The sequence below is a fragment of the Geodermatophilus sp. SYSU D00684 genome, from assembly GCF_054050455.1.
Window position 1 is genome coordinate 112,783 of the sequence record NZ_JBJGZI010000001.1, and the last position, 56,528, is coordinate 169,310.

54 protein-coding genes and 1 riboswitch (2 of these 55 only partly in view) are annotated in these 56,528 nt (G+C 76.8%); of the genes, 16 read left to right on the top strand and 38 right to left on the bottom strand.

Features of this window, described 5'->3' with window-relative positions; all coding sequences use genetic code 11:
- A protein-coding gene (locus tag ACI79L_RS00555) for a M18 family aminopeptidase (protein WP_456934898.1) crosses the window boundary here: on the top strand, nt 1-447 show its 3' end. The gene continues 825 nt to the left of window position 1, outside the view; the window shows 447 of its 1,272 coding nt (coding positions 826-1,272); the start codon falls outside the window, past its left edge; its stop codon occupies nt 445-447.
- On the opposite strand, the gene ACI79L_RS00560 is transcribed toward ACI79L_RS00555, so the two are convergent.
- From ACI79L_RS00560 to ACI79L_RS00585, 6 genes are all read right to left on the bottom strand, one after another.
- Nucleotides 435-863 (bottom strand): hypothetical protein, encoded by a 429-nt coding sequence (locus tag ACI79L_RS00560; protein WP_456934899.1) that lies wholly within the window; start codon nt 861-863, stop codon nt 435-437. The two genes, ACI79L_RS00555 and ACI79L_RS00560, sit on opposite strands and share 13 nt — an antisense overlap.
- Before the next feature lie 65 nt (nt 864-928).
- The gene (locus tag ACI79L_RS00565; protein WP_456934900.1) at nt 929-1,657 is read right to left on the bottom strand and encodes a DUF72 domain-containing protein; all 729 of its coding nucleotides are present in this window, start codon (nt 1,655-1,657) and stop codon (nt 929-931) included.
- A gap of 16 nt (nt 1,658-1,673) precedes the next feature.
- Nucleotides 1,674-2,516 carry an SDR family NAD(P)-dependent oxidoreductase gene (locus ACI79L_RS00570; RefSeq protein ID WP_456934901.1) on the bottom strand — a complete coding sequence of 281 codons (843 nt, stop codon included), beginning with the start codon at nt 2,514-2,516 and terminating at the stop codon, nt 1,674-1,676.
- Nucleotides 2,517-2,539: 23 nt separating this feature from the next.
- Nucleotides 2,540-3,199, bottom strand: a complete 660-nt coding sequence (locus ACI79L_RS00575; RefSeq protein ID WP_456934902.1) for a class I SAM-dependent methyltransferase — start codon at nt 3,197-3,199, stop codon at nt 2,540-2,542.
- Nucleotides 3,200-3,206: 7 nt separating this feature from the next.
- Nucleotides 3,207-4,097: an aggregation-promoting factor C-terminal-like domain-containing protein gene (locus ACI79L_RS00580; protein ID WP_456934903.1), complete on the bottom strand. Its 891-nt coding sequence runs from the start codon at nt 4,095-4,097 to the stop codon at nt 3,207-3,209.
- A gap of 279 nt (nt 4,098-4,376) precedes the next feature.
- Nucleotides 4,377-4,537: riboswitch (cyclic di-AMP (ydaO/yuaA leader) on the bottom strand.
- 151 nt (nt 4,538-4,688) lie between these two features.
- Nucleotides 4,689-5,486: a hypothetical protein gene (locus ACI79L_RS00585; protein ID WP_456934904.1), complete on the bottom strand. Its 798-nt coding sequence runs from the start codon at nt 5,484-5,486 to the stop codon at nt 4,689-4,691.
- Between the two features lie 360 nt (nt 5,487-5,846).
- Here ACI79L_RS00585 and ACI79L_RS00590 point away from each other — a divergent pair, with 360 nt between their 5' ends.
- Both ACI79L_RS00590 and ACI79L_RS00595 read left to right on the top strand, forming a co-directional pair.
- Nucleotides 5,847-7,007 (top strand): LLM class flavin-dependent oxidoreductase, encoded by a 1,161-nt coding sequence (locus ACI79L_RS00590; RefSeq protein WP_456934905.1) that lies wholly within the window; start codon nt 5,847-5,849, stop codon nt 7,005-7,007.
- The gene (locus ACI79L_RS00595; RefSeq protein WP_456934906.1) at nt 7,004-7,627 is read left to right on the top strand and encodes an FMN reductase; all 624 of its coding nucleotides are present in this window, start codon (nt 7,004-7,006) and stop codon (nt 7,625-7,627) included. The genes ACI79L_RS00590 and ACI79L_RS00595 overlap by 4 nt, the downstream gene beginning before the upstream one ends.
- On the opposite strand, the gene ACI79L_RS00600 is transcribed toward ACI79L_RS00595, so the two are convergent.
- Entirely contained in the window at nt 7,624-8,379 is a 756-nt protein-coding gene (locus tag ACI79L_RS00600; RefSeq protein WP_456934907.1) for an AmiS/UreI family transporter, read from the bottom strand. The two genes, ACI79L_RS00595 and ACI79L_RS00600, sit on opposite strands and share 4 nt — an antisense overlap.
- Before the next feature lie 76 nt (nt 8,380-8,455).
- Nucleotides 8,456-8,764 (bottom strand): hypothetical protein, encoded by a 309-nt coding sequence (locus ACI79L_RS00605; protein WP_456934908.1) that lies wholly within the window; start codon nt 8,762-8,764, stop codon nt 8,456-8,458.
- Between the two features lie 149 nt (nt 8,765-8,913).
- On the opposite strand from ACI79L_RS00605, the gene ACI79L_RS00610 reads away from it, so the two are divergent.
- Nucleotides 8,914-9,096 (top strand): hypothetical protein, encoded by a 183-nt coding sequence (locus ACI79L_RS00610; protein ID WP_456927949.1) that lies wholly within the window; start codon nt 8,914-8,916, stop codon nt 9,094-9,096.
- 57 nt (nt 9,097-9,153) lie between these two features.
- Here the strand turns inward: ACI79L_RS00610 and fmdA are convergent, their stop codons facing one another.
- The 7 genes from fmdA to ACI79L_RS00645 all read right to left on the bottom strand — a co-directional run bounded on the left by fmdA (nt 9,154) and on the right by ACI79L_RS00645 (nt 17,247).
- Entirely contained in the window at nt 9,154-10,407 is a 1,254-nt protein-coding gene (gene fmdA / locus ACI79L_RS00615) for a formamidase (RefSeq protein ID WP_456934909.1), read from the bottom strand.
- A gap of 125 nt (nt 10,408-10,532) precedes the next feature.
- The gene (locus tag ACI79L_RS00620) at nt 10,533-10,811 is read right to left on the bottom strand and encodes an FmdB family zinc ribbon protein (RefSeq protein WP_456934910.1); all 279 of its coding nucleotides are present in this window, start codon (nt 10,809-10,811) and stop codon (nt 10,533-10,535) included.
- 137 nt (nt 10,812-10,948) lie between these two features.
- On the bottom strand, nt 10,949-12,523 hold the full coding sequence (locus ACI79L_RS00625) for a glutamate synthase-related protein (RefSeq protein ID WP_456934911.1): 1,575 nt from the start codon (nt 12,521-12,523) through the stop codon (nt 10,949-10,951).
- Nucleotides 12,524-12,599: 76 nt separating this feature from the next.
- Complete coding sequence (locus ACI79L_RS00630; RefSeq protein WP_456934912.1) at nt 12,600-14,066, bottom strand: GntP family permease; 1,467 nt, start codon at nt 14,064-14,066, stop codon at nt 12,600-12,602.
- Nucleotides 14,067-14,082: 16 nt separating this feature from the next.
- Nucleotides 14,083-15,612, bottom strand: a complete 1,530-nt coding sequence (locus ACI79L_RS00635) for a gluconokinase (protein WP_456934913.1) — start codon at nt 15,610-15,612, stop codon at nt 14,083-14,085.
- Nucleotides 15,613-15,649: 37 nt separating this feature from the next.
- Nucleotides 15,650-15,799, bottom strand: a complete 150-nt coding sequence (locus tag ACI79L_RS00640) for a hypothetical protein (RefSeq protein WP_456934914.1) — start codon at nt 15,797-15,799, stop codon at nt 15,650-15,652.
- A gap of 116 nt (nt 15,800-15,915) precedes the next feature.
- Nucleotides 15,916-17,247, bottom strand: coding sequence for an MFS transporter (locus tag ACI79L_RS00645; protein WP_456934915.1), 1,332 nt, complete (start codon nt 17,245-17,247; stop codon nt 15,916-15,918).
- Between the two features lie 111 nt (nt 17,248-17,358).
- Here ACI79L_RS00645 and ACI79L_RS00650 point away from each other — a divergent pair, with 111 nt between their 5' ends.
- The 3 genes from ACI79L_RS00650 to ACI79L_RS00660 all read left to right on the top strand — a co-directional run bounded on the left by ACI79L_RS00650 (nt 17,359) and on the right by ACI79L_RS00660 (nt 21,117).
- The gene (locus ACI79L_RS00650) at nt 17,359-17,988 is read left to right on the top strand and encodes a TetR/AcrR family transcriptional regulator (RefSeq protein WP_456934916.1); all 630 of its coding nucleotides are present in this window, start codon (nt 17,359-17,361) and stop codon (nt 17,986-17,988) included.
- A gap of 91 nt (nt 17,989-18,079) precedes the next feature.
- Nucleotides 18,080-19,939 (top strand): hypothetical protein, encoded by a 1,860-nt coding sequence (locus ACI79L_RS00655; protein ID WP_456934917.1) that lies wholly within the window; start codon nt 18,080-18,082, stop codon nt 19,937-19,939.
- 5 nt (nt 19,940-19,944) lie between these two features.
- Complete coding sequence (locus tag ACI79L_RS00660; RefSeq protein ID WP_456934918.1) at nt 19,945-21,117, top strand: acyltransferase family protein; 1,173 nt, start codon at nt 19,945-19,947, stop codon at nt 21,115-21,117.
- 7 nt (nt 21,118-21,124) lie between these two features.
- On the opposite strand, the gene ACI79L_RS00665 is transcribed toward ACI79L_RS00660, so the two are convergent.
- The 3 genes from ACI79L_RS00665 to ACI79L_RS00675 form a co-directional block, all read right to left on the bottom strand.
- Nucleotides 21,125-25,351 (bottom strand): alpha-(1->3)-arabinofuranosyltransferase domain-containing protein, encoded by a 4,227-nt coding sequence (locus tag ACI79L_RS00665; RefSeq protein ID WP_456934919.1) that lies wholly within the window; start codon nt 25,349-25,351, stop codon nt 21,125-21,127.
- A 34-nt stretch (nt 25,352-25,385) separates the two neighbouring features.
- A complete protein-coding gene (locus tag ACI79L_RS00670) occupies nt 25,386-26,351 on the bottom strand; it encodes a DUF3068 domain-containing protein (protein ID WP_456934920.1) in 966 nt (321 codons plus the stop codon).
- 155 nt (nt 26,352-26,506) lie between these two features.
- Nucleotides 26,507-27,247 carry a class I SAM-dependent methyltransferase gene (locus ACI79L_RS00675; protein WP_456934921.1) on the bottom strand — a complete coding sequence of 247 codons (741 nt, stop codon included), beginning with the start codon at nt 27,245-27,247 and terminating at the stop codon, nt 26,507-26,509.
- Nucleotides 27,248-27,329: 82 nt separating this feature from the next.
- Here ACI79L_RS00675 and ACI79L_RS00680 point away from each other — a divergent pair, with 82 nt between their 5' ends.
- Nucleotides 27,330-28,748 (top strand): glycosyltransferase family 4 protein, encoded by a 1,419-nt coding sequence (locus ACI79L_RS00680; RefSeq protein WP_456934922.1) that lies wholly within the window; start codon nt 27,330-27,332, stop codon nt 28,746-28,748.
- Here ACI79L_RS00680 and ACI79L_RS00685 read toward each other — a convergent pair.
- The gene (locus ACI79L_RS00685) at nt 28,640-30,382 is read right to left on the bottom strand and encodes a hypothetical protein (protein ID WP_456934923.1); all 1,743 of its coding nucleotides are present in this window, start codon (nt 30,380-30,382) and stop codon (nt 28,640-28,642) included. The two genes, ACI79L_RS00680 and ACI79L_RS00685, sit on opposite strands and share 109 nt — an antisense overlap.
- A 59-nt stretch (nt 30,383-30,441) precedes the next feature.
- Between ACI79L_RS00685 and ACI79L_RS00690 the strand changes: the two genes are divergently transcribed.
- Nucleotides 30,442-31,743, top strand: coding sequence for a hypothetical protein (locus tag ACI79L_RS00690; protein ID WP_456934924.1), 1,302 nt, complete (start codon nt 30,442-30,444; stop codon nt 31,741-31,743).
- Here the strand turns inward: ACI79L_RS00690 and ACI79L_RS00695 are convergent.
- Nucleotides 31,691-33,103, bottom strand: coding sequence for an MFS transporter (locus tag ACI79L_RS00695; RefSeq protein WP_456934925.1), 1,413 nt, complete (start codon nt 33,101-33,103; stop codon nt 31,691-31,693). The two genes, ACI79L_RS00690 and ACI79L_RS00695, sit on opposite strands and share 53 nt — an antisense overlap.
- Before the next feature lie 177 nt (nt 33,104-33,280).
- On the opposite strand from ACI79L_RS00695, the gene ACI79L_RS00700 reads away from it, so the two are divergent.
- From ACI79L_RS00700 to ACI79L_RS00710, 3 genes are read left to right on the top strand one after another with little or no spacing between them, the layout of a single operon-like run.
- Nucleotides 33,281-33,685: a cupin domain-containing protein gene (locus ACI79L_RS00700; protein ID WP_456927967.1), complete on the top strand. Its 405-nt coding sequence runs from the start codon at nt 33,281-33,283 to the stop codon at nt 33,683-33,685.
- Nucleotides 33,686-33,740: 55 nt separating this feature from the next.
- Entirely contained in the window at nt 33,741-36,596 is a 2,856-nt protein-coding gene (locus ACI79L_RS00705; protein WP_456934926.1) for an FAD-binding and (Fe-S)-binding domain-containing protein, read from the top strand.
- A 49-nt stretch (nt 36,597-36,645) separates the two neighbouring features.
- Complete coding sequence (locus ACI79L_RS00710) at nt 36,646-37,305, top strand: NADPH-dependent F420 reductase (RefSeq protein WP_456934927.1); 660 nt, start codon at nt 36,646-36,648, stop codon at nt 37,303-37,305.
- A gap of 2 nt (nt 37,306-37,307) precedes the next feature.
- Here ACI79L_RS00710 and ACI79L_RS00715 read toward each other — a convergent pair whose 3' ends face one another.
- The gene (locus ACI79L_RS00715) at nt 37,308-37,928 is read right to left on the bottom strand and encodes an SGNH/GDSL hydrolase family protein (RefSeq protein WP_456934928.1); all 621 of its coding nucleotides are present in this window, start codon (nt 37,926-37,928) and stop codon (nt 37,308-37,310) included.
- Nucleotides 37,929-38,037: 109 nt separating this feature from the next.
- Here ACI79L_RS00715 and ACI79L_RS00720 point away from each other — a divergent pair, with 109 nt between their 5' ends.
- Entirely contained in the window at nt 38,038-38,526 is a 489-nt protein-coding gene (locus ACI79L_RS00720) for a cation:proton antiporter regulatory subunit (protein WP_456934929.1), read from the top strand.
- Nucleotides 38,527-38,535: 9 nt separating this feature from the next.
- Nucleotides 38,536-39,717 (top strand): cation:proton antiporter, encoded by a 1,182-nt coding sequence (locus tag ACI79L_RS00725; protein WP_456934930.1) that lies wholly within the window; start codon nt 38,536-38,538, stop codon nt 39,715-39,717.
- Nucleotides 39,718-39,982: 265 nt separating this feature from the next.
- Here ACI79L_RS00725 and ACI79L_RS00730 read toward each other — a convergent pair whose 3' ends face one another.
- From ACI79L_RS00730 to ACI79L_RS00775, 10 genes are all read right to left on the bottom strand, one after another.
- Nucleotides 39,983-40,744 carry an SDR family oxidoreductase gene (locus tag ACI79L_RS00730; RefSeq protein WP_456934931.1) on the bottom strand — a complete coding sequence of 254 codons (762 nt, stop codon included), beginning with the start codon at nt 40,742-40,744 and terminating at the stop codon, nt 39,983-39,985.
- A 157-nt stretch (nt 40,745-40,901) separates the two neighbouring features.
- Nucleotides 40,902-41,321, bottom strand: a complete 420-nt coding sequence (locus tag ACI79L_RS00735; protein WP_456934932.1) for a DUF350 domain-containing protein — start codon at nt 41,319-41,321, stop codon at nt 40,902-40,904.
- Nucleotides 41,322-41,409: 88 nt separating this feature from the next.
- Entirely contained in the window at nt 41,410-41,844 is a 435-nt protein-coding gene (locus ACI79L_RS00740; protein WP_456934933.1) for an AAA family ATPase, read from the bottom strand.
- An 86-nt stretch (nt 41,845-41,930) separates the two neighbouring features.
- Nucleotides 41,931-42,197 carry a hypothetical protein gene (locus ACI79L_RS00745; protein WP_456934934.1) on the bottom strand — a complete coding sequence of 89 codons (267 nt, stop codon included), beginning with the start codon at nt 42,195-42,197 and terminating at the stop codon, nt 41,931-41,933.
- 85 nt (nt 42,198-42,282) lie between these two features.
- Nucleotides 42,283-43,608 carry an AI-2E family transporter gene (locus ACI79L_RS00750; RefSeq protein ID WP_456934935.1) on the bottom strand — a complete coding sequence of 442 codons (1,326 nt, stop codon included), beginning with the start codon at nt 43,606-43,608 and terminating at the stop codon, nt 42,283-42,285.
- A 70-nt stretch (nt 43,609-43,678) separates the two neighbouring features.
- Complete coding sequence (locus ACI79L_RS00755) at nt 43,679-44,077, bottom strand: ankyrin repeat domain-containing protein (protein ID WP_456934936.1); 399 nt, start codon at nt 44,075-44,077, stop codon at nt 43,679-43,681.
- Nucleotides 44,074-44,841, bottom strand: a complete 768-nt coding sequence (locus ACI79L_RS00760) for a dienelactone hydrolase family protein (protein WP_456934937.1) — start codon at nt 44,839-44,841, stop codon at nt 44,074-44,076. Before ACI79L_RS00760 ends, ACI79L_RS00755 begins: the two co-directional genes overlap by 4 nt.
- A 47-nt stretch (nt 44,842-44,888) precedes the next feature.
- Entirely contained in the window at nt 44,889-45,428 is a 540-nt protein-coding gene (locus tag ACI79L_RS00765) for a hypothetical protein (protein WP_456934938.1), read from the bottom strand.
- Nucleotides 45,429-45,496: 68 nt separating this feature from the next.
- Entirely contained in the window at nt 45,497-46,039 is a 543-nt protein-coding gene (locus ACI79L_RS00770; protein ID WP_456934939.1) for a hypothetical protein, read from the bottom strand.
- A gap of 61 nt (nt 46,040-46,100) precedes the next feature.
- Entirely contained in the window at nt 46,101-46,565 is a 465-nt protein-coding gene (locus ACI79L_RS00775; protein ID WP_456934940.1) for a PPOX class F420-dependent oxidoreductase, read from the bottom strand.
- A 78-nt stretch (nt 46,566-46,643) separates the two neighbouring features.
- Between ACI79L_RS00775 and ACI79L_RS00780 the strand changes: the two genes are divergently transcribed.
- Together ACI79L_RS00780 and ACI79L_RS00785 are read left to right on the top strand one after the other, a co-directional pair.
- Nucleotides 46,644-48,005, top strand: a complete 1,362-nt coding sequence (locus ACI79L_RS00780; protein ID WP_456934941.1) for an AI-2E family transporter — start codon at nt 46,644-46,646, stop codon at nt 48,003-48,005.
- Between the two features lie 85 nt (nt 48,006-48,090).
- Nucleotides 48,091-49,044, top strand: a complete 954-nt coding sequence (locus ACI79L_RS00785) for a proteasome assembly chaperone family protein (RefSeq protein WP_456927984.1) — start codon at nt 48,091-48,093, stop codon at nt 49,042-49,044.
- Here ACI79L_RS00785 and ACI79L_RS00790 read toward each other — a convergent pair.
- From ACI79L_RS00790 to ku, 7 genes are all read right to left on the bottom strand, one after another.
- On the bottom strand, nt 49,041-50,348 hold the full coding sequence (locus ACI79L_RS00790; protein WP_456934942.1) for an MFS transporter: 1,308 nt from the start codon (nt 50,346-50,348) through the stop codon (nt 49,041-49,043). The two genes, ACI79L_RS00785 and ACI79L_RS00790, sit on opposite strands and share 4 nt — an antisense overlap.
- Before the next feature lie 156 nt (nt 50,349-50,504).
- A complete protein-coding gene (locus tag ACI79L_RS00795) occupies nt 50,505-52,169 on the bottom strand; it encodes a catalase (protein WP_456934943.1) in 1,665 nt (554 codons plus the stop codon).
- Complete coding sequence (locus ACI79L_RS00800) at nt 52,166-52,666, bottom strand: Fur family transcriptional regulator (RefSeq protein WP_456927987.1); 501 nt, start codon at nt 52,664-52,666, stop codon at nt 52,166-52,168. The genes ACI79L_RS00795 and ACI79L_RS00800 overlap by 4 nt, the downstream gene beginning before the upstream one ends.
- A 104-nt stretch (nt 52,667-52,770) precedes the next feature.
- Nucleotides 52,771-53,655, bottom strand: coding sequence for a formyltetrahydrofolate deformylase (gene purU, locus ACI79L_RS00805; protein WP_456934944.1), 885 nt, complete (start codon nt 53,653-53,655; stop codon nt 52,771-52,773).
- A 45-nt stretch (nt 53,656-53,700) separates the two neighbouring features.
- Nucleotides 53,701-54,621 (bottom strand): non-homologous end-joining DNA ligase, encoded by a 921-nt coding sequence (ligD, locus tag ACI79L_RS00810; protein WP_456927989.1) that lies wholly within the window; start codon nt 54,619-54,621, stop codon nt 53,701-53,703.
- A 10-nt stretch (nt 54,622-54,631) separates the two neighbouring features.
- Nucleotides 54,632-55,615 carry a non-homologous end-joining DNA ligase gene (ligD, locus tag ACI79L_RS00815; protein ID WP_456934945.1) on the bottom strand — a complete coding sequence of 328 codons (984 nt, stop codon included), beginning with the start codon at nt 55,613-55,615 and terminating at the stop codon, nt 54,632-54,634.
- A gap of 9 nt (nt 55,616-55,624) precedes the next feature.
- A protein-coding gene (gene ku / locus ACI79L_RS00820) for a non-homologous end joining protein Ku (protein WP_456934946.1) crosses the window boundary here: on the bottom strand, nt 55,625-56,528 show its 3' portion. It continues 56 nt past the right edge of the window; 904 of the gene's 960 nt are visible here — the last part of the coding sequence; its start codon lies off the right edge, out of view; the stop codon is at nt 55,625-55,627.

The following is a 56,528-nucleotide window of genomic DNA, read 5'->3' on the forward strand; positions in this document are numbered from 1 at the left end:
GTCGTCCGCCGGCTGGTCGCCGTCACCGACCCCGGGGACCCGCAGGCCCTGCCCCGGGCGCTCGCGCGGTCCCGGCTGGTCTCGGCGGACATGGCGCACGCGGTCCACCCGACCCGGCACGACCGGCACGAGCCCGCGCACACCCCGCAGCTCGGCGGCGGCCCGGTGCTCAAGGTCAACGCCAACCAGGCCTACGCCACCGACGCGGCCGGCGGCGGCTGGTTCGCCGAGCGGTGCGCCGAGGCGGGCGTGCCGGTGCAGTACTTCGTGTCCCGCGCCGACCTGCCCTGCGGCTCGACGATCGGCCCCCTGGCCGCCACCCGGCTGGGCGTGGCGACCGTCGACGTCGGCGCGCCGATGCTGGCCATGCACTCCTGCCGCGAGCTCGCCTCGGCGCTCGACGTCCCGTTGACGGTCGCCGCGCTGACCGCCTGCTACGAGGACTGAGCGGGCGGCGGCTCCTGGCCGGGAGGCGGCTCCTGGCCGGGAGGCCGGCCGGCCGGGGCGCGGCGGAGGACGTCGGCGAAGGACTCCTCCAGCCGCGCCCAGGTGCCGCTCCACTCGACGAGCGGCTCGAGGATCCGCTCGAAGACCGCGAGCTGCTCGTCGAAGGCCTGCAACTGCCCCATCAGGCCCTCGACGAGCTGGCGCTGCGCCCGCACCGACGCCGCGATCGACCGCACCTGCGCCGCCGACATCGCCCCGGGCGGCGAGGGCAGCCGCGGCAGGGAGAACCCCGACGGGACGGCGCCGGCGGCCAGCCGGGTGGCCCGGTCGGTGAAGCCGCGCAGCTGCGCCACGAACTCCTCGACCGACCGTGCCACCAGCCCGCCGTCGCGGGGCCTGTCCTCGGACTCGCTCACGCGCACCTCCCCCGGCTCTCCCCGCCCGGTCGGCGGGACCCGGCCCAGTCTCGCGGCTGCGGACCTCAGCCGCCGGTCAGCGCGCGCAGCGTCCCGGCGTTGCGGACGGCGTGGCCGTACCCGTCGTTGTTGAAGTACGCGTAGACGTCGCGGCCCTGCCCGGCCCACTCGCCGATCCGGTCGGCCCACCAGCGCAGGTCGGCGTCGGGGTAGGAGCCGGCGTACAGGTGGGCGGCGTCGGGCCCGTGCAGCCGGACGTAGACGAACGGCGCCGTCGCGCGCAGCACGCACGGCAGGCCGGCGCCGCTCATCACGCAGTAGGCGGCGCCGTGCCGCTCGAGCAGCGCGAACACGTCCTCGTCGTGCCAGCTCGGGTGGCGGAACTCCACGGCCACCCGCATCCAGTCCGGCAGCAGGCCGAGGAAGTGGTCGAGCCGGGCGTCGTCGCGGGCGGCGGCCGGGTGCAGCTGGACCAGCAGCACCGCCCGCCGGGGCCCCAGCTCGTGCCAGGCCGCGGTCATCCGCTCGACCCACGCCTCGGGGGCGTACAGCCGCTTGGCGTGGGTCAGCCCGCGCGGGGCCTTGACCGACAGCTGGAAGCCCTCGGGCAGCCGCTGCCGCCACCCGGCGAAGGTCGCGGTGCGCGGCCAGCGGTAGAAGCTCGCGTTGAGCTCGACGGTGCCGAACCGGCGGACGTAGTGGGCCAGCCGGTCCCGGGACGGCGTCCCCGGCGGGTAGAGGACGCCCTCCCAGTGGTCGTAGCTCCAGCCCGACGTGCCGACGTGGACGGTCACCGGGGACCCCGCGGGGTCAGGCCGCCCGGCGCAGGCCGGCCAGCCGGGTGGCGGCGGCGAGCACCCGCCCGTACGAGCCCGGCGCCAGCCGCACCAGGACGTCGGGGACGACGGCGCTGGCGCCGATGAGCAGCCGCGGCCGGCGCCGCTCCACCGCCTCGACGATCCGCTGCGCGGCGCGGTCGGCCGGGTAGCGCAGCAGCCTGGCGAACTCGCGCTTGCCCCGCTCGGCCTCCGCGGGGTCGGCACCGCTGGCCACGCGGGCGGTCTCGGCGATCCGGGTGGCGATGCCGCCGGGGTGCACGCTGGTCACGCCGACGCCGTCCTCGGCCAGCTCGTGCCGCAGCGCCTCGGTGAACCCGCGGACGGCGAACTTGCTCGACGCGTACGCCGCCTGCCCGGCCGGCGCCATGAGCCCGAAGAGGCTGGAGACGTTGACCAGGTGCGACCCGGGGTTCCCCTTCAGCGTGGGCAGCAGCGCGTGGGTGAGCCGGACGGCGGCGCGGAAGTTGACGTCCATGACCCACTCGAACTCCTCGAGGGTCACCTGGTCGAACCGCCCGCCCAGCGCGACGCCGGCGTTGTTGACCAGCAGCGTCGTCGCCGGGTGACCCGCGACGACCCGGTCGGCGGCCTCGCGCAGCTGCCCGGCGTCGGCGAGGTCGGCGACGACAGTGTCCACCGACCGGCCCGGGGAGGCCGCGCGGACCGCCGCCGCGACGCCCTCGAGCCGCTCGGCGTCGCGGTCGAGCAGCACGAGGTCCGTGCCGCGGGCGGCCAGCCGCGGGGCGAGCGCGGCGCCGATGCCGCTGGCCGCCCCGGTGACGACGGCGGTACCGGTGAAGGCGTAGGGGCGCACGCGGCGACCGTATCCGGCGGCGCTCAGGGCAGCCGCCACACCGTCGTCCGGCGCAGCCCGGGCCCCTCGGTCTCGGGGACCTCGTACACCGCGGCGGGCTCCAGCCGCTCGTGCGGCAGGTACGGGCGGCCGGGGTCGCCGATCAGCACGGCGCAGCCGCGGGCCCGCGCCCGGTCGAGGAAGGGCAGCACCCGCCCGGTCATCTCCCGGTCGTAGCAGACGTCCCCGGCGACGACGACGTCGACGGCCGGTGGCTCCCGGTCCAGCACGTCGCCGGTGACGCTGATGCCGGTCACGCCGTTGAGGCCGGCGTTGACACCGACCGCCGTCCGGGAGAACGGGTCGACGTCGCTGGCCAGCACCCGGCGGGCGCCGGCGAGGACGGCGGCGACGGCGACCAGGCCGCTGCCCGACCCGAGGTCGAGCACCGTGCGGCCCACGACGGTGGCGGGCGCGTCGAGCAGGTGGCGGGCCAGCGCCTGCCCGCCGGGCCAGGCGGCCGCCCAGAACGGCGGCTCCTCCCCCGCCCCGCCGGCCGCGGTCTCCATCGCCTCCCACAGGGCGACGACGTCGTCGGCGACGTGCAGCCGCACCTCGGGGACGAGCGAGGGCCGGCGCACCTGGGTGTGCGCGCGGACGAACCCCGCGGGCACCACCCGGGTGGCCGGCCCTCGCTGGATCACCTGGGGATCAGTACCAGCCGGTGGCCTGCGAGTGCGCCCAGGCGTCGCACGGCGAGCCGTAGCGCTCCTCGATGTAGATCAGGCCGGCGTCGATCTGGCGGTAGCCGTCGGAGGTCTTGGCGATCCCGGTGCTGGCCCAGGTGGAGTCCAGGAACTGCGGGATGCCGTAGGCGGTGCTGGTGGGGTTCTGCGCGTTGGGGTTCCAGCCGCTCTCCTTGCCCCACAGCTTCTCCAGGCAGGAGAACTGCTCGCCGCTGCCGACCTTGCTCAGCGCGTAGTCCTTGAAGGAGCCGGAGGGCGCGGCCGGCGCGGCCTCCTCGGCGGCCTGCTCCTCGGCGGCCTGCTGCGCGGCGGCGGCCTCGGCGGCGGCCTGCGCCTCGGCGGCCTGGCGGGCGGCCTCCTGCTCCGCGGCGACGCGGGCGGCCTCGGCCTCGGCGGCGACGCGGGCGGCCTCGGCCTCGGCGGCCTGGCGGTCGCGCTCGGCCTGCTCGGCGGCGAGCTGCGCCTGGGCGGCACCGGCCTCCTGCGCACTGCGCTCGGCGCGCGAGGCGGCGACGTCGGCCAGCGTCGTCAGGTCGGGGGCGGTCGCGGCCTGCGCGGCGGCCTGCTGCTGCGGGATGCCCAGCTCGTCGGCGACGCTGACCGCGGTGCCGGCGGTGTCGGTGCCGGCGGAGGCGGCCGGGCCGCTGGTGGAGACGACGCCCACGATCAGCGCGCCGGCCGCGGCGGCGCCGAGCAGGAGGGCCGGGCGGCGCGGGCCCAGTGGCGGGCTGCCGCGGCGGAACAGGCGCCGGCGGGCGGGGGCCTCGGCGGCCGGCTCGGCGGCGTCGGCGAGCGCGGGCAGCTCGCGGGTGGCGGTGTCGGCGAGGACGTCGGGGGTGGCGAGCTCGACGGTCACGGGGGCGTCGGCAGGCGTGTTCGGGACGTGGCGGGACATGAGGGGGTGAGGGCTCCGAGGGAGAGTGCGCGCGGCAGCGGCCCGGAGGCGGACCTCGGGCGTGCGGGTGCGGCGCGGGTCTGGGGGGGTGTGGCGGTACGGGGTCCCCGGCGACGTCGTCGCAGGGAGCGGCAGGGCAGGGGCGGCCGGCGTCAGGCGGACGCGGGGGCGCGGTGTGCGCGCGGGCAGCTGCACCTGCGGGCCGCTTCGGCCCGGAGGCGGGGCATGCGGAGACTCTCCGTTTCTTCCGTGAGCCGCCTACCGAGTTAGCTGACGGGTTCGGGCGGGAAGGAGCCCTACGCGCGCCGGGCCGGAGCTCGGCGGGCGCGATTCACCCCAGTACTGCGGTGGGTCCCCGGCTCGCGTCCACGGGTGCGGACACGACTCGGCGGCGTCCGGCCGGGCTCCCCGGGACGGGGACCTGACGACCTGCCGGACGCCAGCCACCGTACGGTCGTTACCGGTTCGTGACAACGGCCGGGGCCGGAGGTGCGGTCGGGACGCGTGGTGCGGACTCCCCCGTCCCGGAACGCACCTCCGCGTCACCGCTGGTCAGGAGGCCGCGGCGACCTCGGGTCGGCCGGGACCGTGCAGAGGTGTCACGTCGGACACGTCCGTGGCGGACGGCGCCGGACGCGCCCCCGCGCGGGGCTCGGGCGCCGGGTCCTCCCCGAGGCGGGGCAGGCCCCGCTTGTCGCCGAGGGCGTGGACGTCGTCGGGCACGACCCCGGTGACGACGGCGAGCGCCTCGTCCAGCTGCCCGGTCAGCAGGCGCAGCCAGTCGCGCGCCCGGTCGCGCTCGTCGCGTAGGGGCGCGAGCTCGGCCTCGACGGCGGACCGGCGCTCGAGCGCCTCGGCGTCGGCCCGCGCCCGCGCCTCGGCGGCCTCGCGGTCCCGCCGCGCGCGCTCGGCGGCGGCCCCCTCCTCCAGCCGGGCCGCCTCGCGGCGCGCGGCCTCCAGGATCGCGGCGGCCTCGCTGCGGGTCTGCTCGCGGGCGGCGAGCACCGCCTCGCGCATCTCGGCCACCCCGGACAGCCGGGCCTGTGCCTCGGTGAGCGCCTCGGCGCGGATCCGCCCGGCCTCCTCCTCGGCGGCGGCGGTCAGCGCGGCGGCCGCCTCCTCGGCCCGGCGCATCATCGCGGCGGCGTCCTCGGGGCCGGGCAGGCTCTGCCGCTCGCGGACCAGCTGGGCCAGCCGGCGGCGGGCGTTCTGCAGCTCGGCCGACGCGGCGGCGTAGCGGCTGAGCAGGTGCTCGTTCTCCCGGCGCAGGACCAGCAGCTCGGTCTCCGCCCAGGCGACGTAGTCGTCGACCTGCAGGCGGTCGTAGCCGCGCACCGCCCCGGTGAACACCGGCCCGGTGCCCAGCAGGCCGTCGAGCCCGCGTCCCGGAGGCGGTTCGGCGGGGCCGTCCCCAGCCCCGTCCGGAGCAGCTCCCTGTCCCCGCAGCGACATCCCGGTTCCCCCTCGGTGCGCTCCGATCCGGTCCCCCACCGGCACGCCGGCGGGGGGTGATCACAGAGTTCCACCCGCCGGGTGCGGCCGAACGGGCCGACACGGGTGGGCGCGGGACGTGCGGACCGGTCGCGCCCGGACGTGCCGGGCCGGTCACCGTGCGCGGTCGAGAGGTCTCAGTACGGTCACGGCCCCCGGGGGGAATGCCCGGCGGGGGCGGCTCGTTGGGCGGGGTACAGTAGTTGCACTCTCAACCACATGGAGCACGAGATGCAGTTCGGGGTCTTCACGGTCAGCGACGTCACGACCGACCCGACGACGGGGCGGACGCCGAGCGAGGCGGAGCGGATCAAGGCCGTCGTCACCATCGCGAAGAAGGCCGAGGAGGTGGGCCTCGACGTCTTCGCGCTCGGCGAGCACCACAACCCGCCGTTCTTCTCGTCCTCCCCCACGACCACGCTGGCCTACGTCGCCGCGCAGACCTCCCGGCTGCAGCTGTCGACGTCGACCACGCTGATCACCACGAACGACCCGGTGAAGATCGCCGAGGACTACGCGATGCTGCAGCACCTCGCCGACGGCCGCGTCGACCTGATGATGGGCCGCGGCAACACCGGCCCGGTCTACCCGTGGTTCGGCCAGGACATCCGCAACGGCATCCCGCTGGCCGTCGAGAACTACGCGCTGCTGCGCCGGCTGTGGGACGAGGAGGTCGTCGACTGGCAGGGCCGGTTCCGCACCCCGCTGCAGGGCTTCACCTCCACCCCGCGGCCGCTGGACGGGGTCCCGCCGTTCGTGTGGCACGGCTCGATCCGCAGCCCGCAGATCGCCGAGCAGGCCGCCTACTACGGCGACGGCTTCTTCCACAACCACATCTTCTGGCCGAAGGAGCACACCCAGCGGATGGTGGAGTTCTACCGGTCCCGGTTCGAGCACCACGGCCACGGCGCCGCCGACCAGGCGATCGTCGGCCTCGGCGGGCAGGTGTTCATGCGGCGGAACAGCCAGGACGCCGTCGCCGAGTTCCGGCCCTACTTCGACGACGCGCCGGTCTACGGGCACGGGCCCTCGCTCGAGGACTTCTCCCGGGAGACGCCGCTGACCGTGGGCAGCCCGCAGCAGGTCGTCGAGCGCACGCTCGGCTTCCGCGACTACGTCGGCGACTACCAGCGGCAGCTGTTCCTCATCGACCACGCCGGCCTGCCGCTGAAGACCGTGCTCGAGCAGCTGGACCTGCTCGGCGAGGAGGTCGTGCCGGTGCTGCGCCGCGAGTTCGCCGCGCTCAAGCCGGCGCACGTGCCCGACGCCCCCACCCACGCCGCCCGGGTGGCCGCCCGCGGGGGCGCGCAGGACTCGACCGTGTACGCCGCGGGTGACGACGTCACCGGGCAGGCCCGCGCGGAGGTGTCCGTCCGATGACCACCCGCACCCTGGCCGTCGTCAGCGCGGGGCTCGGCGTCCCGTCGTCGACGCGGCTGCTGGCCGACCGGCTCGCGGCGGCGACCGTCGCCGCGCTGCGCGAGCGCGGCGAGGACGCCACCGTCGAGGTCGTCGAGCTGCGCGAGCACGCCCGCGACGTCGCCGACGCGCTGGTCACCGGGTTCCCGAACGCGGCGCTGCGCGCGGTGGTCGGGACGGTGACCGGCGCGGACGCGGTCATCGCGGTCACGCCGGTGTTCACCGCCTCCTACAGCGGCCTGTTCAAGTCCTTCGTCGACGTGCTGGACAAGGACGCGCTCACCGGCACGCCGGTGCTACTCGCGGCGACCGCCGGCACCGCCCGGCACTCGCTGGTGCTCGAGCACGCGATGCGGCCGCTGTTCGGCTACCTGCGCGCGGTGACCGTGCCGACGGCCGTCTTCGCGGCGAGCGAGGACTGGGCCGGCGGCGAGGGCGCCGGCCAGGAGCTGACCGCACGGATCACCCGCGCGGCCGGCGAGCTGGCCGACGTCGTCACTGGCCGGCCGGCGTCGGCCCGCCCGGCCGACCCCTTCGCCGACGTCCCCTCCTTCGAGGACCTGCTGCGGGGTACCGCCTAGGACCGGTCCTGGACCGGCGCCTGGGACGACCCGCCGCCACGCGGGTCCGCGTGCCGCGCCCGGTCGCGCTCGGGGGCCTGCCGGGCGACCGGCACGCCCTCCGGCGCGGCCGGCGGCCCCGCCGGCACCGGCGCGGACGGCGGCACGGCCGGCTCCGGACGTCCCCGCAGCCGCGGGTAGGCCAGCACCAGGCTGGCCGCCAGGACGATGGCCAGGATGACCGCCCACGTGCCGGTGTAGTCGGCCCACGAGTCGGTGAGCAGCAGGAACGCCGGGAGGGCGGCGGTGAGCAGCCCGGCGACCACGGCGATCGCGCCCGTGTACCGGGTGAACTCCTCCCGCTTGAGCCCCAGGACGACGAAGAACAGCGCCCAGAGCACGGCCCAGTACAGCCAGATCACGCCGAAGCCCGGGTCCCGCGGCACGACGTAGAAGAAGCTGAGCCCGGCGTACACCAGCGCGCACGCCGCCACGAACGCGGAGAACCAGCCGAGCCCCGTGCCGTCGAGGCCGCCGAGCAGGTTGATCCCCACGTACAGGTACGTGAAGCCGAACAGGTAGAGGCCCGACGCGGCCAGGATCGTGGCCGGGTCCCCGTCGGCCGTGATGATCAGGACCGTCGGCGTCACCACCTGCAGCGCCCCGACGAACAGGTTGAGCGGGGCGGCGGCGCGCGCGTCCACCCGCCCCAGCAGCATCAGGCCGTTGACGACCAGGACGGCTCCCACGTACAGCAGTCCCACGGCTCCCATGTGCGGTCATCTCCTCGGATCCCGCGACGGTGCGGACGTCCCCCGTGGCTGGTGCCGGCGCCTGTCGCGCCGGCGGTCAGGAGCCGGGCTCCCCGGACTCCCGTTCGTTCTCCCGGACGGCCTCGTCCTCCTCGAGGGCCCCGTCCTCCTGCAGGGCCTCGTTCTCCTGCAGGGCCTCGTTCTCCTGCAGGGCACTGTCGATCAGGTCGGCCAGCCCGCCGACCGAGCGGTGCGGACCGCCCCGGCGGACGACGACCGGCTCGGGCACGTCGTCGGGCTCCCCCGACGACAGCCCCTCGGTGAGGTCGTGCGCCGCCCGCAGCGCGGCCTTGCCGGCGCGGTCGGCCGCCTCGTGGCGCTCGATCCGCGGCACCTCCCCGCTCACCTCTCGCCTCCTCCCCCTCCCCCGCGGCCCCGGCCCTCCCGGCACGGTCGGTGACCCCCGGACCCGGTTGGGCGGACGGCGCGCCGGGTACTCCACGTCCCGGCCTCGAACAGCCGGGAGCCGTGCAGTGCTCGTGTGAGGAGCGATCCGTGCAACTCCGGGTCGAGGTGGTGTGGACGTGCGCGCCGTGCGAGGTCGGCGGGCAGGACGTGACGGAGGACGGTGACGACGACCCGACCTGCTGGAACTGCGGCGGGCCGGTCGTGGTGACCGCCCGGCCCTCCGTCCGCCGGCCCTTCCCCGAGCCGTTCCCGGAGCCGGACGCCGCCTGAGAGCGGCGCCCGGCCCGGGCGGGCGGGTCCCGGCGTGCGCCGGGACCCGCCGGGCGGTCAGGACGTGACGGCGCACTGCCCGCGGTCGGCACGGGCCGGCCCCGACGCCGACGGCTTCACGTCGAAGTCGAAGATCGCCGTCGGCAGGTACAGCGAGCAGCAGGCGTTCGGGATGTCGACGACCCCGCTGACGCGGCCCTCGATCGGCGCCGAGCCGAGCAGCAGGTAGGCCTGCTCGCCGGAGTAGCCGAACTTCTGCAGGTACCGGACGGCGTTGAGGCAGGCGTTGCGGTAGGCCTGCGTCGCGTCCAGGTAGAGGTTGCGGTCCTCCTCGTGGTCGACCGAGACCCCGATGAAGGTCAGGAACTCCGAGTAGCGGGGCTCGACGTTGCCCGGGATGAACACCGGGTTGGTGGTCACCCCGTAGGTCTCCATGCCGCCCTTGATCAGGTCGATGTGGAAGTCGATGAACCCGCCCATCTCGATGGCGCCGCAGAACGTGATCTCGCCGTCGCCCTGGCTGAAGTGCAGGTCGCCGCCGGAGAGCTTCGCGTCCTTCACGTGCACCGGGTAGAAGACGCGGGAACCGCGGCTGAAGTTCTTGATGTCGTGGTTGCCGCCGTTCTCCCGCGCCGGCACGGTGCGCGCGCCGTCCCGGGCGATGCCGTCCAGCACGTCGCCGGACGCCGTCCCGCCGAGGACCTGGTCCTCCAGCGGGAGCAGCGCGAGGGCGGGCACGCGGTCGGGGTCGGTGTCGGCCAGGGCCTTCTCCCGCCGGTTCCACCGGGCGAGCAGGTCGGCCGACGGCGCGGTGCCGAACAGCCCCGGGTGGGTCAGGCCGGTGTAGCGGACGCCCGGGATGTGCCGGGAGGTCGCCACCTGGCCGTGGAAGTCCCAGATCGCCTTGTAGGCGTCCGGGAAGTAGTCGGTCAGGAAGCCGCCGCCGTTGGCCTTGGCGAAGATGCCGGTGTAGCCCCAGCCCTGGCCGGGGGCGTCGCCGTACTCCTGCGGCGCCTGCACCGGGCCGAGGTCGAGGATGTCGACCACCAGCAGGTCACCGGGCTCGGCCCCCTCGACGCCGATCGGGCCGCTGAGCATGTGCGCCCGGTTGAGGTCGACGTCGCGGACGTCGTTCGCCGAGTCGTTGTTGCCGATCTGGCCGTCGGTCCACTCCCGGCACTCCACCCGGATGTCCTGCCCGGGCCGGACCATCGTGGCGACGGGTACGTCCGGGTGCCACCGGTTGTGCCCCGGGACGGCCTGGTCGCGCATGGACTTGGCCTGGTCGACGGTGAAGACGACGTCTGGCATGTCCCCCACACTCCGATCTCCGTTGACGGGAGGGCCGACCCGCGTCCGCGGGCCGTTCGCGGCGGCTCCGCGCGGGAGCCGGGGAGGCGACGGCGGCCCGGCCCAGTGGCCGCCGCGCGGGCTGGTCAGGGCTTCGGGAGGGCGCTCCACCGGGGGTCGCGCGGCACCGGGCGGCGGGGGGCCGGCGGCACGGCCGTCGTCACGGCGGGCGCGTCGGCGCTGGCCTCCTCGCGCGCCCGCGCCGCGGCCAGCGGCGCCGGGGTGCGCGCCAGCAGCGGGGCGGTGTAGACGCGCCGGCCGGTGTCGCCGCACGTGGGACACGCCTCCGAGGCCTGCGCGGTCCCGATGGGCCGCCGCACCTCCCAGGGGCCGCACGCCGGGCACCGGTACAGGTAGGCCGCCATCGAGGCCTCCGCGGGGAAGTCGGGACCACTCGGGAGCGGGCGACGCTAGTGGCGGGCCCGGACGGACCGGCGGGACCTTCGGCCCCATCCGTAGCGCGTCGCGACCCGCGGCCCCCGGACGGTGACGGCGGGTGTACTCAGCGGACGGCGTCCTCCGACGGCGCCGCGGAGCCGCCCTGCGGGGCCTCGGCCGTCATGATCCGGACGATCTCCGCGCGGTCGGCGGCCGAGGGCAGCCCCCAGCCGGGCTCGTAGTCGTAGACCTCGGCCAGCGGCCGGGACGCCGTCCGGCCGGTGAGCACCTCCACCGAGCCGGTGTCGATCAGCCCCGGGTGCTCGACGCCGCACGCCTCGGCCACCTTGAGCAGGTCCCGGCGCAGGGTGGCCACGTAGCTGGCCAGCCGCACCGACTTCAGCGCCGGGTCCAGGCCGTGCGCCAGCCACGCGTTCTGGGTGGCGACGCCGGTCGGGCAGGTGTCGGTGTGGCACTTCTGCGCCTGGATGCAGCCGATCGCGAGCATCGCCTCGCGGGCGATGTTGACCATGTCGCAGCCGAGGGCGAAGGCCACCACCGCGTTGTCGGGCAGGCCGAGCTTGCCGGCGCCGACGAACGTGACCTGCTCGGCCAGGCCGCGGCGGGCGAAGGTCGAGTAGACGCGGGCGAAGCCGAGCTGGAAGGGCAGCGACACCGAGTCGGTGAAGATCAGCGGCGCGGCCCCCGTGCCGCCCTCACCGCCGTCGACGGTCACGAAGTCCACGCCGCGGCCGGTGGTGGCCATCAGCCCGGTCAGCTCGTCCCAGAAGGTCATGTCACCGACGGCGGACTTGATGCCCACGGGCAGGCCGGTCTCGGCGGCCAGCAGCTCCACCCAGTCGAGCAGGCTGTCGGTGTCGGTGAACTCCGCGTGCCGCGACGGGCTGACGCAGTCGACGCCCTCGGGCACCCCGCGGGCGGCGGCGATCTCGGCCGAGACCTTCGCCGCCGGCAGCACCCCGCCCAGCCCGGGCTTGGCGCCCTGGCTGAGCTTGACCTCCAGCGCCCGCACGGGGGCGGACGCCACGAGGTCCTTGAGCCGCTGCAGGTCGAACCGGCCGGCCTCGTCGCGGCAGCCGAAGTAGGCGGTGCCGATCTGGAACACCAGCTCGCCGCCGTGCCGGTGGTGCACCGACAGCCCGCCCTCGCCGGTGTTGTGCAGGCACCCCACCAGCGCCGCGCCGCGGTTGAGCGCCTCGACGGCGGCCCCGGACAGCGAGCCGAAGCTCATCGCCGACACGTTCACCACCGACGCCGGCCGGAACGCCCGGGCCCGCCCGCGGGGGCCGCCGAGCACCTTGGCCGAGGGCAGCGCGACGTCGGCGGCCGAGTGCGGGTGGGACGGCGGCACGGCGCGGCCGAACGTGCGGTGGTTGATCACCGGGTAGCCCGCCGTGAACTCGAGGTCGTTGTCGGTGCCGAACCCGAAGTAGTTGTTCTCCCGCTTGGCCGAGGCGTACACCCAGCGCCGCTGGTCCCGGGTGAACGGCCGCTCCTCGTTGTTGCCGGCGACCAGGTACTGCCGCAGCTCCGGGCCGATCGCCTCCAGCAGGTAGCGGGCGTGCCCGATCACCGGGAAGTTGCGGAGCACGGTGTGCTCCCGCTGCACCAGGTCCCGGGCGGCCACCGCCGCCAGCGCCCCGAGTCCGGCCACCGCGGCCCGCGCCGCACCCCTCATCGCACTCCCCTTCCGCGCCGCTGCGGACCCCGGGCGGACCCCGGACAGCCATGGTGGGCCGCCCGGGGTCCGGGGTCTACAGGAAGAGGCTGAGCACGAGCGCGAAGACGAACCCGAGCGTCCCGAGCAGCGTCTCCATGACGGTCCAGGTCTTGAGCGTCGTCTTCTCGTCCATCTGGAAGAACCGGCTGACCAGCCAGAACCCGGAGTCGTTGACGTGCGAGAGGACGGTGGCCCCGCCGGCGATCGCGAGGACGATGAGCGCCAGGTCGATGGAGGACAGCCCGCTGCTGGCCTCGACCACCGGGGCCATGAGGCCGGCGGTCGTGGTGAGGGCGACCGTGGCCGAGCCCTGCGCCACCCGCAGCAGCACGGAGACCACGAACGCGGCCACGATCACCGGCAGGCCGATGTCGCCGAGGACGTCGGCCAGCGCCGTGCCGATGCCGCTGGCCCGCAGGACGCCCCCGAACATGCCGCCGGCGCCGGTGATGAGGATGATCGCGCAGACCGGGCCCAGGGCGCTGTTGACGATCGACTCGACCTGGGCACCGCTCTCGCCGCGGCGCCGGCCGAGCACCACGATCGCGACCAGCACGGTGATCAGCAGCGCCACCGGGGTGGCGCCGAGCAGCTGACCCGCGCGCACGAGGAACGACGTCTCCTCGAGCGCACCCGCGGTGGCCAGGGTGGTCAGCCCGGTGTTGAGGAAGATCAGCACGAGCGGGAGCAGCAGGATGCCGACCACGGTGCCGAAGCGCGGCGGCGCCGGACGGGTGACCGTCCCGGTCCGGCGTCCGCCGGAGGCGCCCGCGGTGCCCGGCGCGGTCCCGGCCACGGTGGGCTCGGGGGCCTCCGGTGCGGCGCCCGTGGCCGGGTCGTCCTCGGACGGCGGCACCGCGACGTCGAAGCGCCGCCCGGCCCACAGGCCGAACAGGTAGCCGCCCAGGTACCAGGTGGGCAGGCCGACGACCAGCCCGAAGACCAGGACCAGCCCGATGTCGGCCCCGATCAGCTCGGCCGCCGCGACCGGCCCCGGGTGCGGCGGGACGAAGGCGTGCATCACGGCGAAGGCGCCGGCGACCGGCAGGCCGTAGGTGAGCAGCGAGCCGCCCAGCCGGCGGGCGACGGTGAAGACGATGGGCAGGAAGACCACGAGGCCGGCGTCGAAGAAGATCGGGAAGCCGAACAGCAGCGCGGCGACGCCCAGGGCCAGGGGGGCGCGCTTCTCGCCGAAGCGCCCGATGAGGCTGTCGGCGAGCACCTGCGCCCCGCCGCTGTGCTCGAGCAGCCGCCCGAGCATCGCCCCGAGGCCGACCAGCAGCGCCACGTTGGCCAGGGTCGCGCCGAACCCCTCGGTGAGGGTGGTGACGACGTCCTCGAGCGGGACCTGGGCCACCAGCGCCGTCAGCAGGCTGACCAGGATCAGCGCCAGGAACGCGTGCAGCTTGAGCTTCATGATCAGGAACAGCAGCACGCCCACGGCTGCCGCCGCGATGAGCAACAGCCACCCGGCTCCCAGAGCCGGTTCGACCTCGGGCATGGGGTCCTCCTGGGGTTCAGCCCTCGTCGTCGAGGGCGTCGAGGGCGCGCAGGACGTCTTCCAGCGCGCGGGTGGACCGCTCGACCAGCGGTCGGGTGTGCCGGTAGAGGTCCGCGGCGGCCGGGTCTGGCTCGACCGGGTCGGAGACGCCGACCAGCGCGGTGGCGGCGTCGAGGTCGGGCAGCGCGCCGAGCGCGTGCAGGCCGAGCAGGCAGGCGCCCAGCCCCGTGCCCTCCGGGGAGTCGGCGACCCGCACCGGCAGGTCCAGCGCGGCGGCGAGGGTGGACACCCACAGCGGCGAGGCCACCGCCCCTCCGGTGGCGCGGACCTCGGTCACGGGCAGGCCGGTGGCCGAGAACGCGTCGCGGACGAGCGCCAGCTGCTGGCACACGCCCTCGACGGCGGCGCGCACCAGGTGCCCCCGGCGGTGCTCGCGGCGCAGCCCGACGTACGCCCCGCGCAGCCCGGACCGCCACCACGGCGCCCGCTCCCCCAGCAGGTAGGGCAGGCACAGCAGCCCGGCGCTGCCCGCGGGCACCGCGGCGGCCTCCTCGAGCAGCCGGGCGTCGAGGGCGTCGGCGTCCTCCCCCGTGACCGCCTCCCCCTCGGCCAGCGCCTGGGCGGCCCAGCGCACCACCGAGCCGCCGTTGTTGACCGCGCCGCCGACCACCCACTGGTCGTCGGTGAGGGCGTAGCAGAACAGCCGGTGCGCCGGGTCCACGGTCGGCGCCGGGACGACGACGCGCATCGCGCCGCTGGTGCCCAGCGACACGGCGGCGACCTCGGGGCGGACCGCGCCGATGCCGAGGTTGGCCAGCACGCCGTCGGAGGCGCCGAGGACCAGCGGGGTGTCCGCGGGCAGGCCGGTGGCCGCGGCGACCTCCGGGCGCAGCCCGTCGAGCACCGTCGTCGTCGGCAGGACCTCGCCGAGCTGCCCGGGGCGGACGCCGGCCACGTGCAGCGCCTCGGCGTCCCAGGTGCCGGTGCGGATGCCGTAGAGGCCGGTGGCCGAGGCGCAGGCGCGGTCGAGGACCTGCGGCCCGCCGCGCAGCGCGGACACGACGAGCTCCTTGACCCCGCCCCAGCGCGGCACCGCGTCCAGCCGGCCGGGCTCCTCGGCGCGCAGCCAGGCGAGCTTGAGCAGCGGGGACATCGGGTGCACCGGCGTCCCGGTGCGGGTGTGCAGCCCGCCGGCGCGGCCGTCGGCGCGCAGGGCCTCGGCGAATCCCGCGGCGCGGTCGTCGGCCCAGGTGACGACCGGGCCCAGCGGTCGGCCGTCGTCGTCCATGGGGACCAGGCCGTGCATGGCCGCGGACAGGCAGACCCCGACCACCCGGTCGCCGCGCTCGCGGGCGGCCCGGCTGACGGCGGCCAGCGCCTCGACGGCGGCGTCGGCGACCCGGTGCGCGTCGAGCTCGGCGCGGCCGGGGGCGGGCACCGACAGCGGGTAGCCGACGCTCACCAGGTCGCGCACCCGCCCGTCGGTGCCGGCGGTGACCGCCTTGGTCGCCGTCGTCCCGCTGTCCAGCCCGACCACGACGTCCATGCGGGCGATCCTGCCCGCGCCCCCAGGGGGCCGCAGGTCAGCGCTGGATCTCCACCAGCAGCACCCAGGCGTTCAGGCACGACGCCGCGATCCCGCCGACCAGGGCCCCCACCAGCCAGGAGAGCCCGCCGCCGGCGCCGAGGGCGCGATCCCGCCGCCGCCAGCAGCGCGCCGGCGAGCAGCACACCGGCCGCGACCGCCAGGTCGTGCCGGCTCTCGGGGCTGCAGGCGTCGGGACCGGTGGCCTCCACGTCGCCCGATCCTGGCGGACCGGCCGCCGGGACGGCGCCCGTCGCGGCCCGGTCAGCGGTAGGCGGACCCGCCGCGCAGCCGGGCGCCGACCGCCGTCACCAGCGGGGCGAGGACGACGCCGTCGCGGGCCAGCCGCGCCCGCAGCGCCCGGCGGTGGCGCAGCACGCCGACCAGGCCGATCGCCCAGAACAGGTACTGGACGGCGAACGCGGCGCGGAAGGCGCCGAGGTCGTAGGCGGTCGAGGCACCGGGCGTGAGGACGTCGAGCACCGCGCCGATCGCCAGGATGGTCAGCAGCGAGGCGACGAAGCCGCCGACGTTGACCACGCCGCTGGCGCTGCCCTGCCGCTCGGCGGGGTTCCAGGTGCGGGCGTAGTCGAAGCCGATCATCGAGCCGGGGCCGTTGGTACCGAGCACGACGACCAGCAGCACGAGCAGCCACAGCGGCGCGCGGCCGGGCCACAGCAGGACGACGGTCCAGGTGGCGGCGGTGACGGCGAGGATGCCGAGGACCAGCACCGAGCGGCGCAGCGGCCAGCGCCCGCACAGCCGGCCGAGCAGCGGCCCCACCCCCATGCCGACGACGACCAGCAGGGTGAGCAGCCCGGCCGCCGTCGCCGGGGACAGCCCCTGGCCGACGACGAGGAAGGGATAGCCCCACAGCAGCGCGAAGACCGTGCCGGAGAACTGGGTGACCAGGTGGGTGTAGAGGCCGATCCGGGTGCCGGACTCCCGCCAGGTCAGCGCCAGGTTGCGGCGCACCTCGGCCAGCCCCGCGGGGGTGGCGGGCGCGACGCCGGGCGGGGCGTCGCGCAGCGTGGCGAGCACCAGGACGACGACCAGTACCCCGGCCGCCGCCGCGCCGAGGAAGGTGCTGCGCCAGCCCGCGGTGTGCAGCAGCGCGACCAGCGGGTAGGCGGCCACGACCTGCCCGAGCTGGCCGAGGATGCCGGTGAGCTGGGTGACCAGCGGGACGGTGCGGCCGGGGAACCAGAAGCCGATCACCCGCAGCACGCTGATGAACGTCATCGCGTCGCCGGCGCCGACCAGCACGCGGGCCGCGACCGCGGTCGGGACGTCGGTGGCCAGCGCCAGCACCAGCTGGCCCACGGCCATGGTGACCCCGCCCGCGACGATCAGCCGGCGCGAGCCGAAGCGGTCCAGCGCCACCCCGACCGGCACCTGCAGCCCGGCGTAGACCGCGAGCTGCAGCACCAGGAACAGCGAGACCGCCGACGCCCCGGCGGAGAACCGCTCCTGCGCCTCCACCCCGGCCACGCCGAGCGAGGCGCGGTGGAACACGGCGACGACGTAGGCGGCGAGCGCGGTGAGCCAGACGGCGTAGGCGCGCAGCGGGGTGCGGGCGGCGGTCGGGGGCGTCACTGAGGGGACGACAGCTCCCGCGGACCGGTTGTTCCCGGTACCGCGGTGAGTCGCCTCACGGCGCGCCCGCGCACGGCCCGGACCCGGGGTGCCCGGCCCTAGGATCGGGAGGTGGTCGCAGCACTGGTCTCCCCCGAGGACCTGAGCGAGGACGACGCCCACCGCCGGGTGCGCATCCTCCTCGCGCTGGCCACCTGCATGGCCGAGAAGGGCTACCGCGCGACGACGATCTCCGACATCGCCCGCGAGGGCCGGGTGTCCAAGACCGTCGTCTACGCGCACTTCCGCGACAAGGAGCACTGCCTCCTCGAGCTCTACACCCGCGCCACCGACAAGATGCTCGCCACCGTGCACGCCGCGCAGGACCGGGCGGCCGCCGAGGGGCTGGCCTGGCGGGACCGGCTGCGGTCGGCCGTGCGGGCCTACCTGGAGGTGCTCGCCGCCAACCCGGAGGTGGCCTGGGCGGCGCTGGTGGAGGTGCAGGCCGCCGGCCGGCACGCGCTCACCCTGCGGCGGCAGGTCATCGACCGCTACGTGGAGCTGATCCGCGGGGTCGCCGCCGAGATGGCCGAGCGGTACCCCCACGAGGTCCGGGCGGTGGACCGGGCCCTCGTCGTCGCCGCCGTCGGCGGGCTCAACGAGCTCATGCTCGTCCGGGTCGAGCGCGGCGAGGCCGGCTCGCTGGCCGAGGACACCGACGTCGCCACCGAGGTGCTCGTCGGTCTCGTCGCCCGCCGCTGAGCCGCCCGGCGGTCACCCGCCACCGGGATACCGCGCGGTACCGGCGGGTCCTACGCTGCCCCGGGACCTGGCTCACGGGGATCGGAGGCCCATGACCACAGCGGCGGACGTCGGGACCGACGCCCCTGGGGACGCGTCGCCCGCGGCCGACCGGCGCCCGGTCCTGTCGCTGCGCGTCGAGCGCGAGGCGCTCGTCCCCGCGCTGGCCGCGCTGCTGGTGGCCCTGTCCCTGACCGCCCGCGCCTGGACGGCGGCCGGCGGCTGGCTCACCCGGCAGGACCTCCTCCCCGCCGCCCACCTCCTCGGCCTGACCCCCGAGGTGCCCGGCCCCCCGGGCGCCGCGGCGCTGGCCGGCGGCGTGGCCTCGGTGGCGCCGTACGCGTGGGCGGGGCTGGTGACGCTGGTGCTGGCCGGGCAGCTCGCCGTCGACGTGCTGCTCTACCGGCTGCTGGTCGACCTGTTCGGCCGCCGCCCGGCCGTGCTGCTGCCGCTGACGGTCTACCTGGCCAGCTCCCTGCCCCTGGTCGGCGGGCTGTGGTGGAGCGCTGCGCTGGTGCAGTTGCCCGTGCAGCTGTGCCTGCTCGCCGCCGTCACCGGGCACCTCCGCGCGCTGCGCACCGGCCGGCCCGGGCCGGCGGTGGCCGCCGGGCTCGCCGTCGCGGCCGGGCTGCTGTTCACCGGCTGGGCGCTGCTGGTCCCGCTGCTGCTGCTCGCCGCCACCCTCCTGTGGGGAACGGCCGGCCCGGTCCGCGGCGGGCTGCGCGCCCTCGCCGCGCAGCCCGCCGCCTGGGCGGCGCAGGCCGCCGGCGCCGCCGTCGGGCTGCTCGCGCGCCTGCCGACCGGTGCCGGCCCGCTCGTCGACGGCGACGCGCTGCGCGGGGCCGCGGCCGGGCTCGGCGGCGAGGTCACCCGGACGGTGCTGCCCGGCCTGGTCGGCGGCCCGTGGGTCTGGCGGCCGGTGGCCCTGCCGCTCGCCGTCCCGGCGCCGCCGCAGGCGCTGGTGGTGGGCGCGGGATTCGTGGTCGCCGCCGTCGTGCTGGGCAGCGTCGTGCTGCGGCGCGGCGCGCTCCGCGCGTGGGCGCTCACCGCCGTCGCCGGGGCGGTCGTGCTGCTCGCCGAGGCCGCCGCGCCCGACGGCCCGGCCGTGACCGGCGGGCTGCCCGCGGACACGGTGCCGCCGGCCACCGTCGCGCTGCTCGCCGCCCTGGGCCTGGCGCTGGCGACGCTGCCGGTCCGCGGCGCGCCGCCGGTCCTGCGCCCGCGGACCGCGCGGCTGCCGGCCCGCCGGCTCGCCCGCCCGGCGCTGGGCACCGCGGTCGCCGCCGCGCTCGCCGTCGGCTGCGTCCTGTCCACGGCCGGGTTCGCGCAGCACTGGTCGGTCAACGCCACCCGCGACTACGTCGACGGCGCCCGCGGCTCCGTCGTCGGCCGGCCGGACCTGGTACTCGCCGACACCACGGTGCCCGAGGACGTCGTCCCGGCCGCGCTGGCGCCGGCGAACCGGGCGTCGGTGGTCCTCTCCGGCCTGCCCGCCCAGCCGCACTTCCAGTCCGTCGGCGAGATCGCCTACCAGCTCGCCGCGCTCGACGACCGGGGCCGCGGCCAACTCGCCGCCGTCGCCCCCGCGGGCACGTCGGAGGCCGGCCCGGTGCCCGACTGCGGCTGGCGGGTGGCCGAGGGCCCCGTGACCGTCCCGCTGGAGGAGCCGGTGCCCGACGGGCGGTGGATCGTGCAGGTCGCCTACATCGCCGGTGCGGGCAACGCGGTGACCGTGCAGGCCGGCGGCACGGTCGGCGGCGCGCTGGTCGGCGCCGGGCTGCACGACCTGTTCCTGCAGGCCGAGGGGCCGGTCGGCGAGGTCGTCGTGACCGTCGACGACCCGTCGGTGCCGGTCTGCGTGGGCGCGGTGACGGTGGGGACGCCCCGCCCGCTGGCCCCGGGCGGGGGCTGAGCGCGGTGCGCTACCCGGCTCTCAACGGCCTGCGCGCGCTGGCCGCACTCGCCGTCGTCACCACCCACGCGGCGTTCTGGAGCGGGTCCTACACCCCCGACCTCGGCGGGTTCGCCCTCGCCCGGCTCGACGTCGGCGTCGCCGTGTTCTTCACGCTGTCGGGCTTCCTGCTGTCCCAGCCGCTGTTCCGCGCCGCGGCCGAGGGCCGCCCGGCGCCCCGGACCGCGGCGTTCCTGTGGCGGCGGGCGCTGCGCATCCTCCCGGCCTACTGGCTGTGCGTGGCGCTGGCGCTGCTGTTCCTGCCGGGCAACCAGGACGCCACCCCCGGCGACTGGCTGCGGTTCCTGACGCTCACCCAGATCTACTCCCGCGACTGGCACGCCGAGGGCCTCGACCACGCGTGGAGCCTCTGCACCGAGGTCGCCTTCTACCTGCTGCTGCCGCTGCTGGTCCGCGGCCTGCTGGCGGTGTGCGGCGGGTGGCGCCCGGCCCGGCTGGTCGCCGCGCTCGGGGTGCTCTCCGTGCTCGGGTCCGTCTGGAGCCTGTGGGCGGCGAGCGACCCGCTGGTCCTCGCCTCGCTCACCCTGTGGCTGCCGGCCTACCTGCCCTGGTTCGCCGCCGGCATGGCCACCGCGATCCTGACCGTCTCGCCGCCCGGCTGGGGGCCGGTCCGCCTGGCGCACGTGCTGGCGTCGAGCCCGTGGACCTGCTGGGCCGGCGCAGCGGCGCTGTTCTGGGTCGCCGCCAGCCCGCTCACCGGCTCGGTGGCGATCGACCAGCCGCTGACCGGGGCGCAGGTGGTGGTCAAGCACGCGCTCTACACCGGCGTCGCCGCCCTGGCCCTGGTGCCGCTGGTCCTCGGCGACCAGACCGCCGGCCGGGCCCGCCGCTTCCTGGCGAGCCGGCCGATGCACTGGGCCGGGGAGATCTCCTACGGCGTCTTCCTCTTCCACCTGCTGCTGCTGGTCACCTTCTGGGACCTGTTCGCGCACCCGCTGCCGGTGGTCCTCGGCGGGACGCTCGTGGTCTCGGTCGCCGCGGCGGCCGTCTCCTACCGGTTCCTCGAGCGGCCGCTGGTGGAGCGGCTGCGCCCCGTGGTCCCGGACCGGCCGCCGGCCCGCCCCGCCGACGGGGCGGTCGCGCGGGACGAGGACGAGGCGCAGACCCTGGCCCCCTGAGGCCGGGTCAGTCCGCGGCGCGGAGCCGCGGCCGCCGGACCCGGGGCGCGGGCAGCGCCGCGGCCACCACCGCCGCGAGCGCGGCCAGCGCCAGCACCTGCCGGGCGGTGCCGGTCGCGTCGGGCACCGCGAGCAGCAGGACGCCGGCGACCGCCACCGCCCCGGCGGCCGCGCCACCGAGCACCGCCGCCCGCCGGGTGCGCAGCGCTGCCCCGGCCGCCACCGCGACCGCGAGCAGCGCGAGGCCGACGACCCCGCCGGCCAGCGCGGTGCCGGCGACGGCGGCGAGCACCACGAGCAGCTGCCCGCCGCGGCCGCGGCGCCCGGGGGCCGGCACGGGCCGCGGCCGGCGCACCGGCAGGACGGCGAGCAGCACCAGCAGGAGCACCGCCGCGGCGCCGGCGGTGAGCGCGGCCCGGTAGGCCGTGCCGGGGAGGAAGTCCAGCGTCACCGTCCCGGCCGCGCCCGGCGGGAGCACGTAGCCCTGCTGCCACCCGTCGACGGCGACGGTGCCCAGCACCTCGCCGTCCAGGGTGGCCCGCCAGCCGGGGTTGGTGTTCTCCGGGACGACGAGCAGCGTCGGCTCGTCCCGGGCGGCCACCCGCACGGCGCGGTGCTCGGCGTCCCAGCGGGTCACGTCGGCCGCCTCCCGGCCGGGCGCGGGGCCGGGGGCCGCGGCGGTGAGCGTCGCCGAGCGGACGGCGAGCACGTCGGTGCCGGTGGCCACCAGCCGGTGCCCGCCCGCCGCCAGCGTGACGCCGGGGTCGTCGCAGAGCTCCAGGTCCAGCTCCTCGAGGGCGCGCAGCGCGCCGACCGTGGTCCGCACGGTGGTCTCGCGGCGCTCCCCGTCGACGGTGACCACCGGGCCGTCGCCGCACGGGACGGTGACCTCGGCGCCGGGGTCGAGGGGCCGCGCCGGGCCGCCGGCCTCGAGCTCGCTCACCCCCACGCCGAGCGGCGTGACGAAGCGGGTGACCGGGTCGAAGGTCCGCAGCTCGAGCGGCAGCGCGAAGCGCACCTCCAGCCGGTCGGTGGTGACCGGGGCGAAGCGGGCGGTGCCGTCGTCGTCGAGGGCGATCGTGCGCGGCAGCCCGCCGGTGACGAGGGTGACCGCCGTCGGGAAGGAGGCGGCCAGGCCAGGGGTGGTGACCACCCGCAGCGAGTCGACCGTGCGCGGCGCGGGCCAGGTGAGCGTCAGCGTCGGGGCGTCGTCGCCGGCCGCGGCCTGCCAGGCGGACGCCGGGTCGCCGTCGACCGCCGCCAGCGCGCTCGCCCGCGGGTCGTCGACCGCGGTGCTGCTGGCGGTGGCGCGGACGCCCGCCCCGCCGGCGTCGGAGAGCAGCGCGTCCAGCGCCGGGCCGGGGCGCGGCCGGGCGGTGAGCGCCAGGTCGGCGTCGGTGGGCGCGGCCGCGGTGAACACCCGGTCCAGGCCCGCGGTCTCCTCGGCGGCCGCGGCGAGGACGGCGGCGCAGCGCGGGTCCCCGCCGGCGTCGACGACGCAGCCGGAGGCGGTGCCGTCCGGGCCGAGCGCGTCGAACGCCCAGGCCGCGACCTCGCCGTCGGGGACGGGGGTGACCAGCGAGCGGGTGACGGTCACCCCCGGCAGGTCCACCTCGGCGAGGGCCAGCCCGTCGCCGGGGTCGCCGTCCGCGGGGTCGACGCCGACGGTGAGGGTCCGGGTGGTGCCCGCGGGCAGCGGCAGGTCCTGCGGGTCGGCGGTCGCGCGCAGCGGCCGGGTGACGGTGCCGGTGTCGGTCGTGAGCCGGACGGCGGCCGGCGGGTCGTCGGCGGTGTCGGCGGCGAGGGTGATCGTGACGCCGGCGGCACGGAACGGGGCGTCGGCGGTGACCCGCCACCAGGAGGGACCCTGACCGCCGTAGGCGAGGGCCGGTCGCCAGGCGGTGGCCGGGTCGCCGTCCAGCGCGGCCCACGGCGCGGCGGCCGGGTCGGACCCGCCGAGGGCGCCGGCGTCGGACGCCGAGCCCGACGCGCTCGGGGTGCCGCCCGCGTAGCGGGCGACCGTCTCCGCCTGCGCGGGGTGCTCGACCCGGTAGTCCCGGGCGGGGCCGGTCAGGCGCCGCGGGTCGTCCGGGGACAGCGCGGCCGACGTCGCGCCGTCGATGCGGCCGAAGCTGCGCTCGCGGCGCACGAGGGCGTCGCTGACCACCGCCGGCCCGGCGCCGTCGGGAGCCGCGCCGGCCGGCACCGTGGGCCGGTCGCTGACCAGGCCGCGGTCCTCCAGGGCGAGCACCGCGTCGGGCCCGCCGCCGACCACCGCGGCGTCGGCCAGCGGCGCGGTCCACGCCCGGGGCGCGGGGTCCTCGACGGCGTAGACCTCGACCGCGGGAGCTGGCTCGACCAGGCCGGCGTCCAGGGAGATCCCGTCGACGTAGGGCGCCTCGGGGACCGCCGGCCCGAAGGCGGCGACCGGCGTGATGCCCGGCGAGTCCCGCAGCGCCTGGCGCACCACCACCGACCGCGCCGACCCCGCCGCGCCGGTGTCCAGGTCGTTGCGCAGCACCAGGTGGGAGAAGCCGGCGCGGGCCAGGAAGCGGGTCAGCCCCGCCGAGCCCTCGCCGCGTTCCAGCCGCCGCTGCACGGCGTCGAGGACGCGGATGTGCCCCTCGGGCGTCAGCGGGACGGCGTTGCGGACGTCCCAGGGCGAGTCCGCCAGCGGCTGCAGCGGCTCGTCCTGCGGGCTGCCCCACGCGTAGGTGCCGAACGACGACGCCGGCACCAGCAGCGCGCGGCCGGCGGGCTGCTCGGCGGCCAGGTACCGCGCCGCGTCCGCCCAGTACCCGGGGACCTCCTCGAAGCCGGTCGGCGGCGCGAGGCGGGCCGCGAGCGCGGGTGAGGCGGTGGCGGCCAGCGCGGCCACCACGACCGTGAGGACGCCGCGGACCAGCAGCGTCGCCGGGTGCGGCCAGCGGCCGGGCCACGCGGGGACCCACTCGGTCAGCCACGCCGGCCGGCGGCCGGGCCGCTGCCGGGACCGCCGGGCGAGGACGCCGACCAGGTGCGCCAGGGCCAGCGCCAGCGGCAGCCGCAGGACGAGGTCGAACTTGTGCACGTTGCGCAGCGGCGCCAGCGGCCCGTCGAGGGCGGCGTTGAGCGGGCCGGCGAGCAGCCCGTCGACGGTCGCCAGGTGGCCCAGCGTCACCAGCGCGACCCCGGCGAGCAGGCCGAGCACCAGCCAGGTGCGCTCGGGCAGGTCGCGGCGGGCCAGCGACCACAGGCCGGCCGCGGCGAGGACGAGCGTCCCGGCCGCCGGGAGGGCCTCGGCCACCAGCGTCCAGCCGGCCGGCCACAGCGGCCCGGTCGCCGAGCCGAGGTACGCCAGCCAGTGGTCGGTGCCGCGCAGGACCGACAGCACGTCCGTCGGCGCGGTGGTGACGTCGGCGTTCTCGATGTAGTCCAGGAACGGCGGGCTGTACCGGCCGAGCAGCAGCAGCGGACCGGCCCACCAGGCGGTGGCCAGCAGCACCGCGCCGGCCCACCGGGCGGCCAGCCGGCGCCGCAGCGGCCCGCCGGGCCGGGTGAGCAGCCAGAGCACCGGCAGCGGGAGGACGGCGGCGGCCGCCACCGCGTTGACGCCGCCGGCACAGAGCACCGCCAGACCGGACAGGGTGGCCGCCCGCCGCGGCGAGCGGGCCGCGGCGGCGCCGACCAGCGGCACCAGCACCCACGGCGCCACCGCCATCGGGACCACCTCCACCGAGGTGGCGCCGAGGGCGGTGACCATGCGCGGGGCGAGCGCGTAGGCCAGCCCGCCGGCGATCCCCGCCGCCGGCGTCCCGATGCCCAGCCGCCGGGCCAGGACGACGACGCCGAGGAACGCGGTGCTCATCAGCAGCGCCCACCACAGCCGCTGCACCACCCAGGCCGGCAGGCCGGCCGCGTCGCCGAGGGCGGAGAAGGGGCCCATCGGGAACAGGTAGCCGTAGGCCTGGTTCTGCACCTGCCCGGCGAAGCCCTCGGGCTCCCACAGCCGCAGGGCGCGGCCGAGGAACCCGGCCGGGTCGACGGCGAGGTCGAGCTTGGTGTCCGGCACGACCCGGCCCGGCGACTGGGTGAGCGCCAGCCCGAGGAAGGCGGTGCAGACGATCGCCAACCGCAGCCGCCGCAGCAGCGCCGTCGACCCGGGGCCCCGCGGCGGGCGGTCCGGCCCCCGCGACGCGACCGAGCCCGCCGGGGCGGTCCCGGCGGGCTCGGTCGTCGGCGGAGCGGCGGTCACGACCCCGGGAGGGGGTCGCGCCGGCGGTCGGGCGTCACTTGGCGAAGGACACCGGGGCGGTCGGCGGGACGGCGGCCGTCGTGGGGGTCCGGTGGGCGCCGCGGTCGGCGCGCAGCAGCAGCACGGCGCCGGCGATCAGCAGCAGCACGCCGAGCCCGGCGACGGCGAGCGGCAGGGTGCGCTGGACGAGGGTGATCTGGTCGCGGGTGTCGGCGGCGTCCGCGGCGGCGTCGCGCAGCCCGTCCTCGGTCGGCCCGAGCTCGGCGGACAGCACCGTGACGCCGGTGTCGCCGCTCGGGCCCCGCAGCACCGTCACCGGGCTCTCGACGGAGCTGACGATCTTGCCGCTGACCGGCTCGACGAGGATCTCCCGCTCGCTGCTGAAGACGACGTCGGCGGTGACGGTCGCGTCGCTCGACTCGCCGGCCAGGCTGCCGGGGACCTCGATCTGGCGGATCACCGTCTCGGGGACCGACTGCAGGAACCGGTAGACCTCGACGCCCTCGACCTCGTCCTCGCCGTCGTACCGGGCGGGGACCGCCTCGCCGACGTTGCCGTTCCACACCTCGTAGTCCTGCTGCTGGGTGTCGAACGGGAAGGTCAGCGTCAGGCCGTCGATGTCCTCGCTGGCCGCGCCGCAGTCCACCGCCTCGGCCGTCCTCCGGTCGAGGCAGTTGACGACCTCGGAGGGCTCGGTGACCAGCGTGCCGTCGGCCGTGGTGATCGTGGTGCCGGAGGCCCAGACGGCGACGTCGTCGGAGGCGTCGGGTGAGTCGGCGTCGCCCTGGACGGTCAGCCGCGCGGTGACCTCGCCCTGCGCCTCCTCCAGCTGCTCCATGTCCAGGTAGGTCGCGTCCTCGTCGACGACGGCCCGCGAGGCCTCCTGGTCGAGGGGCAGCGTCACCAGGGTGGGCGCCAGCACCAGGCGGATCGCGAGCGCGGCACCGAGGCACAGCGCGCCCAGGGCCAGCAGCACGAACCCGAGGACACGACGACGCATGCGGGAACCTCCTCGACCGGGCGACGGCTCCACCGGCGTCGCAGCGCGGTCACATTACTGTCGGCCACACCACACGCCAACTCCGGCCGGTTCCGGCCGGTACCGGTCCCCCGATCGGGTCGGGTACGAGCGCGTACCGGCGTCGATAACGTCCGTTACCGGGCGTCACACCCACGTCGCCGGAGCACCAGGACGACGTTCCAGCTTGCGACCTCCCGCAGCCCCGGCACGCGCGCGACCCACGCCGCCCACCACGGGTGGTAGCGCGGGTACACGGTGACGAGATCGGCGTCCGGACAGCGCCGGGCCCAGCGGACCGCCGCCCCGGCGGAGACGGCGAACAGCGACTCGCCGAACCGGTTCTTCGGCTCGCGGCCGGTGCGCCGCCGGTAGCGCCGGCGGGCCCGCGCCCCGCCGAGGTAGTGCCAGGGCGCGGTCTCGTGCCCGCCCCATGGCGACAGCCAGGGGGTGAACGACAGCAGCACGGTGCCCCCGGGCCTGGTCACCCGCACCATCTCGTCGGCCATCACCCACGGGTGCCGCACGTGCTCCAGCACGTTGGAGGAGTAGCAGACGTCGACGGCGCCGGTGCGCACCGGCAGCGCCTCGCCGCTGCCGCGCACCGTCCCGGGCTCGGGCTGGCCGCGCGCGGCCATCTCGCCGGCGTCGGGCTCGAGGCCGACGTAGCGGGCCCCGGCCGCGCGGAAGGCGGCCGAGAAGTACCCCGGCCCGCCGCCGACGTCGAGGACGGTGGCCCCGGCGAGGTCGGCGTGCCGGGCCAGCCGGCGCACCGAGTCCTCGGCCAGGACGCCGTAGAAGGAATCGGGATCGGTCTGCTCGCGCAGGAAGGCGCGGAACAGCCGCACCGACCGCCGCAGCGTCGCCGTCCGGTCCATTTCCGGGGTCTCTCCTCAGCACTGGAAGGACCGCCCGTTCGGGCGGGTGGAATGGCTGGTACCCGTCTGTATCGTGCCGCGGGTGATCCGCGTCTCCCCCCGGCGTCCGCCCGTCGACGTCCTGTTCGTCAACTGGCGCGACCTCGGCCACCCGGAGGGCGGCGGGTCCGAACGGTACGTGCACCGGGTCGCCGAGGGGCTCGCGGCAGCGGGGCTGCGGGTCGAGATGTTCTGCGCCGCCCACGACCGCGCCCCGGCCGAGGAGGTCTTGGGCGGGGTGCACGTCGTGCGCCGCGGCGGCCGGCTCGGCGTCTACCCGCGGGCGCTGCTGCACGTGCTGCGCTCGCGCGCCCGGCTCGTCGTCGACGTGCAGAACGGGCTGCCCTTCTGCAGCCCGCTGGTGACCCGCGCGCCGGTGACGGTGCTGGTCCACCACGTGCACCGCGAGCAGTGGCCGATCGTGTTCGGCCGGCTCGGCGGCGCGGTCGGCTGGTGGTTGGAGTCGCGGCTCGCGCCGTGGGTCTACCGGCGGTCCCGGTACGTCACCGTCTCCGAGGCCACCCGCACGGAGCTGGCCGGGCTCGGCGTCGCGCCGGCGCGGGTCGCCGTCGTGCCCAACGGGGTGGAGCCCGCGCCGTCGGTGGCGGTGCGTCGCTCGCCCACGCCGCGGGTGGTGGTGCTCGGCCGGCTGGTGCCGCACAAGCGGGTCGAGCACGCCCTCGAGGTGCTGGCCCGGCTGCGGCGGCAGCGGCCGGACCTCGTGCTGTCGGTCGTCGGCGAGGGCTGGTGGGAGGACCGGCTGCGGGCCGAGGCGGAGCGGCTGGGCGTCGCCGACCGGGTCGAGTTCCACGGCTTCCTGGACGAGCCGGCCAAGCACGCCGAGCTGGCGCGGGCGTGGCTGCAGCTGTGCCCCTCGGTCAAGGAGGGGTGGGGCCTGGTGGTCACCGAGGCCGGCGCGCACCGGACGCCGACGGTGGGCTACCGGTCCTCGGGCGGGCTCACCGAGTCGGTGCTCGACGGCCGCACCGGCGTGCTGGTCGACGACCTCGACGAGCTCACCGAGGTGGTGGACCGGCTGCTGGCCGACCCGCTCGCGCGGTCGGCGATGGGCGCCGCGGCGGCCCGGCACGCGGCCCGGTTCGACTGGCCGTCGGCCGTGCGGGGCTGGGCGCGGGTGCTGCGCGGGGTCCTGGCGGGGGTGCCGGCGCCCGCCGGTGCGGACGCCGGCCGGGGGTCAGCCGCGGGTGCCGTAGTCCAGGACGTCGATCGTCTGCTGGTCGCTCTGCTCGACGGCGGAGGTGTCCGGGTCGACGGCGGCCGAGACGCCGGCGACGGCGGCGGCACCGATGCCGGCACCGGTGCCGAGGGACAGGAGCACGGCCAGGAGGGTCTTCACGCGGGCACTCGTTTCCTCGGGGGGCGACGTCGGAGCGGGACCATAGACGCCGCGAGCGTGATCCACAACGCGGCCCCGGCCACCGCGCCCAGCGCGGCGCCGTGAGCGATCCCCACCGCGGCCGCCCGCCCGGCCGAGGGCCGGGGGCCCGGCAGCGCGCCGGGTACGCGGTACAGCCGCAGGTCGGCGCCGTCGACGACGAGCGGCAGGTCCCCCACCGCGGTGGGCACGGCCGGGCCGGGCGTGCCGCGCTCGACCAGCACCCAGCCGACCCCGAGCCGGGCCAGCGCCCGCGGGTCCCCGGCGGCGGCGAGGGCCCGCGCGGCGCGGGCGTGCTCGCCGCGCACCGGCCGGCCGTCGACGACCAGCGTGTCGTCGGCGAGGACCGGCCGGGGCAGCCAGCGGGCCGCGGGGTCCAGCTGCGGGCGGTCGCCGTTCCAGCCGAACGCGCGGTAGGCGCCGGCGGGCAGGACCAGCACGTCGCCGGGCGCGGTGTCCTCGGCGAGCACGGTGCGCACGGTCTGCCAGTCGGCGGGCCAGGCCACCGGCTGCAGCCGGCCGCCGACGCCCCAGGCGAGGTCGGGGACGGCGACCAGCGGCAGCAGCGCGGCTGCGACGGCGACCGCCCCGGCGGCGGGGCCCGGCAGGTGCGCGCGCACGGCCGCGACCGCGCGGCGGGTGCCGAGCCCGGCGCCGACGGCGAGCGGCAGAGCGAGCCAGGCGGCCCACTTCTGCCCGTCGCGCAGCAGGCCGGCCCCCGGCACGCCGGCGACCGCGGCCTCGAGCAGGTCCCGGGTGCCGGGCAGGACGCCGGCGGCGGCGAGCAGCAGGCCCGCGGCCCCGAGTCCGAGCAGCCGGCCGCCGCCCGCGCGGGCGGGCCGCGGCGCCCAGCCCGCGGCGGCGAGGGCGAGCAGCAGCGCGGTGACCAGCGGGACCAGCGCCGACGCGCGGCTGCCGGGGACGGCTGCGCCGTTCCAGATGCCGCCGGCGCCGAGCACGGCGACCACGGCGCCGGCCCAGTTCTCGCCGCGCGCGGCGAAGGCGGCCACCCCGGACGGGTCCGAGGTGCCGGTGGCCGGGGCGAGCAGGCCGGCGACCACCCACGGCGCCGAGAGCAGCGCGACCGCCGCGAGGCCGCGGAGGGCGGAGCGGCGGCCGGTGCCGGCGAGCACGGCGCCCGCGGCGAGCAGGCTGCCGGTGGGGGTGAGCGCGGCCGGCGCGACGGCGAGCACCAGCCGGGGCAGCGCCCGCGGCTCGCCGGCGCGCAGCCGCAGCCCGGCCCGCACCACCCAGGGCAGCGCGGCCCAGGCCACCAACAGGGTCCAGTGGCCGATGAGCAGCCGCTCGGCGAGGTAGGGGCTCCAGCCGTAGACCAGCCCGGCGACCGCGCCGGCCGCGCCGCGGCGCCCGTCCGGGCCCGGCGGCACCAGCCGCGCGGCGCCGAGCACCGCGGCGTAGACGGTGAGCAGCAGCACGGCGGCCTGCACCAGCGAGCCGGGCAGCACGGCGGTGAGCAGGGCCGCCGCGCCGTCGGCGGGGACCGCGCGGGGCAGCCCGCCGGACAGGCCGAACGCGTCGAGGTCGAGGTCCTGGCGCGGGACGAACACCATGTCGGCGAGCAGCACGTAGCCCGGCGCGAGCACCGGCGCGGTCACCAGCAGCGCCACCGCGGCGGCCAGCCCGCGGGCCGGCCACGGGGAGCGGTCGGGCGCGGTGACGGGATCGACGGCGGTCTCCACGCGCGCCCCTCTCCCCCGTCGTGCCCGGCTCCCGGGCGCCAGCAGCGTAGGTGCGTGGCGTGAGCGCGTCCCGGAGCCGGGCGGCCCGCGTGGCGCCGGCGGCGCTGGTGTCCGCGGCGCTGCTGTCGGTGAGCGCCCTGTCCTACGTGGTGACCGTGCTGGCCGCGCGGGTGCTCACCCCGGCGTCCTACGGCGAGCTGGCCGCGCTGCTCGGCGTGCTGCTGGTGGGCACCGTGCCGGCCACCGGGCTGCAGACCGCCACCGCGCTGCGGCTGGGCGGCCGGTCGCCGGAGGCGGCCGCGGCCGAGGCGCCGCGCCTGCACGCGACCGCGCTGGCCACCTGCGCCGCCACCGCGCTGGTCGGCCTGCTCGCGCTGGCCCCGGTGGTGGCGCTGCTGCGGCTGCCCGACCCGACCGCGGCCGCCTGGATGGTCGCCGTCCTCGTGCCGCACACGCTGGTCGGCACCTACGACGGCCTCCTGCAGGGCACCGGGCGGCACGGGCGGCTGGCGGTGGTCGTCGTCGCCTTCGGGTCGCTCAAGACGGCGGGCGCGCTGACCGGGCTGCTGGCCGGCGGCACGCCGGCCGCGGCGCTGGCCGGCATGGCCGCCGGGTGCGCGGCCGGCGCGGCCGTCACCTGGTTGTGCGCCGGTCGGCCCGGGGTGGCCCGCGGGCTGCGCGCGCCCGCCCGGGCGGCGGCCCGCGCGGCGGGGGCGCTGGCCGGGCTGGTGCTGCTGGTCAACGTCGACCTGCTGCTCGCCCGGCACCACCTGCCGGCGGCGCTGGCCGGCGAGTACGCCGTCGGCGCGGTGTTCGCCAAGGTCGCCTACTGGCTGCCGCAGGGCGTCGGGGTGGTGGTGCTGCCGCGGATGGCCGACGCCGCCGCCCGGCGGCGCGAGCTGCCGCGGGCGCTGGCGGTGGTCGGCGGGCTGGGCGCGCTGCTGACCGCCGCCACCGCGGCGCTCGGGGAGGCCGCGCTGCCGCTGGTCGGCGGGGCCGCCTACGGCAGCGCGCTCGGCGGGTGGGCGTGGGTGTTCACCGCGTGCGGCGCGCTGCTGGCCCTGGCGCAGCTGCTCCTCTACTCCGGCATCGCCGCCGCGGACCGCGTCGCGGCCGCCGCGGTCTGGGGCGCCGTCGCGCTCGAGTGCGCGGTGGTGGAGGTCCTGGCCGCGGCCGGGCGGCTGTCGGTGTTCGCCGTCGTCGGGACCGCGGCCGGCACCGGCGTGCTGCTGGTGACCGTCGGCCTGCTGCGGCTGCGCGCGGCGGCGCCGGACCCGGACGGCGACGCCGCGGTGGCCGCGACGGCGGTCAGCGGCGCGCCGGTCGCAGTGCCAGCACCGCCAGCGCCCCGGCCGCGCTGACCCCGGCGCCGGCGAGCGCGGCCGCGTCCCACCCGGCGAGCAGGCCGGCCGCGGTGCCGGCGGGCGCGCCCGCGGTCACCAGCAGGACGACCAGCGTGACGCCGACGGCGGCGCCCAGGTAGCGGGCGGTGTTGTTGGCGCCGCTGCCCATGCCGGCCCGCTCCGGCGGCACGTGCGCCACCGCCTCGCGGCCGAGCGCCGCGTTGGCCGCGCCGTAGCCGACGCCGAGGACCAGCAGGCCCGGCAGCAGCGCGGCGGCCCGGTCGCCGGGGTCGAGGACGGCCAGCGCTGCCAGTCCCGCGGCCGAGACCGCGAGGCCGGCGGCCAGCAGCACGCGCCCGTCGACGCCGGGCAGCCAGCGCAGGCCCACCGACGTCGCCGTCGCCACCGCGGACCAGATGAGCACGAGCACCGTCGTCGCGAGCAGGCTCTCCCCCAGCGCCCGCTGCAGCACGGTGGCGAGGAAGGACATCAGCCCGACCGTGGCCGCGCCGGTGACCAGCGCGCCGACGCTCGCGGCGAGGAAGCCGCGGACGCGGAACAGGCCGAGGTCGACCATCGGGGCGCGCACCCGGGACTCGGCCAGCACGAACGCGACGGTCAGGACCGCGCCGCCGGCGAGCAGCGCGACGACGGGAGCGGTCCCGGTGCCGGTGCGGGTGGCGACCAGCCCGACGAGCAGGCAGCACACCGCGGCGACGAGCAGCACGGGCCCGGCGACGTCGACCCGCGGCCGGCGGCCGGGTGCCGCCTCCGGCAGCAGCAGCCGGGCGGCGACCGCCAGCAGCAGCGTGACGGCGGCGGTGGCGACGTGCGTGGCCCGCCAGCCGGTGTCGCCGTCGAGGACCACCGCGGCCAGCCCGCCCACGCCGGTGCCCGCGCCCAGGCTGGCGCCCCAGACCGCCGCCGCGCGCGCCCGCGCCGGGCCGAGCGGGAACACCTGAGCGATCAGCCCGAGCGAGCAGGCCAGCACGGCCGCGCCGCCGACGCCCTCGACCAGCCGGCCGGCGACGAAGACCCCGGTCGACCCCGCGGCGGCCGACAGCGCGGCGCCGGCGGCCAGCAGCACGAGACCCGCGGTGAACACCCGGCGGCGGCCGAGGTCGTCGGCGGCGGCGCCGGTGACCAGCAGCGCCGCGGCCAGCCCCACGCTCATCGCCGACAGCAGCCACGCCTGCCCGCCCGCGCCGGTGCCCAGCTCGGCGGCGGTGGCCACGGCGGTGGCCAGCGGGGTGACGAAGGCGGCGAGGACGACGAGGGTGCTGACCGCGACGACGGCGAGCGTCCGCCGCTGCAGCGCGGCGGCCCCGGCGCCGTCGGCGGCCGCGGGCACGGGACGGGAGTCGACCGATCGGGACACGCGCGCCCCCAGCAGGCTCGTCGGTTGGACATTCCAACCGTGATGCCGGGACGCTAGCAGGGCCGGCCGCGGGTGCACCACCCCTGCGGAGGAACAGGCATGGGCCGCAGCAGCGGGGGGCAAGGCTGGTCCGAGGAGCACCGTCCGGGTGCCGCGAGACAGGGAGGAGCGCCGTCCATGGCGTCCGTCATCCACTTCACCATCGCGACCGTCGCCGAGGAGAGCCCCGACTTCCGCCGGGTCCTGTGGACCGGGAAGAACACGCAGCTGGTCGTCATGACCATCCCGCCGGGCGGGGAGATCGGCGAGGAGGTCCACGAGGACATCGACCAGATCCTCACCTTCGTCAGCGGCATCGGGGAGGCGAAGGTCGGCGGCGCCACGAAGAAGGTCGCGCAGGGCGACCTGGTCGTCGTCCCGGCCGGGACCAAGCACAACTTCGTCAACACCGGCGAGAACCCGCTGATCCTGTACACGGTGTACGGCCCGCCGGAGCACGCCGACGGCGCGGTGCACCACACCAAGGAGGAGGCCGACGCGGCGGAGGAGTCCGGCGAGGACGAGCCGCCGACCGGCGACTGACCCGCCTCCCCCCGGTGCCGTCCGCCCCCGCGGCGGCACCGGGGACACTGGGAGGGTGAGCAGCGCACTCGCCGACACCACCGCCGACACCGCCGAGGTCACCGCCGCGCTCCGGCGGGCCGGGATCGGTGACGTCGACGACTCGGGCCTGGCCCGGGCGCTGTACTCCTCCGACGGCTCGCTGTACCGCGTGCTGCCGCGCGCCGTCGTCCGCCCGCGCGACGCCGACGAGGTCGTCGCCGCCCTCGAGGTCTGCCGGACCCTCGGCGTGCCGCTGACCATGCGCGGCGCCGGCACCTCGATCGCCGGCAACGCCGTGGGCACCGGGGTCGTCGTCGACACCAGCCGGTACCTGGACCGGGTGCACGCGGTCGACGCCGAGGCGCGCACCGCGGTCATCGACCCCGGCGTCGTCCAGGCCCGGCTGCAGCTGGCCGCCCGCCCGCACGGGCTGCGCTTCGGGCCGGACCCGAGCACCGCCAACCGCTGCACCGTCGGCGGGATGATCGGCAACAACGCCTGCGGGTCGCGGGCGCTGGGCTACGGCCGGACGTCGGACAACGTCGTCGGCCTCGACGTCGTCACCGGGACCGGGCAGCGGCTGCGGCTGACCTCCGGGGCGGCCGTGGACGGCACGGGCAGCGGGGTGGTCGACGACCTGCGCGCCCTGGTCGGCCGCGAGCTGGCCACCATCCGCACCGAGCTCGGCCGCTTCGGCCGGCAGGTGTCGGGCTACTCGCTGGAGCACCTGCTGCCCGAGCACGGCTTCGACGTCGCCCGGGCGCTGGTGGGCAGCGAGGGCACGCTCGCCGTCGTCCTCGGCGCCACCGTGCGGCTGGTCGTCGACGCCCCGTACCGCGAGCTGGTCGTGCTCGGTTACCCGTCGATGGCCGACGCCGCCGACGCCACGCCCGGCCTGCTCCGGCACGGGCCGACCGCCGTCGAGGGCCTGGACGAGCGGATCGTGCAGCGGCTGCGCGACGTGCCGGCCGCCGTCGTCCCCGACCTGCCGCGCGGCGCGGGCTGGCTGATCGTCGAGCTCACCGGCGACACCGTCGCCGAGGTCGAGGCGAAGGGCGCGGGCGTGGTCGCCGACGCCGGCGCCCTGGACGCCCTGGTGGTCACCGACGTCGCGCACGCCGCCGCGATCTGGCGGATCCGCGAGGACGGCGCGGGCCTGGCCGCGCGCACCTCCGACGGCCGCCCCGCGCACGCCGGCTGGGAGGACGCCGCCGTGCCGGTGGAGTCCCTCGGCGCCTACCTGCGCGAGTTCGACGCGCTGCTGGAGCAGCACGGGCTGCAGGGCGTGCCGTACGGCCACTTCGGCGACGGCTGCGTGCACGTGCGCATCGACTTCCCGTTCGGCCGCGAGCCCGACCGCGGCCGCGCCGCCTACCGCTCCTTCGTCGAGGACGCCGCCCGGCTGGTCGCCCGCTACGGCGGGTCGGTGTCGGGCGAGCACGGCGACGGCCGGGCCCGCAGCGAGCTGCTGTCGACCATGTACTCCCCCGCCGCGCTGGACCTGTTCGCGCAGGTCAAGGCGCTGTTCGACCCAGACGACGTGCTCAACCCCGGCGTGCTGGTGCGCCCGGCCCGCCTGGACGACGACGTCCGGGTGGCCGCCGCGCCCCGGCTGCGCGAGGGCCTGGCGCTGGCCTACCGGCACGACGACGGCGACCTCTCCAACGCGGTGCACCGCTGCACCGGCGTCGGCAAGTGCCGGGCCGACCCGTCCGGCGTCGCGGTGATGTGCCCGTCGTTCCCGGCCACCCGCGAGGAGAAGGACTCCACCCGCGGCCGCGCCCGGGTGCTGCAGGAGATGCTCGCGCCGGGCGGGCCGGTGCGGGACTGGCGCTCACCGGAGGTGCACGCCGCGCTCGACCTGTGCCTGTCGTGCAAGGGCTGCTCGAGGGACTGCCCGACCGGCGTGGACATGGCCAGCTACAAGTCCGAGGTGCTGCACCAGTCCTACCGGCGGCGCATCCGGCCGCTGGCGCACTACACGCTGGGCCGGCTGCCGATGTGGTCCGACCTGGCCGCGCGGGCGCCGCGGCTGGTCAACGCGGTGCTGCGCAACCGGCTCGGCGGGCGGCTGGCGAGGTGGGGCGCCGGCGTGGACCGGCGGCGGTCGCTGCCGTCGTTCGCGCCGCGCACCTTCCGGCAGTCGTTCACCCCCCGGCCGGGCGGCGGCGCGCCGGTGGCGCTGTGGGTGGACTCGTTCACCGACCACTTCGCGCCGGAGGCCGCGCACGCCGCCGTCCGGGTGCTCGAGGCCGCCGGCTACTCGGTGCAGGTGCCCGGCGACGACACCTGCTGCGGCCTGACCTGGATCACCACCGGGCAGCTGGACACCGCGAAACGGATCCTCGGCGACACCGTGCGCCGGCTGGCGCCGCTGGCCGACGCGGGCATCCCGATCGTCGGCGTGGAGCCCTCGTGCACCGCGGCGCTGCGCAGCGACGCCGTGGAGCTGCTCGAGGGGGTGGGCGGGGGTGCCATGGCCGGGCGGGTCGCCGCGGCCACCCGGACGCTGGCCGAGCTGCTCACCGCCACCGAGGGGTGGGCGCCGCCGTCGCTGGCCGGCGTCGAGGTGGTCGCCCAGCCGCACTGCCACCACCACGCGGTCATGGGCTGGGCGACCGACGAGCGGCTGCTGCGCCGGGCCGGCGCGACGGTCACCCGGCTCGGCGGCTGCTGCGGGCTGGCCGGCAACTGGGGCGTCGAGCGGGGGCACCACGAGGTGTCGGTGACCATCGCGGAGCAGCAGCTGCTGCCCGCCGTCCGCGCGGCCGGGCCGGACGCCGTCGTGCTGGCCGACGGGTTCTCCTGCCGCACGCAGCTGGACCAGCTCGCCGACCGGCCGGGCAGGCACCTCGCCGAGCTGCTGGCCGACGCGCTGGACCGGGCCTAGGGAGCGAGGGGCCGGGAATGGGCCGCCGGCCGGCGCGTTGGCGGCAGGCATGACCACTCTCGGCATCATCGGCGCCGGCCACATCGGCACGGCGCTCGCGCAGGCGGCCACCGACCTCGGCCACGACGTCGTCCTCGCCAACTCCCGCGGCCCGGAGACCCTCGCCGGCCTCGTCGACGCGCTCACCGACCGGCCCTCCCGCCGCGGCTCGGTGCGCGCCGCCACCGCAGCCGGGGCCGGCGCCGCCGGCGACCTCGTCGTCGTCACCGTGCCGCTCAGGGCGGTCCCCGACATCCCGGTCGAGCCGCTGGCCGGGAAGGTCGTCATCGACACCAACAACTACTACCCGGAGCGCGACGGGCACGTCGCCGCCCTCGACGAGGGGCGCACCACCAGCTCCCAGCTGCTGCAGGACCACCTGCCCACGTCGCGCGTGGTCAAGGCGTTCAACCACATCCCGGCCGGGCAGATCACCGCCCGGCGGACGCCGAGCGGCACCCCGCACCGGCGGGCGCTGGCCGTCGCCGGGGACGACGCCTCGGCCCGGGAGGTCGTCGCCTCGTTCATCGACGAGATCGGCTTCGACGTCCTCGACCTGGGCCCGCTGGCCGAGAGCTGGCGGATCGAGCCCGGCACCGCCGGCTACGGCCCGGACCTCGACCTCGAGGGCCTGCGCCGGGCGACCGCGGAGGCGACCCGGGCCGCGTGAGCTCAGGCGGCGCGGCGGTCCCGGCGGGCGCGGGCGGTGGCCAGCACCGTCGGGGCCAGCGCCGCGGCGATCCGCGCGTAGCCGGCCGAGGAGGGGTGGAACCGGTCGGCGGAGAACAGCGCCGGGTCGGTGGTGAACGCCCGGCCCACCTCGGCGGACACGGCCGCGACGACGGCGCCGCGCGCCCGCGCCGCCTCCGCCTGCCGCTGCTGCATCGCCGCGCAGGCGGCCTGCACGACCGGCCGGAACGCCGGCGGCACGAACGGCACGCTGGACATGTCCGGCGCCGGCACCACGACCACGTCGGTGCCCGCGGCGCGCAGCCCGTCGACGGCGCCGCCGAGCGCGGCCACCGCCTGCTCGACGGGGAGGAACCGGGCGAGGTCGTTGGCGCCGATCACCACGACGGCGAGGTCGGCGCCCAGCGGCGCGGCCCGGCGGACCTGCGCGGCGAGGTCGCGGGAGACCGCGCCGGGCACGGCCAGCACGGACAGCTCGGTGTCGATGCCCGCGCTGCGCAGCACCTGCGCCAGCCGCGGGCCGAGGCCGTCCTCGACCCGCGCGGCACCGGTGCCGTACGCGATCGAGTCACCGAGGACGGCGAGGTGGAGACGGTCGGTCACGCCCGGTGCAACGCCGGCCGGCGGGGCGCTCTGCCCGCCGGTCCGGCCGGCCGCCGGTGACCCCGGCCACCGTGCGCCCCGAGCCGCGACGCTCTGCCACGATGCCCGCGTGGTGGATCTGGACGAGACCATGCTGCCCGGCGTCGGCGTGCGCTACGGACTCACGACGCGTGCCGGCGACCGCCTGGCCGTCGTCGTCCAGCGCGAGGGCGGCGCGGAGGTGGCCGTGTTCGACCGGCGCGACCCGGACCGCGCCCGCGCCGTGTTCCGGCTCGACGCCGAGGAGACCGGCGTCCTGGCCGAGCTCCTCGGCGCGCCGCGGCTGACCCAGCGGTTCGTCGACCTCTCCCGCGAGGTGCCGGGCCTCGAGTCCGCCCGCTTCCTCCTGCGTCCCGGGTCCCCCTTCGACGGGCGTCCGCTCGGTGACACCCGCGCCCGGACGCTGACCGGGTGCTCGATCGTGGCCGTGGTGCGCGAGAACGACGTCGTCCCCTCCCCCGGGCCGGCGGAGGTCCTGCACGCCGGGGACGTGCTGGTCGCCATCGGCTCCGACGCCGGGCTCACCCGGCTCGGCGCGCGCCTGGACGGCGCGGCCTAGGCCCCCGGCGTGCACGGCACCGAGGCGCTGCTGGTCGAACTGGGACTGCTCTTCCTGGGGCTCGCGCTGCTCGGCCTGCTCGCCCGGCGCCTGGACCTCTCCCCCATCCCGTTCGTCCTCGTGGCCGCGCTGGCGGTGGGCGAGGGCGGGGTCGCGCCCCTGACCACGGCCACCCCGTTCATCGAGGCCGCGGCCGAGATCGGCGTCGTGCTGCTGCTGCTCGCCCTCGGCCTGGAGTTCTCACCGGACGAGCTGTTCACCTCGCTGCGCCACCACGGCCGTTCGGGCGTGGTGGACCTGCTGCTCAACGCGCCGCCGGGCATCGTGGCCGGCCTGGCGCTCGGCCTGCCCTGGCAGGGAGCCCTGGCCCTCGGCGGCATCACCTACGTCTCGTCGTCGGGCATCGTGGCCCGGCTGCTCGCCGACCTCGGCCGGCTGGCCAACCGGGAGACGCCGGCCGTGCTGTCGGTCCTGGTCCTCGAGGACCTCGCGATGGCGCTGGTGCTGCCGCTGCTCGCGGTGGCGCTGGCCGGGGGCGGCCCGGCCGCGGCCGCCGGCGGCCTCGCCCTGGCCGCCGGGGCCGTGGTGCTGGTCCTGGCCGCGGCCCGGCGCCACGGTCACCGCCTCGGGGTGCTGCTCACCTCCCCCGACGACGAGCAGGTCCTCCTGCGGCTGGTCGGGCTGACCCTGCTGGTCGCCGGCGCGGCCCAGGCGCTGGGCGTCTCGGCCGCGGTCGGCGCCTTCCTCGTCGGGCTGGCCCTGCCTGCCCCGTTCGCCGCACGGGTGCGGCGGATCCTCACCCCGCTGCGCGACCTGTTCGCGGCGACCTTCTTCGTGGCCTTCGGGCTGGGCACCGACCCCGCCGACGTCGTCCCGGTCCTGCCGGCGGCGCTGCTCCTCGCCGTCGTGACGGCGGCGACCAAGGTGGGGACCGGCTGGTACGCCGCCCGCCGGGACGGGGTCGCCGCTCCGGGCCGCTGGCGTGCCGGGACGGCACTGATCGCCCGCGGGGAGTTCTCCGTGGTCATCGCCGGGCTGGCCGTGGTGGCCGGCCTGCCCGAGCTCGGCCCCCTGACCACCGCGTACGTGCTGGTGCTCGCCGTCGCCGGCCCCGTGGTGACCCGGCTGGCCGAGCCCCGGACCGCGCTCCCCGGCACGGCCCACCCCGGGCCCGGGGCGCCGGCCGCGTGAGCGTCGGCGCCGCGGACCCGGGGTGGGACACGCCCGCTGCGGTCGGTGCAGGACGGGCGCGCCGCCGTGCTCCTCGGCCGGCCGCTGCGCGCCCGACGTCGTCCTCAGCGGCTTCTCCGGGATGAACAGCACCACGAGCAGCGCGAGCGCGGCCGGCGGCGTGGCGATGAGGAACACCGTGAAGTCGGCGTGAACGACCCCACGACGCGACGGGGCCCGGCCGGGATCTCCCGGCCGGGCCCCGAGGGTCCGTGCGTGGTGGCCGTTACGCCTTCGGGCCACCCGCGGCGTAGACGACCTGGCCGGAGACGAAGCCCGCGCCCTCGCTGACGAAGAACGACACCAGGTGGGCGATGTCCTCGGGCTGGCCGACGCGGGCCACCGGGATCTGCGAGGCGGCGCCCTTGATGAAGTCGTCGAAGGCGATGCCCATGCGCTCGGCGGTGGCCATCGTCATCTCGGTCTGGATGAAGCCCGGGGCGATCGCGTTGGCGGTGACACCGAACTTGCCCAGCTCGATGGCGAGGGTCTTGGTGAAGCCCTGCAGGCCCGCCTTCGCCGTCGAGTAGTTCGCCTGGCCGCGGTTGCCCAGCGCCGAGGTCGAGGACAGGTTCACGATCCGGCCCCACGTGGCCTCGACCATGTGCTTCTGGCAGGCGCGGCTCATGAGGAAGGCGCCGCGCAGGTGCACGTTCATGACCAGGTCCCAGTCGACCTCGGTCATCTTGAACAGCATGTTGTCCCGGATGACGCCGGCGTTGTTGATCAGCACGACCGGCGGGCCGAGCTCGGCGGCGATCCGGTCGACGGCGGCCTGCACCTGCTCGGCGTCGCTGACGTCGGCGCCGACGCCGAGCGCGCGCCCGCCGGCGGACTCGATGGCCTGCACGGTGTCCTTGGTGTTCGCCTCGTCGAGGTCGAGCACGGCGACGGCGAAGCCGTCGGCGGCCAGGCGCTTCGCCGTCGCGGCGCCGATGCCGCGCGCGGCGCCGGTCACGATGGCGACGCGGGGGGTGGCCTCGCTCATGGCAGTTCCTCTCGTTGGTGGCGGCGTCGTCGCCGGCCGGTCCGGGTGGGGGGCTCGGGCCGGGTCGTCCCCGCGCCGGCCCCCGGGCTGCGCCGGTCAGGTTACGGCGGGCTCCCGGGGCGTCCGGAGACGGCCCCGTGCCGGTGCGCGGCGGCCGTCAGGGCCAGATCGAGGCGACGATGATCGCGGCGACCGAGAGCTGGGTCGCGGCCATCACCAGGCTCGCGGGGTGGAAGCCGGTCTCGGTGACGAGCTGGCCCATCTTCCCCGGCGTGAGCAGGTCGAGGACGAGGAACGCGACGGCCTGCAGCACCACGCCGAGCACGCCGAAGACGACGGTCCAGAGCAGCGCCTCCCCGAACCCGGACGTCGCGTTGGTCCAGATGGCGGCGAAGATGACCGCGCCCTGGGCGAGGAACCCGGCGGACAGGACGACCGCGGCGCTCACCGACCGGTCCTCGTAGATGCGCCGGCCGAGGTGGCCGGGCGTCAGCAGGTCGAGGACGAGGAAGCCGAGGGCCAGCAGCACGAGGCCGACGGCGGTGTAGGCGACGGCGTAGCCGATGCTGGCCAGCACGGGACGGGTACCTCCGGGGGCGGGAGCGGACGGGCCTGCCAGTTCCTACCGCACCGGCTCCCCCGGCCGCACGCGACGGTCCGGCCGGTCAGTCCCCCGGGCGCGCGACGTCACCCCGCACGACGTTCCCCCGCACGACGTCCACGCGATCGAAGCCCTCGGCCTCGGTGGGTGGGGCGAACCGGGCGCGGGCGGCGTACACCCCGACCAGCGGCACCGGCGTCTCGCGGGCCGCGTTGCGGGCCAGGCACTCCTCGAGCGGGGTGTCCACCCAGACCGCGCGCACCGGCACGCCGGCCGCGCGGGCCGCGGCGACCAGCGGCGCGCGCTCCTCCGGCGAGGGGCTGGTGTTGTCGACGACGACGCTGCGCCCGGCCGCCAGCAGCGCGGCGACCAGCCGCTGCTGCCGGACCTCCCGCCGGCGGGCGCGGGGCCAGTGGTCCTTGCTCACCACCTCGTGCGTGCCGGCGAGGGTGCGCCGCACCCACGTCGACTTGCCCGCGCCCTGCAGGCCGACCACCACGACGAGCTCGGGTGAGGTGCTGGAACGGCCTCCCTGCAGGGGCCCGCCGCGAGCGTGCGAGCGGTGGGGGGCAGGGAGGTCCTCCATCACGCGCTCCGGCGCAGCGGGGTCACCGGCTCGTCGTCGTCCTCGAACACCGGGCGGGCCGCCGGGTGCTCGACCAGCGCGAGCACCCTCCCGGCCATGAAGCGTGCGGTGCGCACGGGCGTGCCGCCGCGGGTGGTCTCGGTGACCTCCACGACGCCGCGGCCGTGGGACACGTCCACCCGGCGCCCGGCGCGGGTGGCCTCGATCTCGTAGGTGCGGGTGTCGCCACCGGCGTCGATGACGACCTCGACACGATCGCCCTTCACGGGTCCTCCTCGGGGTCTCGCCGGGACCGTTCCCCGGCTTGTGGACAACGTCCTCCCGACCCCTGACATTCCCCGAAAGCGCTGGTCAGTCCCCGGATCCGCGCCGCGAGGGCCAGTGCGGGTGCAGTGCCCGGACCGAGGCCAGCGCCGCCCGGCGGGCCTGCGCGCGCTGCCGCGCGCGGCTGGTCCGCGGGGCCCTCGGCTCCTCGCGCAGCAGCGCGTCCAGCCAGTGCCCCCGCGGGTCGACGTCGACCAGCAGCGCCTTCACCAGCAGCGTGAGCGGGATGGCCAGCAGCGCGCCCAGCGCGCCGAGCACCCAGCCCCAGAACAGCAGCGCGAGGAAGGTGACCGTCATCGACAGGCCCACCGAGTCGCCGACGAAGCGGGGCTGGATGAGCGTCTGCACGACGAAGTTGAGCAGCGCGTAGACGACGATGATCACCCAGAACTCGGTCCAGCCGCCGGCGAGCAGGCCGAGCAGCGCCGGCGGGATGACGCCGAGCACGAACCCGATGTTGGGCACGTAGTTGGTGATGAACGACAGCAGGCCCCAGAGCACCGGCAGCGGGACCTCGAGGATCGCCAGCGCGACGGTGTCGCCCACCGCCACGATCGCGCCGAACACCGTGCTCACCAGCAGGTAGCTGCGGGTGCCGCGGGCGAACAGGCCCAGGGCGATGGGCAGGTGCGGCCGGTCCTCGGCGACCAGCGCCAGCCGGCGGCCGAACCCGCCGGACTCGATGGCGAGGAAGACCATCGCCGACAGCAGCAGCACCAGCGTGCTGGCGGTGTCGGTGACCCGGGCGAGCAGGTCGGTGGCCAGGCCCACGAGCTGGCCGTAGTCGAACCGGTCGACCAGGTCCTGGATCTGCGTGGAGGACAGCCCGGCCTCGTCGAGCCGCTGCACCGTGTCGTCGAGCAGCACCGCGAACTGCGGGGCGTAGTCGGGCAGCAGGACGGCGAACTGGGCGATCGCGACCACCAGCAGCGACCCGAGGCCGAGCAGCACGCCCCACACGAGCAGCAGCAGGACGCCGGCCGCCGCCCAGCGCGGCACGTGGTGGCGCAGCAGCCAGCGCTGCACCGGCATGAGCGCCACGACGACGACGAGCGCGAGCAGCACCGGCGCGACCAGCCAGGCGATCTCGCGCACCCCGGCGACGGCGATCGTCGCGGCCGCGGCGCCGACCAGCAGCACCAGCCAGCGGGGCAGCCCGCCGGGACCGGAGAGGGTGCCGGCCGGTCCCGGCGCCGGGCCGCCGTCGACCGGCGCGAGAGGGACGTCGGTGGCCAGCGGCAGTCCGTCGGCGAGGTCCGCCGGCAGCTCGGTGGGCTCCGGGGGGACCACCCGGGAGGCCCCGGTGCGCGCCCGCTCCGCACCCGGCTCGGGCAGGTGCGACTGCGCGGCCATGGACGTCCTCCCCCGTAACGGCGCCGTGACGCCCCAGGGTGTCACGGCGGTGCGGCTCCCGCGGGGAGCCTCAGCCGGACCGGCCCTCGAGCAGCGCGGTCATCTCCGGCAGGTCGAAGAACGCCGCGGTCTCGCGGGCGCTCGGCCCGCCGGCGTCGGGGTCGGCGCCCGCGGCCAGCAGCGTCCGCACGCCGGCCTCCGAGCGGCGGAACACCGCCGCGGCCAGCGCCGTCTGGCCGCGGTCGTTGGCCCGGCCCGGGTCGGCGCCGCGCTCGAGCAGCGCGGCCACCGTCTCCGGGTGGTCGTGGTAGGCGGCGAGGATCAGCAGCGTGTCGCCCTTGTCGTTGGTGAGGTCCACCGGGACGCCGGCGTCGACGTAGGCGGCCAGCTCCGCGGTGTGGCCGAACCGGGCGAGGTCGAAGACCCGCGCGGCCAGCTCGACGACGCCGGGGTCGATGGGCTCGCTCACGACCGCGCCCCCGTCCCGAGGCCGTCGACGAGGGCCAGGATCCGCCGCCAGGCGTCCTGGCAGGCCTCCTCCCACTCGGGCGCGGCGCGGTCGAAGAAGGAGTGCGGGGCGCCGTCGTAGACCGCGGTCCCGACGTCGGCGCCGGCGGCGCGCATCGTCTCCGCGAGGGCGAGCTGGTCCTCGACGGGGGTGGCGGCGTCCGCGCCGGCGACGATCATCAGCGTCGGGCGCGAGGCCCGCGCGGCGGCGTCGCCGACCATGGCCGGGCGGCCGTAGAAGCCCACGCAGGCGGCGACGTCGAGGTCGCCGCCGGACTGCCGCCAGGAGTGGCTGCCGCCGAAGCAGAAGCCGACGGTGACCACCGGCAGGTCGGGCCGCGTGCGCCGGCGCAGCTCGGCGATCGCCGCGGCGAGGTCGGCGTCGACCCCCTCGGGCGTGGTCTGCGGGACGTGCGTCTGCCAGTCGAAGCCGGCGTCGCGGGTGCCGGACGGGCAGGTGCCGGCGGTCCGGCCGAAGTAGTCGAAGGCGACGGCGGGCACGCCGGCCTCGGCGAAGCGCTCGGTGAGCGCGACGTAGTACGGGTGCAGCCCGCGGATGTCCGGGAGGACCACCACGCCGGCGGGTGCGGCCGCGACGTCGGCGGGCAGCGCCCAGGCGGCCGAGACCTCCGTGCCGTCGGCCGCGGTGAGGACGGTGAGGCCGCGGTCGCCGACCTCCCCCGAGCGCGGCGGGGCGGGCGGGCGGCTGGCGGGGTCGTGGCACATGGCCCTGTGCTACCAGGCCGTGCCGGGCACCGCGCGAGGGACCCGGGTCAGACGCCGCCGGTGCGCTCGGCGGCCCCCGCCCGGCCGCCGAAGACGGCGGCGGCGACCTCGCGGCGGGCGTCGGTGAGCCACGCGTACTGCCGGTGCGCCTGGTCGATGAGCCGGTCGAGCTCGGCCCGGTCCAGCCGGTCGTCGGCCTCGGCGACGATCCGCAGCGTCTCGAAGCCGCTGCGCTTGGCGCGCACCCCGGAGGCGAGGAACTCGAACTCGACGAGGTCCGACAGCGGCGAGCGGGACAGCAGCCGGCCGTTGAGCTTGGCGCGGGTGACCTTCTCCGCCAGCCACACGCCGAGCTGCTTGTACTGCCGCACCGGGATGCCGAGCGCCCGGGCCGTGGCCAGCAGCGAGGACTTCTCCTCGCGCAGCTCGCCGAGCAGCTGGGTCAGCGGCGCCTCCCAGCGCGAGCCGCGGTGCACGCCCAGCATCCGGCCGACCAGCTCGATGCCGCCGGTGGCCGAGGCGAGGTGGTCGTTGACGTAGACGCCGAGGAGCTCGGCGTTGCGCAGCGGCTGCACGGGTTCGGACACGGGACCTCCTGCGGGACGGGACGTCCCCATCCTCCGGGACCGGTGATCACCGCGCGCGGCGGCGTCCCTCATCCGGGCGGCCGGCCGGCGCGGGTGAGCAGCCGCGCGGCGGCCGGGCGCAGCTCCTGCTCCAGCTCCCAGGACCCGGCGGCCAGCCGCTGCGCGACCGCCTGCCGGGAGACGCCGAGCTCGGCGGCCGCGGCGGCCCGGGTGGCGCCGGCCGCGACCAGGTCGACGGCGGCCCAGGCCGCGGCGCTGCGGCGGGCGAGCAGGACGGCGAGCGCGGTGAGCACCGCCTGCGCGTCGGCGGCCGCCTCGGCGTCGGACCCGCGCACGGCCAGCCGGGCCGGGCGGCGCCCGGCGGCCTCCAGGGCGCGGCGCGCGGCGAGCACCACCGGGGCGTCGCCGGGACCGGCCGGCGCCGCGCCGACGCCGATCCGCCGGCCGCCCTCCCGCACCAGCGCGACGACCGCGTCCACCGCGGCCGGGGGGTCGTCGAGGACCGCCGCCCAGCCCTCCCCCACCGCCCGCGCGCCGGCCCCGAGGACCGCCGGGGGCCTGCCGGCGGCGGGGCCCGCGGTCAGCGGGGCGCAGGCGACGGCCAGGGACACGCGCGCAGCGTTGCCGCCGGCCGGACCGGGTGCAAGCTCCTGGGCTTGCCCGGCGCGCCGGTCAGTCCTGCGTCAGCTCGGGCGGGAAGCCGCCGGTGGCCACCGGGCCCCAGCGCTCGATCGTGATCCGCAGCAGCGACTTGCCCTGCCGGGCCATCGCGGCGCGGTACTCGTCCCAGTCGGGGTGCTCGCCGCTGATCGACCGGAAGTACTCGACCAGCGGCTCCAGCGCCTCCGGCAGGTCCAGCACCTCGGCGCGGCCGTCCACCTGCACCCACGCGCCGTCCCAGTCGTCGGACAGGACGCAGAGGGAGACGGCGGGGTCGCGGCGGGCGTTGCGCACCTTGGCGCGCTGCGGATAGGTGCTGACGACGACCCGGCCCTCGGCGTCGACGCCGTAGGTCACCGGGGACAGCTGCACCCCGCCCTCGCGGCGCCGGGTGAGCAGCACCGCGCGGTGCCGTGGGCGGAGGAAGTCGAGCAGCTCGGCGCGCTCGACCCGGTCGGCTCTGGCGGTCCTGGGCACGTCCCCGACGCTAGCCGCGGCCCGCGCCCCACCAGCGGTCGGGCGGTGGTCCGCGGTGATCCGTGGTGCGATGTGACCATGAGGTTCCGCCTGTCCGGACGCCGGGACGACGCCCCGGCCGGTGGTGGCGCGTCCGCCGCCGGCGGCGCCGCGGCCCGTGACCGCGCGGCCGACGACGGGTCCGGCGCCGGGCCGGTCGGCGACGAGCGCACCACCCCCACGCTCACCGGCGAGGGCGGCCCGCGCGACCCGCGCGCCGCCGACCACGACGCCACGGCGGCCCCCGCCCCGGCCTGGCAGCGCGGCGAGCGCGCCGTGTCGGCCACCCGCACCCTCGCCATCGCCTCCGCCCAGCTGCTGCTCATCAGCGCGGCGCTGGTGGTGATCGGCTGGGTCCTCGGCAAGCTGTGGGTCATCCTGCTGCCGGTCATCCTCGGCCTGCTGTTCGCCACCGTGCTGTGGCCGCCCACCCGGTTCCTGCGCCGGCACGGCTGGCCCCCCGCCCTGGCCGCGGCGGTCGTGCTGCTGCTGTTCCTCGGGCTCATCGGCGGGCTGATCGCGGTCATCGCCCCGCAGGTCGCCGACCAGGTCACCGAGCTCGCCGACCAGTTCACCAGCGGCCTGCAGCAGGTCCAGGACTGGCTGCAGGGCCCGCCGCTGGACATCGACGAGGAGCAGCTGGGCCAGTACGTGGACCAGGCCATCGACTCGGTCCAGAACAACGCGTCGAACATCGCGGGCTACGCGGCCACCGGCGCCTCCGCCGTCGGCAACGGGCTGATCAACCTGGTGCTCGCGCTGGTGCTGGCGTTCTTCTTCGTCAAGGACGGGCCGCGCTGGGTGCCGTGGCTGGCCGCGCAGACCGGGCCGAAGGCCGCCCCGCACGTGGCCGCGCTGTCGCAGAAGACCTGGACGACCCTGTCGGAGTTCATCAAGCAGCAGGCCCTCGTCGGCTTCGTCGACGCCTTCTTCATCGGCCTGGGGCTGTGGATCCTCGACGTGCCGCTGGTCATCCCGCTGGCCGTGCTGACCTTCTTCGGCGCGTTCATCCCGATCATCGGTGCGTTCGTCGCCGGCGCCTTCGCGGTGCTGATCGCCCTGGTCGACGAGGGCTTCACGGTGGCGCTGATCGTCTTCGGGATCGTGCTGCTGGTGCAGCAGATCGAGGGCAACGTGCTGCAGCCGATCATCCAGGGCCGCGGGTTCAACCTGCACGCCGCGGTGGTCATCCTCGCCGTCACCGCCGGCGGCAGCCTGGCCGGGATCGTCGGCGCCTTCCTCGGGGTGCCGGTGGCCGCGCTGATCGCCGTCGTCTACCGGTACACCCGCGACGCGCTCGACGGCCGCCATCCCGAGGTCGCCGACGACGGCACCCGGCACCAGGTGGCCGGCGACGACGACGGCGCCGTCCTGACCCGCTCCCCCGCGCCGCCGGCCTGACCGGACGGGAATGCCGGCCGGGCCGCCGTCGCTGTCCTCTGACGACGTCCGATCAGCCGGCGTCCGACCAGCAGGAGGTGCCCCCGTGGCGCAGCGACCGGAGGAGCTCGTCGAGCTCACTCCCGAGGCCGATCCGTTCCTCGCCGCCGAGGAGGCGGTCACCGGCGCCGCGCAGCGGCGCGGCCTGGTGCTCGTGCACGCCCTGGCGGGCGACTTCGACGCCGCCTCGTCCGCCCAGCTCGCCGCCTCGCACCTGCTGGCCTCGCTGCCGCACCGCACCGTCGCGCGGTTCGACGCCGACCTGCTGGTGGACTACCGCGCCCGCCGGCCGCGGATGACGTTCAACGGCGACCACTACGAGGACTTCACCGCGCCGGAGATCGTGCTCTCGGCGCTGGAGGACGACGCCGGCGAGCCGTTCCTGCTGCTGCACGGGCCCGAGCCGGACTACCGGTGGGAGGGCTTCGCCGCCGCCGTGGCCGGGGTGGTCGAGCGGCTCGGGGTGACCTCGGTCGTGGCGCTGCAGGCCATCCCGATGCCGGTGCCGCACACCCGGCCGGTGACGGTCACCGCGCACGCCACGCGCCGGCAGCTGATCGAGTCCTACCCCGTCTACTGGGGCGAGCTGCGTGTCCCGGGCAGCGCCCCGGCGCTGCTGGAGCTGCGCCTGGGCGAGGCTGGCGTGGACGCCCTCGGGGTGGCCGCGCACGTGCCGCACTACCTGGCGCAGGCCAGCTACCCGGCCGCGACGCTCACCCTGCTCGAGCACCTGGGCCGGCTCACCGGCCTGCTGCTGCCCACCGAGACGCTGCGCGAGGCGGCCCAGCAGCACCGCACCGAGGTCGACGAGCAGATCGCCCGCTCCGCCGACAACACCGCCGTCGTGGCCGCGCTGGAGCAGCAGTACGACCAGTTCGCCGCCGCCCGCGAGGGCGAGGACCTGCTCGGCGGGGCCGGCGAGGTGCCCAGCGGCGACGAGATCGGCGCGGAGTTCGAGCGCTTCCTCGCCGAGCAGGACCGCCGCGGTCGCGGCGACTAGCGCGCGGGGCGCCGGGTCCGGGTGACGCTCAGGGCCACCGCGCCCAGCGCGCCGACGACGGCGAACACGTAGAAGCCCCACGGGAAGGCGATGCCCGCCGTCACCAGGGCCCCGGTGATCACCGGCCCGACGATGGCGCCCACCCGGCCGGCCCCCGCCGACCAGCCCAGCGCGGTGGCGCGCACGGCCGGCGGGTGGTTGGCGCTGGTGAACGCGTACACGAGCACCTGCGCCGAGAAGACGAAGCAGCCGGTGAGGAAGCACATCAGGTAGAGGCCCACGGTGGGCAGCTCGACCGACAGCAGCGCCAGGAACAGCGCGCCGGAGGCGAACCAGATCATCCCGGCGGTGCGGGCGCCGATGCGGTCGGCGACCGTGCCGGCCACCAGCAGGCCGACGATCGCGCCGACGTTGAGCACCAGCAGGAACGCCAGCGAGCTGCCGAGGTCGTAGCCGGCCTCGCGCATGATCGTCGGCAGCCAGTTGTTCAGGCCGTAGACCAGCAGCAGCCCCATGAACGAGGTCACGCCGAGGGCCACGGTGTTGCGGGCGAACCCGCCGGTGAACAGCGCGCGGACGGTCGAGGTGGCACCGGCGGGCGCGCCGGCCGACGCCGGGCCCGCGGTGCTCTCCAGCTCCAGCCCGTACCGGCGGGCCACCTCCTCGGCCTCCGCCCGCCGGCCGGCGGCCTGCAGGAAGGACGCCGACTCCGGCAGCCGCGCGATCATCAGCGGGACGAGCACCAGGGCCGGGGCCGCGCCGATGACGAACATCCACCGCCAGCCCAGCGACGGGATGACCACGATGGCCAGCGCCGCGGTGGCCACGGCGCCGACGTGGTAGCCGGTCATGATCGTCGTGGTGGCCCGGCCGCTGCGCCCGGCGCGGGTGAACTCGTTGACCATGGCGATCGCCGTGGGCAGGCAGCCGCCCAGGCCCAGGCCCGCGAGGAAGCGCAGCACCCCGAAGACGACCTCGTTGGGCGCGAACGCGCACAGCAGGGTGAACAGCGAGAAGGACGCCACGGCGCCGATCAGCGCCTTGCGGCGGCCGACCAGGTCGGTGAGCGTGCCGATGGTCAGCGCGCCGATCATCATGCCGACCAGGCCGATGGTGATCACCGCGGTGGCGCCGGTGCCGGTGAGGGCGAACTCCTCCGGCTGCGACAGCGTGGGGACGACGGTCCCGACGACGACCAGGTCGAAGCCGTCGAGCAGCACCGCGATCCAGCACAGCGGCGCGACCCACCCGGTGGCGCGGGCCGCGGCGCCGGGCGTCGTCGGGCGGACGGGGGTCGAGCTCATCGGAGTCCTCCACGGCGAGGGCGTCGGCGGTCGCCCGACGGTAGGAGTGACCGGCGTCGCGTCCCAATCGGCTCCCGCCCAGCGGAAGCACCCCGGCCCGACACGACAGCGGGCCGCGCCCGGGGTCCCCGGACGCGGCCCGCTGCGCTGAGGTCGTCAGGCCTCGACGGTGACGTGCTCGTTGGGCACGCAGTGCGTCATCTGGTGGCCCGTGACGTCGCGCGGGCCGTTCTTGCCGAGGTTGGCGGCGCGCTGCAGCTCCTCCTCGGTGAGGGTCTGCGTCTGCAGCGGCTCCAGGCCGCGGACGTCGTCGGCGGTGATGCCCAGGCCGTCGCCGACCCGCTGGCCCCACTCGTCGTCGCACATGAAGAAGTGCCAGACCATCCGCTCCTGGATCTCGCGGCGGCACTGCGAGAGGGCGTCGACCAGGTTCTGCACCAGGTCGTCCTTCTCCCACTGCTCCGAGAGCTGGTAGCGCTCGCCGGCCTGCGCGTAGTCGTTCGTGCGCGGGATCCGCTTGCGGGTGAGCCGGCCGGTGATGACCGGGCCCTGCTCGTCGTGCGTCGGGTACTGCGCCTCCCGCAGGCCGCCGAGGATCGACGGCTCGTAGTTCACGTGCGGGTTGGTGCCCTCGGCCCGGTCCACGCCGTAGGCCATCTGGCCGTCGCGCTGGTTGGTGGCCACCCGCGCCTTCGGCGCGTTCACCGGCAGCTGCAGGTAGTTCGGGCCCACCCGGTAGCGCTGGGTGTCGGAGTAGGAGAACGTCCGGCCGACGAGCATCTTGTCGTCGGAGAAGTCCAGGCCGTCGACCAGCACACCGGTGCCGAACGCGATCTGCTCGTTCTCGGTGAAGTTGTCCACCGGCATCCGGTCGAGCGTCATCGTCCCGACCTTGCGGACCGGGAACAGCTCCTCGGGCCAGACCTTGGTGTCGTCGAGCGGGTCGAAGTCCAGCTCCGGGTGCTCGTCGTCGCTCATGATCTGGACGTAGAGGTCCCACGACGGGAAGTCACCGGCGGCGATGGCGTCGTGCAGGTCCTTGGTGTGGGTGCCGAGGCTCTTGGCCTGCGCGGCCGAGGCGTCCGCGGCGGTCCAGGACTTGACGCCCTGCTTCGGGTACCAGTGGTACTTGACCAGGACGGTCTCGCCCTGGTCGTTGACCCACTTGTAGGTGTTCACGCCGAAGCCCTGCATGTGCCGGTAGCTGGCCGGCGTGCCCCGCGGGCTGAAGACCAGCGAGATCATGTGCATGGCCTCGGGGGTCTGGCTGAAGAAGTCGAACGCCCGCTCGGCGACGTTCGCCTCGAAGGTGACCGGGTCCGGCTTCTGCGAGTGGATGAAGTCGGGGAACTTGATGGCGTCCCGGATGAAGAAGACGCCGAGGTTGTTGCCGACGAGGTCCCAGTTGCCCTCCTCGGTGTAGAACTTCACGGCGAACCCGCGCGGGTCGCGCGCGGACTCCGAGGAGTCGCGGCCACCGGCCACGGTGGAGAACCGCAGCGCGACGTCGGTGCGCTTGCCCTTCTCCTGGAACAGCTTGGCGCGGGTGTACCGGCTGATCGGCTCGTCGCCGACGGTGCCGTCGGCCTCGAAGTAGCCGAACGCGGTGATGCCGCGCGCGTGCACGACGCGCTCGGGGATCCGCTCCCGGTCGAAGTGGCTGATCTTCTCGAGGAACTGGTAGTTCTCCAGCGTCGCCGGGCCGCGTGCGCCCACCGTCCGCTGGTTCTGGTTGTCGTAGACCGGGTGGCCCTGACGGTTGGTCAGGACCGGGCGGTCGGCCTCGCTCGGGGCCGGGCCCTGCGATGCGACGTCGGTCATGCTCCTGCCTCTCCTCGGGTGTGGTGCTGTCCGGCCGCGGAACGGACCCGGACGGACGGGCCGGGGACGGCGGCCGGGTGGCCGGCGCCCTGGCAGACGGGGCACAGGCCCCAGAACACGACCTCGGCCTCGTCGACGACGAAGCCGGCCGTGTCCGACGGGACCAGGCACGGCGCCGCGCCCACGGTGCAGTCGACGTCGGCGACCGCGCCGCACGAGCGGCAGACCAGGTGGTGGTGGTTGTCCCCCACGCGGACCTCGTACAGCGCGGGCGCGCCGGCGGGCTCGACCCGGCGGGCCAGCCCGACGGCGACCAGCGCCTTGAGGACGCCGTACACCGCCTGCGGCGAGAGCGTGGGGTGTGCCTGGCGGGCCACCGTGACCAGCGTGTCCGCGTCGGCGTGCGGATGGGCGGCGAGGGCGTCGAGGACCGCGAGCCGGGGCCGGGTGACCCGCAGCCCGGCGTCGCGCAGCCGCGGCGCCCACGTCGTCTCCATCGGGGCCCACCCAACCCGCTTTTCTTTAGTCAGTCAAATCAACACACGTGCCGGGTGGAGCTCCCGCCGGTCCACCGGTACCCGGGTGGCCAGGAACACACGCCTCAGGCGAAGACGATGGTGCGGTCGCCCTCGACGACGACGCGCTCCTCCACGTGCCAGGTCACCGCCTGCGCGAGCACCTGGCGCTCGACGTACCGGCCGATGCGGCGCATGTCCTCGACGGTGGCGCGGTGGTCCACGCGCGCCACCTCCTGCTCGATGATCGGGCCGGCGTCGAGCTCGGGGGTGACGTAGTGCGCCGTCGCGCCGATCAGCTTCACGCCGCGGTCGTGCGCCGCCTGGTAGGGGTTCGCCCCGACGAAGGCCGGCAGGAAGCTGTGGTGGATGTTGATCAGCCGCTCGGGGAAGCGGCTGCAGAAGTCCGCCGAGACGATCTGCATGTAGCGGGCGAGCACCACCAGGTCGACCTCGCCGACCAGCTCCAGCGCCCGCGCCTCGGCCTCGGCCTTGGTCGCCGGCGTCACCGGCACGTGGTGGAAGGGCACCCCGGCGGCCGCGGCCACCGGCTCGAGATCGGGGTGGTTGGAGACGACGGCGGTGATGTCGGCGCGCAGGTCACCGGCGCGGACCCGGTAGAGCAGCTCCTGCAGCACGTGGTCGGTCTTCGACACGAACACCGCCAGCCGCGGCCGGCGCGCGGCCTCGGACAGCCGCCAGGTCAGCTGCCACTGCGCGGCGAGCAGCTCCAGCGCGCCCTCGAGCTGCCTCCGGCGCGCGGCCAGCCCGGGCAGCACGAACTCCAGCCGCAGGGTGAACACCCCGCCGGTCGGGTCCGAGGAGTGCTGCTGGGACTCGGTGATGTTCGCGCCGACGTCGGCCAGCAGCCGGGACAGCACCGCGACGATGCCCGGGCGGTCGGGACAGCGGACCACCAGCCGCCCGACGTCGGCGGTGGCGGGGTCGTGCGCGATCGGGGCGGCGGACACGCCCGGCATGGTGGCAGAAATGGCCATTTCCGCCGCTCACCGGGGTCAGACGGCGGGCAGCCGGGCGCGGGTGCGGGCGGCGACGTCGAACAGGTCGCCGTACTCCTCCACCCGGGCGAGCACCTCCTCGGTGCGGAAGCGCAGCTCGGCGGGGTCGGCGCCGTCCCGGACGGCGTCCACCTCGTCCCACCCGATCGGCGTGGACACCGGGGCGTCGGGGCGGGCGCGCAGCGAGTACGGGGCGACCGTCGTCTTGGCCGGGTTGTTCTGGCTCCAGTCGACGAGCACCTTGCCCGGCCGCAGCACCTTCTCCATCCGCCAGACGACGCGGTCGGGCGTCTCGGCGGTGAGCTCCTGCGCGAGCGCCTTGGCGTAGCGGCTGGGGTGCTCGCGGTCGGTCACCCGGATCGGCGCGTAGACCTGCATGCCCTTGGACCCCGACGTCTTCACCACCGGGTCCAGGCCGTCGGCGACGAGCTTGACGCGGAGCCGCTCGGCCAGGTCGCAGCACTCGGCGATGCCGGCCTGCGGGCCCGGGTCGAGGTCGAGCACGAGGAGGTCCGGCAGCGCCGGCTGCAGCCTGCTGCCCACCTGCCACTGCGGCACGTGCAGCTCCAGCGCGGCGAGGTTGGCCGCCCAGGCGAGGTCGGCGACGGTCTCGAGGACCACCATCTCCAGCACCTCGCGGTCCTTGGAGCTGCCGGGGCTCGGGACGGTCACCTTCCGCACCCAGTCCGGGGCGTGCCGGGCGCTGTTCTTCTCGAAGAACGCCTGCCCCTCGACGCCGTCGGGCCAGCGGGTGAAGGTGACCGGCCGGCCGGACAGGTGCGGCAGCAGCACCGGCGCGATCCGCACGTAGTAGTCGATGACCGCGGCCTTGGTGAACGAGACCTCGGGGAAGAGCACCTTGTCGAGGTTGGACACCGACAGCTGCCGGCCCTCCACCCGCACCCGCTGGCGGTCCATCAGGCTCCCCTCAGGGGGACCACTCCACGACGACGTCGTCCACGTCGAGGTCCTCGCGCAGTCCCCGCCACGCAGGGTGGCGCATCCGGCCGTCCGCGGTCCACGCGGCGAAGGCCACCTCGCCGACCAGCTCCGGCTCGGCCCAGCGCGCGTCGCGGGCCACGTCGCGCGGGACGGCGCCGGCGAAGGGCGCGCTGCGGCGCGGGGTGAGCAGGCCGCCGAGCTCGCGCAGCACCGCGTCGGTGAAGCCGGTGCCGACGTGCCCGGCGTAGACCAGGCGGCCGTCGTCGTCGTGCACGCCGACCAGCAGCGACCCCACTCCCCCGGCCCGCCTCCCCTTGCCCGGCCGCCACCCGCCGACGACCACGCTCTGCATCCGGACGTGCTTGACCTTGCGCCACTCCGGCGAGCGCGCGCCCGGCCGGTACGGCGAGTCCAGCCGCTTGGCGACCACGCCCTCCAGCCCGTTGTCCCGGCTGGCCGCGTGCACGTCGGCGCCGCCGCCGCGGAACCAGGGGGTGGCCGCCCAGCGGTGCCCCTGCGGGGCGAGCGCGTCCAGGCGCTCCCGGCGCTGCGCGTAGGGCAGGTCGAGCAGGCTGCGGCCGCGGGCGGTCAGCAGGTCGAAGACCAGGTAGGTGACCGGCGCCGCGGCCGCGAGGCGGGCGACCTCCGGGCCGCCGGTGCGGTGCATGCGGTTCTGCAGCAGGCCGAAGTCCGGCCGGCCCAGCCGGTCGAGGGCCACGAGCTCGCCGTCCAGGACGGCGTCGACGCCGGCCAGGGCGTCCGGCAGGCGGCTGAGTTCGGGATAACGGTCGGTCAGGAGGGTGCCGCTGCGCGCCCAGAGATCCACCCGGCCGTCGCGGACCGCCGCGAGCGCCCGTACACCGTCCCACTTGAACTCGTAGCCCCACGCGGCGTCGTCGGCCGGCAGCGCGCCGGCGACGGCGAGCATCGGCGTCGGCACCGGCGGCCCGGGCAGGGCGGGACGGACCATCCGGGTGGGTCAGGCGCTGCGGCGGGACGTGCGCTTGGCCGGCTCCTTCTTGGCCGCCGTGACCTTGCGCGCGCGGGTGGTGCGGGCCGGCGCCTCCTCGGCCGCCTCCTTCGCGGGCGCCTTCTTCGCCGCGGTCTTCTTGGCGGGCCTGCGCGCCGGCGCCGTCTCCGCGGGCGCCTCGTCCTCGTCGGCGGCACCGCCGCGGGCGCGCTCGACGCTGCGCCGCAGCGCGCTCATCAGGTCGACGACGGCCGCGCCGGGGTCGGCGGTCTCGGGCACCGGTTGCACGTCGCCGCCGGTCTGCTTCGCCTCGAGCAGCGCGGTCATCGCCTCGCGGTAGTCGTCGGTGAACTCGCCCGGGTCGAAGTCGCCGCTCATCGAGGTGATCAGCGCCTCGGCCATCTGCAGCTCCTGCGGCCGGACCGAGACGTCCTCGTCGAGGAAGCCGAAGTCGGGACGGCGGATCTCGTCGGGCCAGCGCATGGTGTGCAGCACCAGGACGCCGTCGCGGACCCGCATCGCCGCCAGCGACTCCCGCTGCCGCAGCGCGATCTTGGTGATCGCGACCCGGCCGGTGTTCTCCAGCGCGTCGCGCAGCAGCACGTAGGGGCGGGTGGCCGGGCCGTCGGGCTCCAGGTAGTAGGTCTTCTCGAACTGGATCGGGTCGATCTCCGCCTGGTCGACGAACTGCAGGACCTCGATCTCCCGCCGGGTCGCCAGCGGCAGCTCGGCGAGGTCGTCGTCGGTCAGGACCACCAGCTGGCCGTCGGGCAGCTCGTAGCCCTTGGCGATGTCGCCGTACTCGACCTCCTCGCCGTCGATCGAGCAGATCCGCTTGTACTTGACCCGCCCGCCGTCGACGGCGTGCACCTGGTGGAAGCGGACGTCCCTGTCCTCGGTCGCGGTGTAGAGC

Excerpts from the sequence above, each read along its gene's own strand:
- ACI79L_RS00590 (WP_456934905.1), top strand. The coding sequence starts at position 5,847 with ATGGAGCACGAGATGCAGTTCGGGGTCTTCACGGTCAGCGACGTCACG.
- ACI79L_RS00595 (WP_456934906.1), top strand. The coding sequence starts at position 7,004 with ATGACCACCCGCACCCTGGCCGTCGTCAGCGCGGGGCTCGGCGTCCCG.
- ACI79L_RS00600 (WP_456934907.1), bottom strand. The coding sequence starts at position 8,379 with ATGGGAGCCGTGGGACTGCTGTACGTGGGAGCCGTCCTGGTCGTCAAC.
- fmdA (WP_456934909.1), bottom strand. The coding sequence starts at position 10,407 with ATGCCAGACGTCGTCTTCACCGTCGACCAGGCCAAGTCCATGCGCGAC.
- ACI79L_RS00620 (WP_456934910.1), bottom strand. The coding sequence starts at position 10,811 with ATGGCGGCCTACCTGTACCGGTGCCCGGCGTGCGGCCCCTGGGAGGTG.
- ACI79L_RS00625 (WP_456934911.1), bottom strand. The coding sequence starts at position 12,523 with ATGAGGGGTGCGGCGCGGGCCGCGGTGGCCGGACTCGGGGCGCTGGCG.
- ACI79L_RS00630 (WP_456934912.1), bottom strand. The coding sequence starts at position 14,066 with ATGCCCGAGGTCGAACCGGCTCTGGGAGCCGGGTGGCTGTTGCTCATC.
- ACI79L_RS00635 (WP_456934913.1), bottom strand. The coding sequence starts at position 15,612 with ATGGACGTCGTGGTCGGGCTGGACAGCGGGACGACGGCGACCAAGGCG.
- ACI79L_RS00655 (WP_456934917.1), top strand. The coding sequence starts at position 18,080 with ATGACCACAGCGGCGGACGTCGGGACCGACGCCCCTGGGGACGCGTCG.
- ACI79L_RS00670 (WP_456934920.1), bottom strand. The coding sequence starts at position 26,351 with ATGCGTCGTCGTGTCCTCGGGTTCGTGCTGCTGGCCCTGGGCGCGCTG.
- ACI79L_RS00675 (WP_456934921.1), bottom strand. The coding sequence starts at position 27,247 with ATGGACCGGACGGCGACGCTGCGGCGGTCGGTGCGGCTGTTCCGCGCC.
- ACI79L_RS00700 (WP_456927967.1), top strand. The coding sequence starts at position 33,281 with ATGGCGTCCGTCATCCACTTCACCATCGCGACCGTCGCCGAGGAGAGC.
- ACI79L_RS00710 (WP_456934927.1), top strand. The coding sequence starts at position 36,646 with ATGACCACTCTCGGCATCATCGGCGCCGGCCACATCGGCACGGCGCTC.
- ACI79L_RS00730 (WP_456934931.1), bottom strand. The coding sequence starts at position 40,744 with ATGAGCGAGGCCACCCCCCGCGTCGCCATCGTGACCGGCGCCGCGCGC.
- ACI79L_RS00750 (WP_456934935.1), bottom strand. The coding sequence starts at position 43,608 with ATGGCCGCGCAGTCGCACCTGCCCGAGCCGGGTGCGGAGCGGGCGCGC.
- ACI79L_RS00760 (WP_456934937.1), bottom strand. The coding sequence starts at position 44,841 with ATGTGCCACGACCCCGCCAGCCGCCCGCCCGCCCCGCCGCGCTCGGGG.
- ACI79L_RS00780 (WP_456934941.1), top strand. The coding sequence starts at position 46,644 with ATGAGGTTCCGCCTGTCCGGACGCCGGGACGACGCCCCGGCCGGTGGT.
- ACI79L_RS00790 (WP_456934942.1), bottom strand. The coding sequence starts at position 50,348 with ATGAGCTCGACCCCCGTCCGCCCGACGACGCCCGGCGCCGCGGCCCGC.
- ACI79L_RS00795 (WP_456934943.1), bottom strand. The coding sequence starts at position 52,169 with ATGACCGACGTCGCATCGCAGGGCCCGGCCCCGAGCGAGGCCGACCGC.
- ACI79L_RS00800 (WP_456927987.1), bottom strand. The coding sequence starts at position 52,666 with ATGGAGACGACGTGGGCGCCGCGGCTGCGCGACGCCGGGCTGCGGGTC.
- ligD (WP_456927989.1), bottom strand. The coding sequence starts at position 54,621 with ATGGACCGCCAGCGGGTGCGGGTGGAGGGCCGGCAGCTGTCGGTGTCC.
- ligD (WP_456934945.1), bottom strand. The coding sequence starts at position 55,615 with ATGGTCCGTCCCGCCCTGCCCGGGCCGCCGGTGCCGACGCCGATGCTC.